At 72.8% G+C, this 45,308-nt stretch carries 35 protein-coding genes and 2 tRNA genes; 28 read left to right on the forward strand and 9 right to left on the reverse strand.

Annotated features, from left to right (window positions below):
- Window positions 1-213 precede the first annotated feature (213 nt).
- The 5 genes from ACFWB8_RS23950 to moeZ all read left to right on the forward strand — a co-directional run bounded on the left by ACFWB8_RS23950 (window position 214) and on the right by moeZ (window position 5,848).
- Window positions 214-1,797 carry a DUF3492 domain-containing protein gene (locus tag ACFWB8_RS23950; RefSeq protein ID WP_385230687.1) on the forward strand — a complete coding sequence of 528 codons (1,584 nt, stop codon included), beginning with the start codon at window positions 214-216 and terminating at the stop codon, window positions 1,795-1,797.
- The gene (locus ACFWB8_RS23955) at window positions 1,794-2,741 is read left to right on the forward strand and encodes a hypothetical protein (RefSeq protein WP_385230592.1); all 948 of its coding nucleotides are present in this window, start codon (window positions 1,794-1,796) and stop codon (window positions 2,739-2,741) included. The genes ACFWB8_RS23950 and ACFWB8_RS23955 overlap by 4 nt, the downstream gene beginning before the upstream one ends.
- Window positions 2,742-2,849: 108 nt before the next feature.
- Window positions 2,850-3,863, forward strand: coding sequence for an NAD-dependent epimerase/dehydratase (locus tag ACFWB8_RS23960; RefSeq protein WP_385230595.1), 1,014 nt, complete (start codon window positions 2,850-2,852; stop codon window positions 3,861-3,863).
- Window positions 3,851-4,606, forward strand: a complete 756-nt coding sequence (locus tag ACFWB8_RS23965) for a spherulation-specific family 4 protein (protein WP_385230598.1) — start codon at window positions 3,851-3,853, stop codon at window positions 4,604-4,606. The genes ACFWB8_RS23960 and ACFWB8_RS23965 overlap by 13 nt, the downstream gene beginning before the upstream one ends.
- Before the next feature lie 63 nt (window positions 4,607-4,669).
- Window positions 4,670-5,848, forward strand: coding sequence for an adenylyltransferase/sulfurtransferase MoeZ (moeZ, locus tag ACFWB8_RS23970; protein WP_385230601.1), 1,179 nt, complete (start codon window positions 4,670-4,672; stop codon window positions 5,846-5,848).
- Between the two features lie 53 nt (window positions 5,849-5,901).
- Here moeZ and ACFWB8_RS23975 read toward each other — a convergent pair whose 3' ends face one another.
- A complete protein-coding gene (locus ACFWB8_RS23975) occupies window positions 5,902-7,452 on the reverse strand; it encodes an alpha/beta hydrolase (protein ID WP_385230604.1) in 1,551 nt (516 codons plus the stop codon).
- 105 nt (window positions 7,453-7,557) lie between these two features.
- Window positions 7,558-10,398, reverse strand: a complete 2,841-nt coding sequence (locus ACFWB8_RS23980) for a YbhN family protein (protein ID WP_385230607.1) — start codon at window positions 10,396-10,398, stop codon at window positions 7,558-7,560.
- Window positions 10,399-10,577: 179 nt separating this feature from the next.
- On the opposite strand from ACFWB8_RS23980, the gene ACFWB8_RS23985 reads away from it, so the two are divergent.
- From ACFWB8_RS23985 to nudC, 5 genes are all read left to right on the forward strand, one after another.
- A complete protein-coding gene (locus tag ACFWB8_RS23985) occupies window positions 10,578-10,916 on the forward strand; it encodes an MGMT family protein (RefSeq protein ID WP_385230610.1) in 339 nt (112 codons plus the stop codon).
- A gap of 207 nt (window positions 10,917-11,123) precedes the next feature.
- Complete coding sequence (locus tag ACFWB8_RS23990) at window positions 11,124-14,825, forward strand: ATP-dependent helicase (RefSeq protein ID WP_385230613.1); 3,702 nt, start codon at window positions 11,124-11,126, stop codon at window positions 14,823-14,825.
- Between the two features lie 44 nt (window positions 14,826-14,869).
- On the forward strand, window positions 14,870-18,343 hold the full coding sequence (locus ACFWB8_RS23995) for a UvrD-helicase domain-containing protein (RefSeq protein ID WP_385230616.1): 3,474 nt from the start codon (window positions 14,870-14,872) through the stop codon (window positions 18,341-18,343).
- Window positions 18,344-18,353: 10 nt separating this feature from the next.
- The gene (locus ACFWB8_RS24000) at window positions 18,354-19,757 is read left to right on the forward strand and encodes a dipeptidase (protein ID WP_385230619.1); all 1,404 of its coding nucleotides are present in this window, start codon (window positions 18,354-18,356) and stop codon (window positions 19,755-19,757) included.
- Between the two features lie 61 nt (window positions 19,758-19,818).
- Entirely contained in the window at window positions 19,819-20,763 is a 945-nt protein-coding gene (nudC, locus tag ACFWB8_RS24005; RefSeq protein ID WP_385230622.1) for an NAD(+) diphosphatase, read from the forward strand.
- Window positions 20,764-20,856: 93 nt separating this feature from the next.
- Here the strand turns inward: nudC and ACFWB8_RS24010 are convergent, their stop codons facing one another.
- Window positions 20,857-21,117 (reverse strand): mycoredoxin, encoded by a 261-nt coding sequence (locus ACFWB8_RS24010; RefSeq protein ID WP_329379483.1) that lies wholly within the window; start codon window positions 21,115-21,117, stop codon window positions 20,857-20,859.
- A gap of 87 nt (window positions 21,118-21,204) precedes the next feature.
- Here ACFWB8_RS24010 and ACFWB8_RS24015 point away from each other — a divergent pair, with 87 nt between their 5' ends.
- From ACFWB8_RS24015 to ACFWB8_RS24035, 5 genes are all read left to right on the forward strand, one after another.
- Entirely contained in the window at window positions 21,205-23,430 is a 2,226-nt protein-coding gene (locus ACFWB8_RS24015; protein WP_385230625.1) for an ATP-dependent DNA helicase UvrD2, read from the forward strand.
- A gap of 167 nt (window positions 23,431-23,597) precedes the next feature.
- Window positions 23,598-23,942: a hypothetical protein gene (locus ACFWB8_RS24020; protein ID WP_385230628.1), complete on the forward strand. Its 345-nt coding sequence runs from the start codon at window positions 23,598-23,600 to the stop codon at window positions 23,940-23,942.
- A gap of 181 nt (window positions 23,943-24,123) precedes the next feature.
- Window positions 24,124-24,492, forward strand: coding sequence for a WhiB family transcriptional regulator (locus ACFWB8_RS24025; protein WP_385230631.1), 369 nt, complete (start codon window positions 24,124-24,126; stop codon window positions 24,490-24,492).
- Complete coding sequence (locus ACFWB8_RS24030) at window positions 24,489-24,821, forward strand: hypothetical protein (protein WP_385230634.1); 333 nt, start codon at window positions 24,489-24,491, stop codon at window positions 24,819-24,821. Before ACFWB8_RS24025 ends, ACFWB8_RS24030 begins: the two co-directional genes overlap by 4 nt.
- Window positions 24,822-24,930: 109 nt before the next feature.
- Window positions 24,931-25,137, forward strand: coding sequence for a hypothetical protein (locus ACFWB8_RS24035; RefSeq protein ID WP_385230637.1), 207 nt, complete (start codon window positions 24,931-24,933; stop codon window positions 25,135-25,137).
- A gap of 10 nt (window positions 25,138-25,147) precedes the next feature.
- On the opposite strand, the gene ACFWB8_RS24040 is transcribed toward ACFWB8_RS24035, so the two are convergent.
- Both ACFWB8_RS24040 and ACFWB8_RS24045 read right to left on the reverse strand, forming a co-directional pair.
- On the reverse strand, window positions 25,148-26,476 hold the full coding sequence (locus ACFWB8_RS24040) for an ABC1 kinase family protein (protein WP_385230640.1): 1,329 nt from the start codon (window positions 26,474-26,476) through the stop codon (window positions 25,148-25,150).
- Between the two features lie 86 nt (window positions 26,477-26,562).
- Complete coding sequence (locus tag ACFWB8_RS24045; RefSeq protein WP_385230643.1) at window positions 26,563-27,699, reverse strand: TOMM precursor leader peptide-binding protein; 1,137 nt, start codon at window positions 27,697-27,699, stop codon at window positions 26,563-26,565.
- A 162-nt stretch (window positions 27,700-27,861) separates the two neighbouring features.
- Between ACFWB8_RS24045 and ACFWB8_RS24050 the strand changes: the two genes are divergently transcribed.
- The 4 genes from ACFWB8_RS24050 (at window position 27,862) to ACFWB8_RS24065 (ending at window position 31,653) form a co-directional block, all read left to right on the forward strand.
- Complete coding sequence (locus tag ACFWB8_RS24050; RefSeq protein WP_385230646.1) at window positions 27,862-28,458, forward strand: M48 family metallopeptidase; 597 nt, start codon at window positions 27,862-27,864, stop codon at window positions 28,456-28,458.
- Window positions 28,459-28,598: 140 nt separating this feature from the next.
- A complete protein-coding gene (locus tag ACFWB8_RS24055; protein WP_385230649.1) occupies window positions 28,599-30,179 on the forward strand; it encodes a TerD family protein in 1,581 nt (526 codons plus the stop codon).
- 20 nt (window positions 30,180-30,199) lie between these two features.
- Window positions 30,200-30,880 carry an AIM24 family protein gene (locus ACFWB8_RS24060; RefSeq protein WP_385230690.1) on the forward strand — a complete coding sequence of 227 codons (681 nt, stop codon included), beginning with the start codon at window positions 30,200-30,202 and terminating at the stop codon, window positions 30,878-30,880.
- A gap of 17 nt (window positions 30,881-30,897) precedes the next feature.
- Complete coding sequence (locus tag ACFWB8_RS24065; protein WP_385230652.1) at window positions 30,898-31,653, forward strand: AIM24 family protein; 756 nt, start codon at window positions 30,898-30,900, stop codon at window positions 31,651-31,653.
- Between the two features lie 54 nt (window positions 31,654-31,707).
- Here ACFWB8_RS24065 and ACFWB8_RS24070 read toward each other — a convergent pair whose 3' ends face one another.
- The gene (locus tag ACFWB8_RS24070) at window positions 31,708-32,238 is read right to left on the reverse strand and encodes an NUDIX hydrolase (protein ID WP_385230655.1); all 531 of its coding nucleotides are present in this window, start codon (window positions 32,236-32,238) and stop codon (window positions 31,708-31,710) included.
- Window positions 32,235-33,671: a zinc-dependent metalloprotease gene (locus tag ACFWB8_RS24075; protein ID WP_385230658.1), complete on the reverse strand. Its 1,437-nt coding sequence runs from the start codon at window positions 33,669-33,671 to the stop codon at window positions 32,235-32,237. The genes ACFWB8_RS24070 and ACFWB8_RS24075 overlap by 4 nt, the downstream gene beginning before the upstream one ends.
- Before the next feature lie 193 nt (window positions 33,672-33,864).
- Here ACFWB8_RS24075 and ACFWB8_RS24080 point away from each other — a divergent pair, with 193 nt between their 5' ends.
- The 4 genes from ACFWB8_RS24080 to ACFWB8_RS24095 all read left to right on the forward strand — a co-directional run bounded on the left by ACFWB8_RS24080 (window position 33,865) and on the right by ACFWB8_RS24095 (window position 37,132).
- Window positions 33,865-35,019 (forward strand): SDR family oxidoreductase, encoded by a 1,155-nt coding sequence (locus ACFWB8_RS24080; RefSeq protein WP_385230661.1) that lies wholly within the window; start codon window positions 33,865-33,867, stop codon window positions 35,017-35,019.
- A 145-nt stretch (window positions 35,020-35,164) separates the two neighbouring features.
- The gene (locus ACFWB8_RS24085; RefSeq protein ID WP_385230663.1) at window positions 35,165-35,626 is read left to right on the forward strand and encodes a molybdenum cofactor biosynthesis protein MoaE; all 462 of its coding nucleotides are present in this window, start codon (window positions 35,165-35,167) and stop codon (window positions 35,624-35,626) included.
- Between the two features lie 150 nt (window positions 35,627-35,776).
- A complete protein-coding gene (locus ACFWB8_RS24090) occupies window positions 35,777-35,974 on the forward strand; it encodes a hypothetical protein (protein WP_385230666.1) in 198 nt (65 codons plus the stop codon).
- Window positions 35,975-36,043: 69 nt separating this feature from the next.
- Window positions 36,044-37,132 (forward strand): PDZ domain-containing protein, encoded by a 1,089-nt coding sequence (locus ACFWB8_RS24095; protein ID WP_385230669.1) that lies wholly within the window; start codon window positions 36,044-36,046, stop codon window positions 37,130-37,132.
- Between the two features lie 36 nt (window positions 37,133-37,168).
- Here ACFWB8_RS24095 and ACFWB8_RS24100 read toward each other — a convergent pair whose 3' ends face one another.
- On the reverse strand, window positions 37,169-37,738 hold the full coding sequence (locus ACFWB8_RS24100; protein ID WP_385230672.1) for a PPA1309 family protein: 570 nt from the start codon (window positions 37,736-37,738) through the stop codon (window positions 37,169-37,171).
- A gap of 135 nt (window positions 37,739-37,873) precedes the next feature.
- Here ACFWB8_RS24100 and ACFWB8_RS24105 point away from each other — a divergent pair, with 135 nt between their 5' ends.
- The 4 genes from ACFWB8_RS24105 (at window position 37,874) to ACFWB8_RS24120 (ending at window position 43,084) form a co-directional block, all read left to right on the forward strand.
- Window positions 37,874-40,765: a UPF0182 family protein gene (locus ACFWB8_RS24105; protein WP_385230693.1), complete on the forward strand. Its 2,892-nt coding sequence runs from the start codon at window positions 37,874-37,876 to the stop codon at window positions 40,763-40,765.
- Window positions 40,766-40,834: 69 nt separating this feature from the next.
- Window positions 40,835-40,908: transfer RNA gene (locus ACFWB8_RS24110), tRNA-Met, on the forward strand.
- 201 nt (window positions 40,909-41,109) lie between these two features.
- Window positions 41,110-42,957, forward strand: a complete 1,848-nt coding sequence (locus ACFWB8_RS24115) for a tetratricopeptide repeat protein (protein ID WP_385230675.1) — start codon at window positions 41,110-41,112, stop codon at window positions 42,955-42,957.
- Between the two features lie 53 nt (window positions 42,958-43,010).
- A tRNA-Met gene (locus ACFWB8_RS24120) sits at window positions 43,011-43,084 on the forward strand.
- 152 nt (window positions 43,085-43,236) lie between these two features.
- Here the strand turns inward: ACFWB8_RS24120 and ACFWB8_RS24125 are convergent.
- Entirely contained in the window at window positions 43,237-43,653 is a 417-nt protein-coding gene (locus ACFWB8_RS24125; protein WP_385230678.1) for a Fur family transcriptional regulator, read from the reverse strand.
- Between the two features lie 131 nt (window positions 43,654-43,784).
- On the opposite strand from ACFWB8_RS24125, the gene ACFWB8_RS24130 reads away from it, so the two are divergent.
- Window positions 43,785-45,254 (forward strand): catalase, encoded by a 1,470-nt coding sequence (locus tag ACFWB8_RS24130; RefSeq protein ID WP_385230681.1) that lies wholly within the window; start codon window positions 43,785-43,787, stop codon window positions 45,252-45,254.
- The last annotated feature ends 54 nt before the right edge of the window (window positions 45,255-45,308 follow it).

Raw genomic sequence — 45,308 nt, forward strand, 5'->3', positions numbered from 1 at the left:
ATCAAATTTTCGTCGCCTGTGTCTTTTTTTTAAATTACACTGTTTCTTGGGTGCTCCCCCCCCAACCTTCCGGCAAATTAACCCAACTACACCCCTCCGGGGGCCGCCCCCCCCACCCGCCCGCCCCGCCTTCGACGGATCCGCTTGAGTTCTTCCGCGGCGGGTCGCCGGACCGACGGCGACCGCCCAGACGGGAGATCGGGGGTGCCACTCGTGCGGATCGGACTGCTCACGGAAGGTGGTTATCCGTATGCGACGGGAGAGGCCAGGCTCTGGTGCGACCGGCTCGTGCGCGGACTCCCGCAGCACGAGTTCGAGCTCTACGCACTGAGCCGCAGCGCCGAACAGGAGGAGCGCGGCCGGGTGTCGCTGCCGGACCACGTGACCCGGGTCCGCACCGCCCCCCTGTGGGCCCCCGCCGATGACGGGCGCAGCTACTCGCGGCGTGAGCGGCGGCGCTTCGCCGACTGCTTCACCACCCTGGTCCGGGGCATCTGCGCGGGGGAGGCCGAGCCCTTCGCGGCCGGGCTGTACGGCCTGGCCGAGCTCGCCGGGGAGCAGGGCGGGCTGTACGCGGCCCTGCGCTCCGAGACGGCGGTGCGCGCCGTGGAGTCGGCCTGCCGGGCCCCGGGCGCGAGCCGGGCCGTACAGGCGGCGCAGGTGCCGGACCTGCTGGCCTTCGTGGACGAACTGGAGCGCAGGCTGCGGCCGTTGTCCCTCGACTGGTACGAGGAGCAGGGGGAGCGCGGCCTGGGCGCGGTCGACGTGTGCCACGCCGCGGCGGGCGGGGTCGCGGCGCTCCCCGGGCTGCTGGCCAAACGCTTCTTCGGGGTGCCGCTGCTGGTCACCGAGTACGGGGTCCAGCTCCGCGCCCAGTACCTGGAGCACAGCCCCGACGAACGGCCCGCCGTACGGGCCCTGCTCGCCGCCTTCCACATCCGGCTCGCCGGCGAGATCTACGCCCGGGCCGACCTGCTCACCCCCGGCAACGCCCACGCCCGGCGCTGGCAGGAGCGGTGCGGGGCGCCGCGGGCGCGGCTGCGGACGGTCTACCCGGGGATGGAGGCGGACCGATTCGCCACCGTCGGGGAGGACCCCGGGTGCGGGGACCCGGACACCCTGGTCTGGGTCGGCCGCATAGAGCCGGCCAAGGACCTCATCGCCCTGCTGCACGCCTTCGCCGAGGTGCGCAGGGCCGAGCCGCAGACCCGGCTGCGGATCTTCGCGACGGCCGTGGCGCCGGGTTACCTCTCCGACTGCCGCTCGCTGGCCGCGCAGCTGTTCCCCGACGAGGCCGCCGACGCCGTCACGGCCGGGGAGAGCCCGGTCACCTTCGAGGAGATCGGCGGACCCGAGGCCCCGTCGCCCGCCGACGCCTACGGCGCCGGGCGGGTGGTCGTGCTGTCCTCCGTGATCGAGGGCTTCCCGATCACCCTGGCCGAGGCGATGTTCTGCGGCCGCGCCACCGTGTCCACGGACGTCGGCGCGGTGTGCGAGGTGATCGGCGGCACCGGGCTGGTGGTCCCGCCCCGCAACCCCCGGGCGCTCGCGGACGCCTGCCTCGCCCTGCTGCGGGACCCCGAGCGGGCGCAGCGGCTCGGCGCGGCCGCCCGGGCGCGGGCCCAGGAGCTGTTCACCGTCGAGCAGAACGTGAAGGCCTTCCAGGAGATCTACCTGCACCTGCTGGCCCGCGGATCGGCGCGGCCGGACGGCGAGGTCCCCTTCGCGCAGCCCGCGGAGGCGCGGGTGCCCGGCCACTGGACCAGCCCGACCTGGGCCGCGGAGGCGACGGCATGACCACCCCTGACATCGCGGGTGCGGCGCCGCTGCCGGGGCTGCGCGCCTCGAACGCCGGCGGGGCCGCGAACGCCGGCGGGGCCGCGAACGCCGGGCGGCGGCGCGGCGACCCCGTCAAGGCGCTGCTTCACCGGCACCGGGAACTGTGCGAGCGGGCCGTCGACCCGCTGGAGATCGCCGCCGGACTGGAGGCGCACGGCATCACCGACCGCACCGCCACGCGCTTTCGCCACCGGAACGTCTTCTCCCTCGCCGAGGAGCTGTACGCCCGCACCCCGCGCGGCGAGGTCCCGCAGGCCGCGCCCGCCGGTCCCGCCGTAGGGCCCCGCGCGCTACGGGGCTTCGGCTACGCCCTGCTGCCCGGCGCCCTCGCGCTCGGCGCGGCCGCCGCCCAGATGCCCGGGGCCGGGGCCGTCGCCGCGCTCGGCACCGTCGCCGCCCTGGTGTGGCCCGGCCGGACCGCCGCCGGGGGCCGCTTCCCGGCACTGCTCCACCTGCTCGCCGCGGCCGCCGTCGGGTGGGCCGGCCACCGCCACGGCGTCCCCCTCGGCGTCGCCCTCGCCCTGGCCGTCGCCCCCGGGCACCTGGCCGCCGCGGTGTTCGCGGCCCGCGCCCGGCGCAGGCTCGCCGGGAGCCGCGCCCTGGAGGACTTCGCCGACGGGGTGCGCCCGTTGCTGCTCGGGGCCGTCGCGCTCTTCACCGCGGCCGCCGCGGGGGCGGCCGCGCTCGCCGGCGCACCGCTCGGCGCCGCCGTACCGCTCGCGGTGCTGCTGTTCCTGACCCGGCTGCTGCTCGCGCACGGCGCCCCGCGCGGGCCCGTCGCCGCGGCCCTCGCCCTCGCCCTGCTCCCCACCCCGGCGGGCCCGCTCGCCGCCGCGGCAGGGCTCCTCGTACACGCGGTGCTCGCGCTCTCCCGGGCGTCGGCGCACGCGACCCGGTCCTAGGACCGCCCTTCGGAGCCGACGCGCAAGCGCCCGCCGTACCCCTATCCACCCAGCCAGCAAGGAGAAACAGGACATGACCGGTCAGCCAACCAACCAAGGGGCCGCGCGATGAGGGTGCTGCTGATCGGAGCCAACGGATACCTCGGCCGCTACGTCGCGGACCGGCTCCTCGCCGACCCCGCCGTCCAGCTCACCGCGCTCGGCCGCGGCGACGACGCCGACGTGCGCTTCGACCTCGCCACCGGCAGCCCCGGCGCGCTCACCCGGTTCCTCGACGCCGTCCACCCGGGCGTCGTCATCAACTGCGCGGGCGCCACCCGCGGCGGCGCCCGCGAGCTCACCCGGCACAACACCGTCGCCGTCGCCACGATCTGCGAGTCGCTGCGCCGCAGCGGCTGCGGGGCGCGGCTCGTCCAGCTCGGCTGCGCCGCCGAGTACGGGCCCAGCCAGCCCGGCTCGTCCACGGCCGAGGACGCCGTGCCGAGACCCGGCGGACCGTACGGGGTGAGCAAACTGGCCGCCACCGAGCTGGTGCTCGGCTCGGGCCTGGACGCCGTCGTCCTGCGGGTCTTCTCACCCGTCGGCCCCGGCACCCCGGCCGGCTCCCCGCTCGGCCGCCTCGCCGAGGCCATGCGGCGCGCCATGCAGTCCGGGGACGGCGAGCTCAAGCTCAGCGGGCTCGGCGTACAGCGGGACTTCGTGGACGTGCGGGACGTGGCGCGGGCCGTGCACGCCGCCTCGCTGTCGGCCGCCCAGGGGGTCGTCAACATCGGCACCGGGCGCGCCGTCCGGCTGCGCGACGCGGCGGCCGTACTGGCGCGGGTCGCCGGATACGGCGGTTCCCTGCACGAACTGGACGTCCCGCACGGCGGATCGCAGCAGCCGCACGCGCACCCGGGCCGCCCGGCGGGCCTGGCCGCCATCGGCTCCCCGCGCTCCGAGGCGACGCCCGAACAGCTCGCCGCCGCGACGGCCCCGCCCCCGTACCCCTACCCGGACGGCTGCGGCGCCTGGCAGCAGGCCGACGTCCGCACCGCCCGGGACCGGCTCGGCTGGCGGCCCCGGATCAACCTGGAGGAATCCCTCGCCGACATCTGGATGGAGGCGGCGTGCCGCATCTGACCACCCCGCCGGGGATCGCCGCGCCGGCCGCCACCGAGGCCGGCCGGCTCGGCCTCGGCATCCCCGGGTACGCGCACCCGCTGCTCGCACCGGTCGAGTGGGCGGAGCTGACCCGCCCCGGCACCCCGCTGCACTGGGCCGTCCTCAACGTCGCGGACGGCCCGGGCGGCCGGCCCGACCCGCACTGCACGGAGGCCGCCGCGAAGCTGCGGGGGGCGGGCGGCACGGTACTGGGTCATCTCGCCATGCGAGACGGCTCGCGGTCCTTCGGGGAGCTCGTCTCCGACGCCCACCGCTTCCGGGACTGGTACGGGGTCGGCGGCTTCTACCTGGCCGGGGCCCCCGCGGACAAGACGGACCTGGCCGCGGTGCGCCGGGTGGCCGACACCGTGCGCGGGCTCGGTGAGGACCTGCGGATCGTGCTCGGGCACGGCACCCACCCGTACGAGGGCTACGCGGAGGTGGCCGATCAACTGGTCACCTTCTCAGGGGCCTGGGCCGACTACCGCTGGTCCCAGGTGGCCGAGTGGACCGCGGAACATCCGGCGGAGCGGTTCTGCCACCTCGTCCACGGGGTGCCCCGCACCCACCTGGAGGAGGCGGTGCGGATCGCCCGCTGGCAGGGCGCCGGGACCGTCTGGTTCACGGACCGGCGGGGGGCCGGGGACCGGGACCCCTGGGCATCGATGCCCGGGTACTGGGACGAAATCGTCTCGCGCATCGGACCGGGTGTCTCGGAATGAAGAAGGGCGTGGCAGTGTTACCGGGAGAACCACCGTTAAGACTTAATCATCTACGGAGTCCCCGTGTCGCTGCCACCCCTGGTAGAGCCAGCTGCTGAGCTCACCGTTGACGAGGTCCGTCGGTACTCCCGCCACCTGATCATCCCGGATGTCGGGATGGACGGCCAGAAGCGCCTGAAGAACGCCAAGGTGCTGGCCGTGGGCGCGGGCGGCCTCGGCTCGCCCGCCCTCATGTACCTGGCCGCGGCCGGCGTCGGCACGCTGGGCATCGTGGAGTTCGACGAGGTCGACGAGTCGAACCTGCAGCGCCAGATCATCCACAGCCAGGCGGACATCGGCCGTTCCAAGGCCGAGTCGGCCCGTGACAGCGTGCTGGGCATCAACCCGTACGTGAACGTGGTCCTTCACGAAGAGCGGCTCGAAGCCGAGAACGTGATGGAGATCTTCAGCCAGTACGACCTCATCGTCGACGGCACGGACAACTTCGCCACGCGCTACCTGGTCAACGACGCCTGCGTGCTGCTGAACAAGCCGTACGTGTGGGGCTCGATCTACCGCTTCGACGGCCAGGCCTCGGTCTTCTGGTCCGAGCACGGCCCGTGCTACCGCTGCCTCTACCCGGAGCCGCCCCCGCCGGGCATGGTCCCGAGCTGCGCCGAGGGCGGCGTGCTGGGCGTGCTCTGCGCGTCCATCGGGTCCATCCAGGTCACCGAGGCCATCAAGGTCCTCACCGGCGTCGGCGAGTCGTTGGTCGGCCGCCTGATGATCTACGACGCCCTGGAGATGCAGTACCGCCAGGTCAAGGTCCGCAAGGACCCCGACTGCGCGGTCTGCGGTCCGAACGCGACCGTCACCGAGCTCATCGACTACGAGGCCTTCTGCGGCGTCGTGTCGGAGGAGGCCCAGGAGGCGGCAGCCGGCTCGACGATCACTCCGAAGCAGCTCAAGGAGTGGATCGACACCGACGAGCCCATCGAGATCATCGACGTCCGCGAGATCAACGAGTACGAGATCGTCTCGATCCCCGGCGCGAAGCTGATCCCCAAGGGCGAGTTCCTGATGGGCACCGCCCTCCAGGACCTGCCGCAGGACAAGCGGATCGTGCTGCACTGCAAGACGGGCGTCCGCAGCGCGGAGGTCCTCGCGGTCCTGAAGTCCGCGGGCTTCTCGGACGCGGTGCACGTCGGCGGCGGCGTGATCGGCTGGGTCCACCAGATCGAGCCCGACAAGCCGGTCTACTAGCAGCGCGCCGAAGGGGCCGTACCGCTCAGGCGGTGCGGCCCCTTCGGCGTGTGTCAGGCCGCGGTGCAGACGGTGTTCGCGCCCGGCACCTTCCCGTCCAGCAGGTAGGAGTTCACCGCCTGCTGCACGCACTTGTCGCCGCTGTTGTACGCGCCGTGCCCCTCGCCCTTGTACGTGAGCTCCACGCCGACGCCGGGGCCGAGCCGCTCCACCATCTTGCGCGCGCCCTCGTACGGGGTCGCCGGGTCGCCGGTGTTGCCGATCACCAGGATCGGGGCGGCCCCCGGGGCGGACACGTCCGGGGTGTCCCAGGCGCCCGTGACCGGCCAGTCGGTGCAGCTCATCATGGCCCAGCCCAGGAAGTCCCCGAAGACGGGCGAGGCCGAACGGAAGCCCGGGAGCTTGGACTTGGTCTGCGCGAGGGTGAAGCGCTCCTTGGAGTCGGCGCAGTTGATCGCGGTGTTCGCGGCGCCGATGTTGCTGTACTTGCCCTGCTGGTCACGGCCGTTGAGCGCGTCGGAGAGGGCGAGGAGCAGCTGGCCCTGTCCGCCGTCGGCCTCGTCCAGCCCTTGTTCCAGCAGCGGCCACAGCTCCTTGGAGTACAGGGCCTGGGCGATGCCGTTGGTCGCCGAGCTCTCGGTGAGCGGGCGGCCGCCCGCGCCGGGGATCGGCTTGAGCGCCAGGTCCTTCTGGAGCTTGATGATGTTGTCCTCGATCTCCTTGGCGGTGCTGCCCTGGAGCCTGCAGGCGTCGCCGCGGTTCACGCAGTCCTGCGCGAAGTTGCCGAGGGCCAGCTGGAATCCCTTGGCCTGGCCCAGCGCGCCCTCCTCGGAGGTCTTGGTGGGGTCGACGACGGCGTCGAAGACGGCCCGGCCGACGTTCTTGGGGAAGAGGTGGGCGTAGACGCCGCCTAGCTCGGTGCCGTAGGAGATGCCGAAGTAGTGGAGCTTCTCGTCGCCGAGGGCCTGGCGGACGCGGTCCAGGTCGCGGGCGGCGTTCTCCGTGCCGACGTGGGGGAGCACCTTGCCGGAGTTCTCCTCGCAGGCCTGCTGGTACGTGCGGATGTTGTCGACGAACCGCTTCTCCTGCTCGGGCGTCGCCGGGGTGGAGTCGGAGGCGTAGTAGGCGTCGAGCTGCTTGTCGCCCTCGCAGCGGACGGGCGCGCTGCGGCCGACCCCGCGGGGGTCGAAGCTGACCAGGTCGTAGCGCTCGCGCAGGGCCGCGTACTCGGTGGCCGCGCCGGGCAGGGTGCTGATGCCGGAGCCGCCGGGGCCGCCGAAGTTGAAGACGAGGGACCCGATGCGGTTCTTCTTGTCGCGGGCCTGGGCGCGGATGAGGGCGAGCGGGATGGTCTCGCCCTCGGGCTTGGAGTAGTCGAGCGGAACGTCGAGGGTGGCGCACTTCCAGTCCTTGCCGGGCGTCTGCCCGCCGCCCTCGTCCGCGGTGGGCGCCTCGCAGTCCCCCCACTTGAGGGGTTTGACCTTCTGGGCGCTGCCGTCCTTCGTCTCCTTGTCCTTCCCCCCGCCGTCGGAACAGGCGCTGGTGGTGAGCAGCGCGGTGGCGAGGGCGGCGGCAGTGGTGATCCGAAGGGCGTTTCTCGGCATGCCCCCATCCTGTGGGCCCGGCGCGTCGGCCGCCCGCGCCATGAGCCGAACGGGTAGCCCCCGCCCGGCCGCGCCGGGCGCAGCACCCCCGGTACACCAGCGGAGCTAGATGGCTTCCTTGCGCGTCAAGAAGTTGAACGAGATCCACCCCGGCAGGACCGGCAGCCAGAAGGTCATCGTGCGGAACAGCAGCACCGCAGAGATCGCGACCTCCTTGTCCAGACCCGCCGCGACGAGGCCCAGCGTCAGCGTGGTCTCCACCGCGCCGATGCCGCCCGGCGTCGGCGCGGCCGACCCCAGCGCGTTGCCCGCGAGGAAGACCACCGCGATGCTCGCGTAGCTGATGGCCTGGCCGCCGCCGAAGGCACGGATCGAGGCGTCCAGGCACATCACGAAGCAGCCGGTCAGCAGCAGCATGCCGCCGATGCCGGTCACCAGCTTCTGCGGCTGCTGCAGCACGTCCAGCATGCGCGGCACCACGCCCGCGAACAGCGCCCGTACCCGGTCCGCCACGAACTTCCGCAGGAACGGCACCGCCGTCACCACCAGCACCAGGACCGCCACCGTCAGCAGACCGGCGATGACCGTCCGGGAGGGGGTCATCTCCGGGGTCTTCTCGGTCCCGGTCAGGTAGCCGAAGGACAGCAGCAGCAGGATGTGGCTCGCCAGCCCGAAGAGCTGCGAGGCGCCCACGCTCGCCACCGCGAGACCGGGCCGCACCCCGGACCGCTGGAGGAAGCGGGTGTTCAGCGCGACGCCGCCGACCGCGGCCGGGGCCACCAGCTTCACGAAGGAGCCCGCCACCTGCGCGAGCACCGTCCGCAGGAACGGCACCCGTTCCGGCACGAAGCCCAGCAGGCTCATCGCGGCGGCGAAGTAGCTGAGTGCCGAGAAGGCGAGCGCCGCCCCGACCCAGCCCCACTGGGCCTCCCCGATGATGGTCCCGAACTGCACGTCGGCGAACTGCGTGAGCAGGTAGTAGGCACCGAAGGCGGCCGCGATGAAGGACACGAGGGTGCGGGGCCGGATCCGTTCCAGCCGGGCCGGTTCCACCGGCGCCTGCGGGCGGATCAGCAGCACCTGCCGGCGGATCTGGCTGAGGAGGTCCTCCTCCCGCGCTTCGTCCAGGGCGTCGTCCAGCGCCCGCTTCTCGGCCTTGCGCTCGGCCGCGGGGCTGGTCGAGGGCGTCCCCGCCCCGCGCGCCGCCTTCGCCGCCCGCGAGGACTCCAGCACGGCTTCCCGCTCCCGGTCCGCCCGCTCCCGCGCGAGCTTGCGCAGGGTCGCCCGGGTGGAGCGGCTCAGCGCGATCGGCTGGAGCAGCGGCAGGCAGTCCGCCACCGCGTCGGGCCCGAGCACCGCCACCGCCGAGGCCACCGACCGCTCCGCGCCGACCCGCAGGCCGAGCGTGGTCAGCAGCTGCGCGATGTCCATGCGCAGCACCAGGTCGCCGGCCGCGATCTCGCCGCCCCGCAGGTCCGTGAGGATGACCTTGCCGGAACGATCCACCACGAGCGCGTCCCCGGTGAGCCTGCGGTGCGCGATCCGGCGCGACTGGAGGGCCCGTACCTGCTCCCACGCGTTGTGGGCCAGCTCGTCGGTGATCTCCTCGTCGGGCAGCGCGTCGAGGCTCCGTCCGCCCAGGTGCTCGTAGACGAGCATCACGGCGTCCGGGCCCAGCTCGGAGGTGGCGATCAGCTTCTGCGCGTTCGCCCCGGCCGCGATGGCCGCGTAGGCCAGGAGGGCCTCCTGCTCCAGGGCTTGGCGCAGCGACTGGATGCTGCGCCGGGTGGTGATCCCGCGCAGGGTCAGCCGACGCCAGACCCGGTAGAAGAAGCCCTGCGCCTGCTGTTCGCGGTCCACGACGGTGACGTCCAGCGCGGGCCCGTCCTCCAGGGTGACGTGGTAGCGCCGCCCCCGGTCGCCGACGTCGGAGCCGTCCCCCTCGGAGGCATCCGCTCGCATCGCGCTGACCGGCTGGAAGCCGACCCGGCGCAGCCCCGCGAGGAGGTTCTGTCCGGTGGGCCGGACGTTCGGCGAGCCGACCGCGTACAGGGTTCCGTACGCGACGCTCCAGCCGATCAGCACCGTCAGGATGATCGAGAAGGGCGTGGTGTAGCCGCCGACCAGCATCGCGAAGGCGTCCAGCAGCAGGACCACCCACAGGGCGACCCGCCAGCGCGGCCGCCGGGTCATCCCGACGGCCGTCATGTACGCGATCACGGGCGCGAGGTAGCCGTGCACCGGATCGGTGAGGGCCCCGCCGGCTCCGGCGGAGCGGGTGAGGGCGTCCTGGATGGTCTGGGGGGCGGCCTGGGATACCCACAGGTCGGTGGCGAGGGTCACGCCGTGCGCGAGGACGGCGGCGAGGACGCCGTCGGCGATGCGCAGCCCGTCGCGCTTGATCAGCCGCTCGATGGCGAAGGCCACGGGGACGAGGAGCACCGCGATCGAGGACACCAGGCCCGCGACCTTGATCAGCACGTCCGGCGCCTGGCCGGTGCCCTTGCTGATGTCCTGCTCCAGGCCGGCCGTGGTGCCGTGGGCGAAGGCGGCGAGGCCGAGCACGATCGCGATGCCGAGGACGCCGGCGAGGAGGCGTACGAGGTCCGAGGGGCGGTGCACGCGGGCGGCGAGCAGCGGTTCGTCCACCTCGACCCGGTCGGCCGCCGTCGGGGTGTGGCCGGGCGGGTCGTCGGGATGGGGGTCCGCTGCGGCCTCGGCGCAGACCTCGGGGGGCGGGGCCGGGGCCGGGGCCGGGGCTGGGGTCTGGGCCGGGGCTGGGGTCTGGGCCGGGGCCTGGGCCGGGGTCTGGGCAGCGTCGGGGTGCGGCTCGGCGCCGGAGTCCCGGGCCGCGCCCGGGTACGGGTCGCCGTCGGGATCCGGGTGTCGCGTGCCGTTGTCCGGGCACGCGTCCCCGCCCCGCGCCGCGCCGTTCGGAGGGCTCACACCCTGCTCCTTCGCCGTCACTTCCATCTCTTCTTGATCACGTATCACCAGTCACCGCCCGGAAGATGGTGGCACGGACCGGCGGGCATGCGGGGCATCAGGGTGCGTGCCGGTGCGGAACCAAAGCTTCCGAGGGGTTGTCGTTCGCTCGCCGGCCCGGGTGCGGCACCCTGTGCTGAATGAGCGAGGAGCTGCCCGCGTACGCGGAGCGGGTGCTGGAGGTGGCCGAGCGGATTCCGCCCGGCCGGGTGATGACGTACGGCGACGTCGCGGAGTGGCTCGGCGAGGGGGGACCGCGCCAGGTCGGCCGCGTCATGGGCCTGTACGGAGGAGCCGTGCCCTGGTGGCGCGTGGTGCGGGCGGACGGCCGCCCCCTGCCCGGCAGCGAGCGGCGCGCGCTGGAGAACTACCGCGCCGAGGCCACCCCGCTGCGGCTCACCGGCGCCGGCGAGCCGCGGCTGGACATGCGGCGGGCCCGCTGGGACGGAGCCGCCGGACAGGACGAAGGTCACACCTGACAGCTTCGGCCATGCGCGGCCCGAACGGGCGGTCGAAGGGACGTACGAAGGCCCGTACGAGCGACCCGCGGGGCCGGACGGCACCCCTGAGGGAACTGCGCGGCACGCGCCGGTTGGCGTAGCGTTGCCCCTTCGGCTTCGGCTTCGGCCGTCGCGGCAACGCCAGCAGCGCCAGCAACCGCAGACCCACCAGGACCGGCACCTCACGTGAACACCTCTTCCTCCGACCGCGCCGAGCGGCGGCGTACGCGGACCCCTGACGCGTACCGCCTGGTGCGCACCGGGCCGGAACAGGTGGATCCTCCTGTGCTGGACGCAGCGCAGCAGTCTGTGGTTGACCACACCGGCGGACCACTGCTCGTCCTGGCCGGACCGGGCACCGGAAAGACGACCACGCTGGTCGAGGCGGCCGCGGCCCGCGTCGAGGCCGGGACCGACCCCGCCCGGATCCTGATCCTCACCTTCAGCCGCAAGGCCGCCGTGGAACTGCGCGACCGGGCCGCCCTGCGCCTCGGCGGCGCGCGCGCCCCGCAGGCCACCACCTTCCACTCCTTCTGCTACGGGCTGGTCCGCGCCCACCAGGACACCGACCTGTTCGCGGATCCGCTGCGGCTGCTGTCCGGGCCCGAGCAGGACGTGATGGTCCGCACCCTCCTGGAGGGCCAGCGCCGGCTCCGCTCGATCCGCTGGCCGGACGACCTGCGGGCCGCGCTGACGACCCGCGGCTTCGCGGACGAGGTCCGCGCCGTGCTGGCCCGCGCGCGCGAGCTGGGCCTGGGGCCGGCGGCCCTGTCCGACTTCGCCCACCGGATCGGCCGCCCCGACTGGAAGGCGGCGGCGGCCTTCCTCTCCGAGTACCTCGACGTCCTGGACCTCCAGGGCACGCTGGACTACGCGGAACTCCTGCACCGCGCGGTGCTGCTGGCGGAACGCACCCCGGCGCTCTCCTCCTCGTACGACGTGATCTTCGTGGACGAGTTCCAGGACACCGACGCCTCCCAGCTGCGCCTGCTGCGAGCCCTGGCCGGGCCCGGGGGCACGCTGGTCGCCTTCGGCGACCCCGACCAGTCGATCTACGCCTTCCGGGGCGCGGACATCAACAACATCCTCGACTTCGAGGGCGCGTTCCCGGGCGCCGCCGTGCGCGCGCTGACCGTCTCCCGCCGGCAGTCCGCGGGCCTGCTCGCGGCGACCCGGCAGCTCACGGCCCGGATGCCGATGCCCCGCCTCCCGGCGGTGGCGGTCCGCGCCCACCGCGACCTGCGGCCCGTACGGGACGGCGGGCGGGTGGAGGTGTTCACCTACCCGACGGCCGGTGCCGAGCTGGACAACATCGCCGACATCCTGCGCCGGGCGCACCTGGAGGACGGCGTGCCGTGGGGGGACATGGCCGTCCTGGTCCGCGCCGGCGGCCGCACCCTGCCGACGATGCGCCGCGCCCTGATCTCGGCGGGAGTCCCGGCCGAGACGGACGGCGCGGACACCCCCCTCCGCCACGAACCCGCGGTCTCCCCCCTCCTGACGGCCCTGCGCACGACAGCCACCGCCGCCCTTCCCCTCCCGGGGGGTTCCCCGGTCCCGACCGCCGCCGCCCCGCCGCCCCCCGGCTCCGCCGAGACGGGCTCCGGCTCGGCCGACGGGGCTCCCGGCTCCGCGGTGGGGCTCGCGGCTTCCGCCGACGGGCCTTCCGGCTCCGCCGACGGGGTCTCGGGTTCCGGCTTCGCCGGAGGGCAGGGCGCTTCCGGCGGAGCCGGGGCGCACGCGGGCGCACAGCCCGCCCCGGGCGCAGCCGACCCGGCCGTGGCGGCCACTCCCGAGGGGCCCGGCTCCGCCGGTGCGACCGCCGGGGGCGGAGCCGCGCAGGCCGGTGGCCCGGCGCAGCCGGGCGAGGGGCTCGGTGCGGCCGAGCCCGCCGCAGGCGGCCCCGTCGAGTCCGGGGCCGAGGCCCCCGCGGGCCGACAGCCCGCCGGGACGTCCGGCGCCGCCGCCGCGGACGCGACCGGGGCGGGGCCGCAGGGCGGGGGGTACGACGAGGGGTGGGTCGGGGTCGAGGCGGCGCTCGCGCTGCTCGCGTCGCCGCTCGGCGGGATGGACGCCGCCGACCTGCGGCGGCTCGGGCGGGCGCTGCGCGACGAGGAGCGGGCCGCCGGGGTCAGGACGCCCGCGCCCTCCGACGTACTGCTCGCCCGCGCCCTCGCCGAACCCGAGCGGCTCGTCGCGCACGACCCCGCCTACGCCCGCGGAGCGCAACGCCTCGGCCTGCTCCTGCGCAAGGCCCGCGAACTCCTCCAGGGCGGCGGCACCGCCGAAGAGGCCCTCTGGACCCTCTGGGACGGCACCCCCTGGCCGCAGCGCCTGGAGCGCGGCTCCCGCCGCGGCGGCGCCGCCGGCCGCAACGCCGACCGCGACCTCGACGCGGTCTGCGCGCTCTTCGACACCGCCGCCCGCGCGGAGGAACGTACCGGCGGCCGCGGCGCCCTCAACTTCCTCGAACAGCTCGAGGCCGAGGACATCGCCGCCGACACCCTCACCACCCGCGCCACCCGCTCCGACACCGTCCGGCTCATGACCGCCCACCGCTCGAAGGGCCTGGAGTGGTCCCTCGTCGTCGTCGCCGGCGTGCAGGACGGGCTGTGGCCCGACCTGCGCCGCCGCGGCTCCCTCCTCGAGGCCGACCGCATCGGCCGCGACGGCCTCGCCGAGCCCCTCACCCCCGGCGCGCTCCTGGCGGAAGAGCGCAGGCTCTTCTACGTCGCCGCCACCCGCGCCCGCCACCGCCTCGTCGTCACCGCCGTCAAGGCCCCCGCCGACGACGGCGACCAGCCCTCCCGCTTCCTCTCCGAGCTCGGCGTCACCCCCAAGGACGTCACCGGCCGCCCCCGCCGCCCCCTCGCCGTCCCCGCGCTCGTCGCCGAGCTCCGCGCCACCACCGTCGACCCCGCCGCCCCGCCCGCCCTGCGCGACGCCGCCGCCCGGCGCCTCGCCCGCCTCGCCGTGCTCACCGACGACGAGGACCGCCCCCTGGTGCCCGCCGCGCACCCGCAGCGCTGGTGGGGCCTGTACGAGCCCACCCGCAGCAGCGTCCCGCTGCGCGACCGCGAGCGGCCCGTCGCCCTCTCCGGCAGCGCCCTGGACCGGCTCGCCAACACCTGCTCCCTCCAGTGGTTCCTGGGCCGCGAGGTCAAGGCCGACACCCCCTCCACCGCCGCCCAGGGCTTCGGCAACGTCGTCCACGTCCTCGCCGACGAGGTCGCCTCCGGCCGCACCCCCGCCGACCTCGCCGTGCTGATGGAGCGCCTCGACTCGGTCTGGGACTCCCTCGCCTTCGACGCGCCCTGGAAGTCCCGCCAGGAGAAGGACAACGCCCGCGCCGCCCTGGCCCGCTTCCTGCGCTGGCACACCACCGACCGCGGCGGCCGCGCGGCCGTGGCCACCGAGCACGACTTCGACGTCACGCTCGAAGCGGGCGAGTACGCCGTGCGCATCCGGGGCTCCATGGACCGGGTCGAGGCGGACCCGCAGGGGCGGGCGTACGTCGTCGACTTCAAGACCGGCAAGTCCGCCCCGACGCGCGACGAGGTCGCCCGCCACCCCCAGCTCGCCGTCTACCAGCTCGCCGTGCGCGAGGGCGCCGTCGACGAGGCCTTCGACGGCCTGCGCCCCGAACCGGGCGGCGCCGAGCTCGTCCAGCTCCGCCAGGGCGCCGCCCAGCGCGACGGCGGCGACACGGCGGCGAAGATCCAGGCCCAGGAGCCGCTGGCCGGGGAGTGGGTCGGCGACCTCCTGGCCACCGCCGCCGGGCGCGTCCTCGACGAGCGCTTCGCGCCCGCCACCGGCAAGCACTGTGACCACTGCTCCTTCCGCAGCTCGTGCAGCGCCCGCCCGGAGGGCCGCCAGACGGTGGAGTGAGCAGGACGGTCGGGGCTGTCAGCGGGGGCGGCTAGCCTCTTTACGTGTCCGCGCGTCCGTCCGTCCTCACCGACCCCGAGCAGCTCAAAGAGCTCCTCGGCATCCCTTTCACGCCCGAACAGATGGCCTGCGTCACCGCCCCGGCCGCCCCCCAGGTCATCGTGGCGGGCGCCGGCTCCGGCAAGACCACCGTCATGGCCGCCCGGGTGGTCTGGCTGGTGGGCACCGGCGCGGTCGCGCCCGAGCAGGTCCTCGGCCTGACCTTCACCAACAAGGCCGCGGGCGAGCTCGCCGAGCGGGTACGCAAGGCCCTCGCGCGGGCCGGCATCAGCGACCCGGACCCCTCCCCGGCCGAGGCCGACGCGGCCGGGGGCGAGCCGCGCATCTCCACGTACCACGCCTTCGCCGGGCAGCTCCTCAAGGACCACGGCCTGCGCATCGGCCTGGAGCCCAGCGCCCGGCTGCTCGCCGACGCCACCCGCTTCCAGCTCGCCGCGAAGGTGCTCCGCGAAGCCCCCGGCCCGTACCCGGCCCTCACGAAGTCCGTCCCCGACCTGGTCAGCGACCTCCTCGCGCTCGACGCCGAACTGTCCGAGCACCTGGTCGAGCCGGCCGCGCTGCGCGCCTACGACACCGGGCTCCTCGCCACCCTCGCCGACACCAACCTCAGCAACGAAGACCTGCGCAAGGTCCCCGAGGCGGTGCGCGGCCGCCTCGAACTGCTGGAGCTGACCGAGCGATACCGCACCGCCAAACGCTCCCGCGACCTGCTCGACTTCAGCGACCAGATAGCCCTCTCGGCGCGGCTCGCCACCACCCGCCCCGAGGTGGGGGCGCTGCTGCGCGAGGAGTTCCGCGTGGTGCTGCTCGACGAGTACCAGGACACCTCGGTGGCGCAGCGGCTGCTGCTGTCCGGCCTCTTCGGCGGGGGGACCGGCCACGCCGTGACCGCCGTCGGCGACCCCTGCCAGGCGATCTACGGCTGGCGCGGGGCCTCGGTGGCCAACCTCGACGACTTCCCCGAGCACTTCCGGCACGCCGACGACCGCCCCGCCACCCGCTACTCGCTGAGCGAGAACCGGCGCAGCGGCGGCCGCCTGCTCGACCTCGCCAACGAACTCGCCGCCCCGCTGCGCTCGATGCACGAGGGCGTCGAGGCACTGCGGCCCGCGCCCGGCGCCGAGTACGACGGGCAGGTCTGCTGCGCCCTGCTGGAGACCCACGCCGAGGAGCTCGACTGGCTCGGCGACTCCGTCGCGCACCTCGTCCGTACGGGCACGGAGCCCCGCGAGATCGCCGTGCTGTGCCGCTCGGCGGGGGACTTCGCGCGGATCCAGGCGGTGCTGGTGGACCGGGACGTGCCCGTCGAGGTCGTCGGGCTCTCCGGCCTGCTCCACCTCCCCGAGGTCGCGGACCTGGTCGCCGTCTGCGAGGTCCTCCAGGACCCCGGGGCCAACGCCTCCCTGGTACGCCTGCTCATCGGCCCGCGATGGCGGATCGGCGCCCGGGACCTGGCGCTGCTGGGCCGCCGCGCCCGGCTGCTGATCGGCCGCGCGCCCGCCTCGGGGGACGACCCGGACGACCGCCTCGCGGCGGCGGTGGAGGGCGTGGACCCCGCGGAGATCGTGTCGTTGGCCGACGCGCTGGAGACGTTCCTGGACGGCGGGTCCGCCCCGGACGACCACCTGCCCTTCTCGGCCGACGCCCGGGTCCGCTTCGCGCACCTGGCGCAGGAGCTGCGCGACCTGCGGCGCTCGCTGGCGGATCCGCTGATGGACGTCCTGCACCGGGTCCTGTCCACGACGGGTCTCGAGGTCGAACTGTCCGCGTCCCCGCACGCGCTGGCGGCCCGCCGCCGGGAGACCCTCTCCGGCTTCCTGGACGTGGCGGCCGGCTTCGCCGCGCTGGACGGGGAGGCGTCGCTGCTGGCCTTCCTGGCCTTCCTGCGCACGGCCGCCCAGTACGAGAAGGGCCTCGACCACGCGCTGCCCGGCGGGGAGAACACGGTCAAGGTGCTCACGGCCCACAAGTCCAAGGGGCTGGAGTGGGACGTGGTCGTGGTCCCGGACCTGTGCGCGGGCGCGTTCCCGAAGGAGAAGGCGCCGGAGGCCTGGACCTCGTACGCGAAGGTCCTGCCGTACGGACTGCGCGGCGACGCGGCGACCCTGCCGGGGGATCCCGCGTGGACCTCGGCCGGTCTGAAGTCCTTCAAGACGGCCCTGAAGGACCACAAGTCCACGGAGGAACTGCGCCTCGGGTACGTGACCTTCACGCGCCCGCGGTCCCTGCTGCTGGCCTCGGGCCACTGGTGGGGCCCGACCCAGAAGAAGCGCCGCGGGCCGTCCGCCTTCCTGGACGCGCTGTACGCGCACTGCGCCGCGGGCCACGGCGAGATCGAAGCCTGGGCCGACGCCCCGGCCCCCGACGCGCAGAACCCGGCCCTCGCCACCGCCGCCGACCAGGACCACTCCTGGCCGCTCCCCCTGGACGCGGACTCCCTGGCCCTGCGCCGCGCGGCGGCCGCGCTGGTGGAGTCCCACCTGGCCGCCCCGCCCCGCGACGCGGACCAGGACCCGGACCCGGACCCGGCCGATCCCTACCTCTGGCCCCCGCACTGCGAGGACCCCTGGCCGGACGATACCGCCGCGCCGGACACCGACGGCGGCGAGGAGCCGTGGCCGGAGCCCGAGGAGAGCCGGGCGGCGTCCGCCGCGTCCGCCGCCCCGGCCGACGAGGACCTGTGGCCGGAGGCCGACGGCTGGGCCCCCGCCGGGGGCGACGGGCTCAGCCCCGAGGAGGCACGGGCCGTCGCCTCGTGGGACCGGGACCTCGACGCCCTCGAGGGCGAGCTCCGCCGTGCCCGCCGGGCGGTGCGTGACGTCGAGCTGCCCGCCTCCCTCTCCGCCAGCCAACTGCTGCGGCTCGCCGCCGACGAGCAGGGCTTCGTACGCGACCTCGCCCGCCCCATGCCCAAACCCCCGCAACCCGCGGCGCGCCAGGGCACGCGCTTCCACGCCTGGGTCGAGTCCCGCTTCGACGAGCTCCCCCTGCCCCTCCTCGACGTCCTCGACCCCGCCACCGAGCTCCCCGGCTCCGACCAGGAGATCGCCGACGAGGCCGACCTCGACTCCCTCAAGGCCGCCTTCGAGCGCAGCCCGTACGGCGACCGGCCCCCGTACCGCATGGAGGCCCCGGTCCAGCTGACCCTCGCCGGCCGTGTGATCCGTGGCCGGATCGACGCGGTGTACAAGCAGACCGATGACACCGGCGGCGACGCGTACGAGATCGTCGACTGGAAGACCGGCCGCTCGACCGAGGCCGATCCCCTCCAGCTCGCCGTCTACCGCCTGGCCTGGGCGGAAGCCACCGGCACGCCCCTCGACCGGGTCACCGCAGCCTTCCTCCATGTCCGCAGCGGCCGCGTCATCCGGCCCCGCAACCTCCCCGGCCGGGCCCGCCTTGAGCGGATCCTCCAAGGCGAACCGGACACGGAAAGCGGCCGGCAGAGGGACGGCTAGGCTCGTGGGCATGAGCGACTCCCCGGCGGACAGCGTGGTCCGCACGTACATCGACAGCCACCGCGCCGCGTTCCTGGAGGACCTCGCCGACTGGCTGCGCATCCCGTCCGTCTCGGCCCAGCCCGAGCACGCCGACGATGTACGCCGCAGCGCCGACTGGCTCGCCGCGAAGCTCAAGGAGACCGGCTTCCCGGTGACCGAGGTCTGGCAGACCGCCGGCGCCCCGGCCGTCTTCGCGCACTGGCCCGCCGAGGACCCCGCCGCCCCCACGGTCCTCGTCTACGGGCACCACGACGTGCAGCCCGCCGCCCTCGCCGACGGCTGGCACACCGACCCGTTCGAGCCGGTCGTCAAGGACGGCCGGATGTACGGGCGCGGGGCCGCCGACGACAAGGGCCAGGTGTTCTTCCACACCCTGGGCGTACGGGCGCACCTGGCGGCCACCGGCGCCGCCGCCCCCGCCGTGAACCTCAAGCTCCTCATCGAGGGCGAGGAGGAGTCCGGCTCCCCCCACTTCCGCGCCCTCGTCGAGGACCGCGCGGACGAGCTCGCCGCCGACATCGTGATCGTCTCCGACACCGGCATGTGGTCCGAGACCACCCCGACCGTGTGCACCGGCATGCGCGGCGTGGCCGACTGCGAGATCGATCTGCACGGCCCCGACCAGGACATCCACTCGGGTGCCTTCGGCGGCGCCGTGCCCAATCCGGCCACCGTCGCCGCCCGCCTCGTCGCGGCCCTGCACGACGCCGACGAGCGGGTCACGATCCCCGGCTTCTACGACAACATCGCCGAGCTCACGGACGAGGAGCGGGCGCTGATCGCCGAGCTGCCGTTCGACGAGTCCGAGTGGCTCCGTACGGCCAAGTCCCACGCGGCGGCCGGCGAGGCCGGCTACTCCACCCTGGAGCGCGTCTGGGCCCGCCCGACGGCCGAGGTCAACGGCATCGGCGGCGGGTACCAGGGCCCCGGCGGCAAGACCATCGTGCCCGCCTCCGCGCACCTGAAGCTGTCGTTCCGCCTGGTGTCCGGGCAGGACCCGTACGAGGTCGAGGCCGCCGTCAGGGACTGGGTCGACGCACGGATCCCGGCCGGAATCCGGCACTCCATCACCTTCGGCGCCCCGACCCGACCGTGCCTGACGCCGCTGGACCACCCGGCGCTGCAGTCCGTCGTACGGGCCATGGGCCGCGCCTTCGGCCAGAAGGTCCGCTTCACCCGCGAGGGCGGCTCCGGGCCGGCCGCGGACCTCCAGGACGTGCTGGCGGCGCCGGTCCTCTTCCTGGGCATCTCCGTGCCCTCGGACGGCTGGCACTCGCCGAACGAGAAGGTGGAGCTCGACCTCCTGCTCAAGGGCGTCGAGACGACCGCGTACCTCTGGGGCGACCTCGCCGCCCACTGGACACCCGCCTGACACCCACACCGCACACCCGTACCCGTCTTACCGAGCCTGCCTGTCCCACCCACCGGGGGAGTTGGAAAGTAACGTGAGCACCCATACCGAGCGCCCGATCTCGCTTGCCGCGGCCAGCGGCATCGACCGCGCCGCGCACCACCGTCTCGACGAGGCCTGGCTCGCCGCTGCCTGGAGCCACCCGACGACCCGCGTGTTCGTCGTCTCCGGCGGCCAGGTCCTGATCGACGACACCCCCGACGGCGGCACGGGCATCGTGATGACCCCGGCCTTCGAGGCGCCCGTCACCGAGACGCACCGCTACTTCCTGGGCACGGACGAGGACGGCGTACGGTACTTCGCGCTGCAGAAGGACTCGCTGCCGGGCCGCATGGACCAGTCGGCCCGCGCGGCCGGCCTGCGCGAGGCGGGGCTGCTGCTCTCCCACCGCGACGCCGGGCTGATGGTGCACGCGGTCGCGCTGGAGAACTGGCAGCGGATGCACCGTTTCTGCTCCCGCTGCGGCGAGCGCACGGTGGTCGCGGCCGCCGGGCACATCCGGCGCTGCCCGGGCTGCGGGGCCGAGCACTACCCGCGCACCGACCCGGCGGTGATCATGCTGGTCACCGACGAGCACGACCGCGCGCTGCTGGGCCGCCAGGTGCACTGGCCGGAGGGGCGCTTCTCGACCCTCGCGGGCTTCGTGGAGCCGGGCGAGTCGATCGAGCAGTCCGTGATCCGCGAGGTGTGGGAGGAGGCGGGCGTCAAGGTCGGCGAGGTCGAGTACGTCGCCAGCCAGCCCTGGCCCTTCCCGTACAGCCTGATGCTGGGCTTCACCGCCCGGGCCGTCAGCTCGGAGATCACGGCCGACGGCGAGGAGATCGAGGAGGCCCGCTGGTTCTCCCGCGAGGACCTGCGCGCGGCGATCGAGGCGGGCGAGGTGCTGCCCCCGGCGGGCGGCATCTCCATCGCGGCCCGTCTGGTCGAGCTCTGGTACGGCGAGCCGCTGCCGCGGCCGTCGGCGTAACGTTTGTCACATCCGCCGCATCCGTCACATCCGTCACAGCAGAAGGCCCCCGCCGCACGGCGGGGGCCTTTCTGTCGCTCACGGGGGCCACGCTCAGACGGCGAGGGCCTGCTTGACCTGGGCCAGGCTCGGGTTCGTCATCACGGACTCGCTGCCGGCAGCGGACTTCACGAGCACGGTGGGAACGGTCTGGTTGCCGCCGTTCGCCTTCTCCACGAACGCCGCGGACGCCGGGTCGAGCTCGATGTTGATCTCGTTGTACGCGATGCCTTCCCGGTCCAGCTGGGTCTTCAGCCGGCGGCAGTAGCCGCACCAGGTCGTGCTGTACATCGTGACGGTGCCCGTGTCCTGCATGCTGCGCTCTCCTTCGTGGGGCGTCGGTGGTCCGAGTACTCGAACGTACGGGAGCGCGCCCCCATTCCCGGCCCGTAAGTACGACGAATGCGGGCGGCCTGTGGACGAGTTTCCCGCCCGGCCCACGAGACCTGGCAGCATGGCGGGGTGACAGCAGCAACGCACTCCCCATCCTTCACTGCCGGCGTCGACTCGGCCGACGCGGTGCTCCTGGGCCTCGACCCGGAGCAGCGCGAGGTCGCGACGACCCTGCGCGGGCCGGTGTGCGTGCTCGCCGGCGCCGGGACGGGCAAGACCCGGGCGATCACCCACCGCATCGCCTACGGAGTCCGGTCCGGCCAGCTCATGCCGGCCAGCGTGCTGGCGGTCACCTTCACCAACCGGGCCGCGGGCGAGATGCGCGGACGCCTGCGCCAGCTGGGCGCGGGCGGGGTCCAGGCCCGGACCTTCCACTCGGCGGCGCTGCGCCAGCTCCAGTACTTCTGGCCCAAGGCGGTCGGCGGGGAGGTGCCCCGGCTGCTGGAGCGCAAGATCCAGTTCGTCGCCGAGGCCGGCTCGCGCTGCCGCATCCGGCTCGACCGGAGCGAGCTGCGCGACGTCACCGGCGAGATCGAATGGGCCAAGGTCACCCAGACCGTGCCCGCCGACTACCCGGCGGCCGCCCGCAAGGCCGGCCGCGAGGCGCCCCGGGACACGGCCGAGATCGCCCAGATCTACGGGACGTACGAGCAGCTCAAGCGCGACCGCGGCATGATCGACTTCGAGGACGTGCTGCTCCTCACCGTCGGCATCCTCCAGGACCGCCACGACATCGCCGAGCAGATCCGCACCCAATACCAGCACTTCGTGGTCGACGAGTACCAGGACGTCAGCCCGCTCCAGCAGCGGCTGCTGGACCTCTGGCTCGGCGAGCGCGACAGCCTCTGCGTCGTCGGCGACGCCAGCCAGACGATCTACTCCTTCACCGGCGCCACCCCCGACCACCTGCTGAACTTCCGCACCCGCTACCCGCAGGCCACCCTGGTCAAGCTGATCCGCGACTACCGCTCCACCCCCCAGGTGGTCCACCTCGCCAACGGGCTGCTGAACCAGGCCAAGGGCCGCGCCGCCGAACACCGCCTCGAGCTGGTCTCCCAGCGCGAGACCGGACCCGACCCCGTCTACGCCGAGTACCCCGACGAGCCCGCCGAGGCCGAGGGCGTCGCCGGCCGGATCCGGGACCTGATCGCCGCGGGCGTCCCGGCGGGCGAGATCGCGGTGCTCTACCGCATCAACGCCCAGTCCGAGGTCTACGAGCAGGCCCTCGCCGACGCCGGAGTCCCCTACCAGCTGCGCGGAGCCGAGCGGTTCTTCGAGCGGAACGAAGTGCAGAAGGCGATCCTCGCCCTGCGCGGAGCCGCCCGCTCCGGGGGGAACGACCCGCTGCTGGACGACATCGTGGAGCTCGGCTCCCAGGTCCGGGCCGTGCTCAGCTCCACCGGCTGGACCACCGAGCCGCCGGCCGGTTCCGGCGCGGTCCGCGACCAGTGGGAATCCCTGGCCGCGCTGGTCCGGCTCGCGGAGGACTTCGCCCGCAGCCGGCCCGGCGCCACCCTCGCGGACCTCACCATCGAGCTCGACGAGCGCAAGGCCGCCCAGCACGCGCCGACCGTCCAAGGAGTCACCCTCGCCTCCCTGCACGCCGCGAAGGGCCTGGAGTGGGACTCCGTGTTCCTCGTGGGCCTCACCGACGGCATGATGCCGATCACCTACGCCAAGACCGACGAGCAGGTGGAGGAGGAGCGCCGGCTGCTGTATGTCGGCGTCACCCGGGCGCGCCTGCACCTGACGCTCTCCTGGGCCCTCTCCCGCGCTCCGGGCGGCCGGGCCTCCCGACGCCCCAGCCGCTTCCTGAACGGCCTGAGGCCGGGCTCCGCGGTCCCGGGCGCCCGGGCGGACGGCACGATCGAGCGCGGCGCCCGCAAGCGCGGACGCCGCGGACCGGTGCTGTGCCGGGTCTGCGGCAAGACCCTGACCGAGGCCGGCGAGCTCAAGCTGATGCGCTGCGAGGACTGCCCGTCCGACATGGACGAGGGCCTCTACGAGCGGCTGCGGGACTGGCGCGCGGACCAGGCGAAGGAGCAGGGGCTGCCCGCGTACTGCGTCTTCACCGACAAGACCCTGATGGCGATCGCGGAGGCCGCGCCCACCGAGGAGGGCGAGCTCTCGATGATCTCCGGAGTGGGCGGCCGCAAGCTTGAGCGGTACGGAGTCGACGTGCTGGCCATCTGTGCAGGTCAGGACCCCGAGGCCGCGGATTCTGACGACGCGTAGAAACTCGTCGGAAAAATAGTTTGCACATGCCCAGCGAAGACCCATAGGTTCTTAGCAACGGAAACGGTGGCTTCTCCGAAGCCCTGGATCCGTGCTGTACTTATCCGAATACGCATGGGACTGGCCTTCGGGCCGAGTCCCCGAGACGCCGAGAGGAGGCGAAACCAGTGACCAGCTCCAAGACCTTCACCAAAATGACCGATCGCTCGGTTGCCGCTTCCTGCACGCTCGGCTCCTCCTCGCTCCTTCCGCTCCTGGGTACCGGTCTGTCCACGATTTCCGTCGACAGCCCTGCCCTGACGGCCGCGCCCGCCGCGCTGCTCGTCAGTGAGCGCAATGAGCGACCGACCCAGGCACCGGTGGCAGTACTGGCAGTGGAAGCAGGGGCGCATGGCGCCTATGGCTTCGCCGCCGCAGCCGGTGCCGGATCCCAGACGAAGCAGACGAAGAAGCAGCAGCACCACCTGATGTGGGCCTTCCGCGGGCTCGAACCCTGGAGTGATCCAGCCTGATCTGACGATCAGGCCGGCGCCTTCAGGGCCGCGGAACCCCACCCGGGATCCGCGGCCCTTCTGTTTGTCCCCGAACGGGGATGACGGAACGAAGGGGCCTCGGGACTGGCAGAACAGGTACCAGCCGACCCCGGCCAACCGGCCGGTACGACTAGTCGACCAAGACGAGGAAGAAACCACCGTGCAACTCGAAGCGCACGCCCCGTCCGTAACTCAGACCCAAAAGATCGCGCCCCCCGTCCCGGAGGACTCCACCTTGACCCCGCTCACCGCGCTCACCGCGCTCGACGACGCCATCGAGAACCTCGGCGTCCCCGTCGCCTGCCGTACCTACGACCCGGAGGTCTTCTTCGCGGAGTCCCCGGCGGACGTCGAGTACGCCAAGTCCCTCTGCGGCACCTGCCCGCTGGTCGAGGCCTGCCTCGCCGGTGCGCTCGAGCGCCGCGAGCCCTGGGGCGTCTGGGGTGGAGAGCTCTTCGTCCAGGGTGTCGTCGTAGCCCGCAAGCGGCCCCGTGGCCGTCCGCGCAAGAACCCGGTTGCAGCGGCATGACCGCCCACGGAACCATCGACCGCCCCCTGACGCACGACCCCCTGAAGCAGGCCCTCATGTCCCCCTACGCCACCACGAGCGAGCAGCCGCACGGCGCCGCCACCGCAGACTTCATCACCGCCGGCGCGATCACCTCGCGTCAGAACAGGACCCGCGAAATGCAACTCATCCCAGAAGCCCTGGCCCGTGCCCATATGGACGACCGCATGCGTGAGGTGGACGCCGAGCGTCACGCCGTGCGCCTGGTCGCCGCCCGGCGCATGCAGCGGCGAGCCGAGCGCGTCTCCCTGCGCGCCCGGCGAGCGCTGGCCATGGCCGTCATGCACTGAGCGCTGAAGAAGGCTCAGGAACCAACTCCCGGGGGGACCGGTCCGAACGGACCGGTCCCCCCGGTGCGTTGCGGAGCCCTGGCCGCCTCTGCGGGGATATCGTCTGGAGGTGGACCAGCCGAATCCCCACCCCGCCGCGCCGGGCCCAGAGGCCCGGCCCGTCGTCTGCGCCCGCTGCGGCGCCCAGTCCCCGGACGGCGCCCCGCCCACCTGGACCTGCTCCATGGAGAACGGCAGCAGGCACTATTTCTGCCACGACTGCGCCCGGGCCAACATCCGGGCCATCGAGGGCCGCCTCGACTCCAGCTGGTGGTGAAGGTGAGCGCCTAGTCCTCCGACAGGAACCCCGGGAGCCAGGACTCCAGTTCGTCCCGGAGGCGAACCGTCGCGCCCAGCTGGCACAGCACACCGATCGTGCTCAGCGTCACCCGGTGGATCAGCAGGTACGAGGGCGGCAGGTTGATCTGCCGGCCCAACTGGTGGGCGGGGGAGCGCGGATCGGCGATCCGCGCCGCCTGGCCGCGCAGCCACGGCCGCGTGAAGGTGAACTCCTCGGCCTCGGCGGGCTCGATGATGGGCTTGAGGTAGTCCAGTACCGCGTCGGGGTCGAGTTCGATGGACTTCTTCACGAACCCCTCGGCGCACAGGTGCCCGTAGACCCCCTCGGCGTCACCGTCCAGCGTCATCCGCAGTGACCTGCCGATGGGCTTGGGCCAGCCGCCGGGCAGCCGGTCCACCGTGCCGAAGTCCAGCACCCCCAGCCGCATCCGGCCGTCCGCCCCCGATATGAGCCGGAAGTTGCCCGGGTGCGTATCGGCATGCAGCAGCCCGGTACGGGCGGGCCCGGAGAAGAGGAACCGGGCCAGCAGCTGTCCTGCGCGGTCGCGCTGCTCCTGGGTGCCGTCGGCTATGACCTCCGACAGCGGGGTCCCTTCCATCCACTCGGTCACCAGCACCTGGTCGCCCTGGTGCACGACGTCCGGCACGACCACGTCCTCGTCGCCGTCGAACGCGTCCGCGTGGGTCCGCTGCGCCTCGGCCTCCAGCTCGTAGTCGAGCTCCTCGGAGACCCGGTCGCGCAACTCCGTGATCAGCGGCTTGATGTCCATGCCGGGTATCAGCGGCCCCAACAGCCCCGCGAACCGGCTCAACTGCTTCAAGTCCGAGAGCAGCGCCTCACCGGCCCCCGGGTACTGGACCTTGACCGCCACCTCGCGGCCGTCGTGCCACACCGCCCGGTGCACCTGCCCGATCGAGGCCGCCGCGGCCGGCTTGTCCTCGAACTCCTCGAACAGATCCCGCCAGTCCGCGCCCAGCCGCTCGGCCAGCACCCGGTGCACCGTCGCCGCCGGCAGCGGCGGGGCCGCCTCCTGGAGCTTGGTCAGCGCCGCCCGGTAGGGCCCGGCGACCTCCTCGGGCAGGGCCGACTCGAAGACCGAGAGCGCCTGCCCGAACTTCATGGCGCCGCCCTTCAACTCCCCGAGCGTGCGGAACAACTGCTCGGCGGTGCGCTGCTGGAGCTCGCGCGCCACGATCTCCGCAGACTTGCCCCCGAGCCGCTTGCCCAGCCCCCACGTGGCCCGACCTGCGATGCCGAGCGGCAGCGCGGCCAGCTTGACGGTACGGGTGACCGCCTTCCGGGGAAGATCAGACATACGCCCCTCCAATTCCCAGACAGCTGTGCCGCGAGCGGCGGTTCGGTCCGACCCCCAAGGTGAACCCTCGGCCAAAAAGCATCCTGTCATGGCCCTCCCGGCGGGTCCGAGCCCGCTGCCGCGGCCACCCCCACCGGCTCGGCCCGGGCGTCCGCGCCGCAGGGGCAGTCGGGATGCGCACGGACCGGGGTGGGCTGCCAGTGGAGGGTGGGCAGGGCGGCCTCCCACCGGGCGCCCGTGGAAGCGGGCAGTTCACCGTCGAGGAAGGACAGCGCATGGGCCGCGGCCAGCCCGGCCACCGCCGCGGCCAGTCCCAGGTCGCAGGCGGCGGCCGCCCGGCGGCGGTGGGCCGAGCGCCACTGGACCAGCATCCGCGGCCAGGCCGGGTCCCGCGCCACCCGGTCGCGCTCCATGCACCCCGCGCACGCCGTGGCCCCGGGCAGCACCAGAGGTCCCACCAGCCCGGTCCCCTCCAGCACGCCCGCGTACAGGTGCGGGGTACCGGTGGCGACCCAGTCGGCCGCGGACTGCGGATCGGGGGCCCAGGACTGCAGCCCGTCCCGGGGCGCGACCACCACCAGGGCCAATCCGGGCTCCGGGCCACCGCTCTCCCCGGCACGGGGGCCGCGCCCCGGGGCCGCCTCGCGCACCATGCTCCGCGCGGCCTCCGCCCGCAGGCGGCCCACGCTCCCGGGCGTCATCCCGCCCGGCGCCACATCGGCCGGCTCCACCCGGCCCCCGTCGAGCACCTCGACCCGGCCCACGCCCGCCCCCGCCAGGACCGCGGCGATCACCCCGCCCACCCGGCCGCTCCCGCGCACCTGCACCCGTATCCCCCGCCGGGCCGCGACTCCCCGTAAGTCCCCGCCCGGCTCGCGGTGGACCAGGGACAGCGAGCCCAGGTCAGGCTCCAGCCGCTCCAGGGTCCCCGGCCGCGACCGGACCGCCTGGGCCCGGGGTCCGCCGGCGGTGGCGTCATCGAGCAGCCCGGCCGCAGCCAAGCCCCGCACCAGCCCGTCCACCCGCCCCTCGGACAGCCCCATCGCGCCGCCCTCCGTCCGCAGCAGCTCCATGCCCCGCGTCCCGTCGATCCGGTCGATGAGGGCGCCCGTCGCGGTGTCCACCGGACCGAGCACCACCGCGTGCGCGGGCGTCACCCCGAACTGCACCGTCTCCAGATCCCGCCAGGCCCGTGCCAGTGCGGGCTTCACCTTCGGATACATGGCCGTCCCCCTCGATTCGCTTACCGCTTCCGCATTCCTGTTCGCTCTTCCGCAACATTGCCCGCCCGCCGAATTGCCCGCAGGAATTTGTCCACAGGTGAGAGGTATTAGGCATATGAGATGGAGAAAGGGTGCGTTCCGCGCGCCGACCACGAATCGATCATGTTCGAACCCCGGACGGGCGGGACTTCGGCCACGGCGACCGGGTACCGTCGTGCCGTGTCCGCCGATCCATCGCAGCGCGCCGTCGAAGTCCGCCGGAGCGCGCGCCGCCGCAGGACCGTATCCGCCTACCGTGAGGGTGACCGTACGGTCGTCCTCATCCCTGCCCGGATGTCCGAGGCGGAGGAGCAGCGCTGGGTGGGCGTGATGCTCGACAAACTGGCCGCCCAGGAAAGCCGGCGCACCCTCGGGGACGCGGAACTCACCGAGCGCGCCGAGTGTTTGTCCGACCAGTACTTCAGCGGCCGCGCCCGCCCCCGCACCGTCCGCTGGGTCACCAACCAGAACACCCGCTGGGGCTCCTGCACCCCCGCCGAGGGCAGCATCCGGCTCTCGCACCGCCTCCAGGGCATGCCCGAATACGTGGTCGACTACGTGCTGCTGCACGAGCTGGCCCACCTCCTCGTGCCCGGCCACGGCCCCCGCTTCTGGCAGCTGCTGGAGGCGTACCCGCGCACCGAGCGCGCCCGTGGCTACCTGGAGGGAGTCGTCGCCGCCGAGCGCCTGCCGAAGGTGCCGGCCGCCCGCGACGAATAGCCCGGGAATGCACCGGGAATCGCCGGGATGTCGCACACCGTGAAATGTCCCGGGTCGGTACCGACTTGGCCGGATGTCGGCAGATGCGGCTAGCCTGAGCGGCACGCATTCACAGTCGGGATGGGGGACGGTCGTTACGTATGGGCAGGGAATTCCAACGCGGTCACAAGGCCAAGATCAGTGATCTGACGGCGGGCACAGACCTGTACGTGGGCATCCAGATCGCCGGCCCCGGACTCGCCATCGACATCAGCTGCTTCGGCCTCGACGCGAACGAGCAGCTGTCGGACGACCGCTACTTCGTCTTCTACAACCAGCCGAAGTCGCCGGAAGAGTCCATTCAGCAGCTCGGCGCGCAGGCCGGTGACACCGAATCCTTCCGGGTGACCCTGGACCGTGTTCCGGCGGGCATCCACAAGCTCTCCTTTGCCGCCTCCATCGACGGCGCCGGCCAGATGTCGCAGATCGGACCCGGCTACATCCGGATCGTCGCGGGCGGCGAGGAGGTCGTGCGGTACGCGTTCACCGGCGCCGAGTTCACCACTGAGCGCGCCCTGATGATCGGTGACTTCTACCTCAAGGACGTGTGGCGCTTCGCCGCCGTCGGCCAGGGTTTCGACGGCGGGCTCTCCGCGCTGTTGAAGAACTTCGGCGGCGAGGTCGCCGAGGAGCAGCAGCCCGATCCGCAGGTCCCGCCGCAGGCCGCCGCCGCGGCGCCCGGGTTCGCCCCGCCGGCCTTCGGCGCACCCGCCGCGTCCCCCGCGCCCGCGCAGACCCCGGTCCCGGCCCCCGCGCCGTCGTTCGGCGCCCCGGTCCAGGCCCCGCCGCCGCCCGCCCCGGCCCCCGCGCCGTACCAGCAGCCCGTCCACGCGGCCCCGACCATGGCCGCCCCGCTCGCCCCGCCGGCCCCCGCGCCCTACGGCCAGGTCCCGCCGCCCGCGCCGGCCCCCGCGCCCTACGGGCAGCAGCCGCCCGCGTACGGCCAGGTCCCGGGCCAGGTCCCCGGCCAGCAGCCGCCCGCGTACGGCCAGCAGCCCGGCGCCCCGTTCCCGCAGGCCGGCGCCGGCCTCGCCGCGGCCCTCCAGCCGTACAAGGAAGCCCCCACCGGCGCCCGCTGGACCCCGCAGAACCAGCAGCTCATGCGGGTCGACCTGTCGATGGGCGGCCAGCCCGTCCTGGCCCGCCAGGGCAGCATGGTGCTCTACCAGGGCAAGGTCGACTTCAGCTACAAGGGCGCGGGCTTCGCCGGCCGCGTCGTCGGCAACGCCACCGGCCAGGAGATGCAGCTGATGCGCTGCACCGGCCGCGGCCAGGTCTTCCTCGCCGAGAACGGCGCCCACCTGCACGCCATCGAGCTCCAGGGCGACGGAATCTGCGTCTCAGCCGAGAGCGTCCTCGCCTTCGACGAGTCCCTCCAGCACGAGGTCCGGCGCATCGAGGGCCACGGCATCCCCGGCGGCGCCCTCTTCACCATGCAGTTCCAGGGCTCCGGCACGGTGATCGTCAAGACGCACGGCGTCCCCGTCGTCCTGCCCGTCACCCCGACCACCTTCGCGGACAGCAACGCCATCGTCGCCTGGTCCGCCGCGTCCCAGGTGATCATTTCCAGCCAGGTCCGGCTGCGCCGCAACGCCTACCCCGGCCACAGCGGGGAGACCGTGAACCTCCAGTTCCGCGGCGCCCCCGGCAACTTCATCGTCGTCCAGCCGTACGAGGTCTGAGGGAGCCCGTCATGAACGCAATGAACCAGCAGCTCGCGGGCTACGCCCCCACGCCCGTCACGGCCCGCATGGAGAACCACGGCCGGGCCATGCTCAAGGTCGCCATGCAGAGCGGCCAGGACCTCTTCGCCCGCACCGGCTCGATGGTCGCGTACGAGGGCTTCGTCCAGTACGAGCCCAACCCGCCGGCCGTGCGCCAGATGGCCTCGCAGTGGCTCACCGGGGAGGGCGCCCCGCTGATGAAGTGCACCGGCGACGGCCTGCTCTACCTCGCCGACTACGGCGCCGACGTCGTCGTCATCAACCTCAACAACGACGCCCTCTCCGTCAACGGCACCAATCTGCTCGCCTTCGACGCCCACCTCCAGTGGGGCGTCGAGCGGGTCAAGGGCATGGCCAAGTTCGCCGGCCAGGGCCTGTTCAACGTCCAGGTCGCCGGCACCGGCTGGGTCGCGATCACCTCGCGCGGCACGCCGATCGTGGTCGACTGCGGCCGCGGCGAGGACGAGACGTACGTCGACCCGGACGCACTCGTCGCCTGGTCGCCGAATCTCAAGGTCAAGGGCAAGCGCAGCTTCAAGGCCTCGTCGATGATCGGCCGAGGCAGCGGGGAGGCCTACCAGATGGCCTTCTCCGGCCAGGGCATCGTCGTCGTACAGCCCAGCGAGGACAGCACCGACCGGCTCCGGACCCGGGGCTGAGGGGGAGCGGACACATCATGCAGAGCGCACTTTTCGCCCACGCCGAGGCGCAGTCCCAAGACCGGTACACCGTCCAGAACCCGCAGTTGCTGCGGGTCTCGCTGAGCGGCTCCGACGACGTGCTCGCCCGCAAGGGCGCCATGGTCGCCTACCAGGGGATCATCGACTTCGACGGCGAGTACCAGAGCACCACGCAGCGCAACGCCCGCCGCCGCACCGGCGAGGGCCTCGACCTGATGCGCTGCTCCGGGCAGGGCACCGTGTACCTGGCCAACCTGGCGCAGTACGTCCACGTCCTGGACGTGGACCAGGACGGGCTCACCGTCGACAGCAGCTACGTGCTGGCCCTGGACTCCACCCTGCACACCGAGGTCATCGCGGTGGACAGCCAGTACGGGATCTCCGGCTCCGGGAAGTACCAGCTCAACATCACCGGCCGCGGCAAGGTCGCCCTGATGACCTCCGGGCAGCCGCTGATGATGCAGGTCACGCCCGACAAGTACGTCAATGCCGACGCGGACGCCATCGTCGCCTGGTCCACCTCGCTGCGCGTGCAGATGCAGGCCCAGACGCACTCCACGGGCGTCTGGCGGCGCCGCGGCAACACCGGCGAGGGCTGGGAGCTCAGCTTCCTCGGCACCGGCTTCGCGCTGGTCCAGCCCAGCGAGGTACTGCCCCCGCAGAACGCCCAGCTCGGGCAGGGCGCCGCGGCGCAGTTCGGCGTGGGCCAGCACGGCGCCCACGCCCAGAACCAGAACAACGCCTGGAACTGACCTGCGCGAGGGGCGGCCCCGGAGATCCGGGACCGCCCCTTTCCCTTCCCTGCGTCACGCTCCCAGGCGCGCCCGGGTCGCCTCCAGCAGCCGCACGACCGAGCCGTCGGCCACCGCCGCCACCTCCTCGTACGGGAACCAGCGCAGGTCCAGCGACTCCTCGCTGATCTCCGCGACCGCTCCGGCCGGGGCCAGCGCCGCGTACTGCACGTCCAAGTGCCAGTTGCACGGCGCCGGGATCGGATGCCGGTCCAGCCGCACCGGGCCGCCCGGCAGCAGGGTCAGCCCCGGGGCGATGCCCGACTCCTCGCGGGCCTCGCGCAGCGCCGCTCCCGCGATCGTGGCGTCATCGGGCTCGCAGTGGCCGCCCATCTGCAGCCACATGCCGAGCTTCTTGTGCAGGGTCAGCAGTACGCGCCCGCCCGCGGGGTCGACCACCAGCGCGCTGCCGGTGATGTGGCCGGCCCGGCAGGGCTTGTAGATCCCGTCGGGGTGGGCGGCGAGGTGCTCCAGGTACAGGTCGCGCAGCTCGGGCTGGTCCTCGTAGCCCTTGAGCACGAGGACCGTGTCGTCGTACAGGCTCACTTCTTCTCTTCACCCTCGCCGTCGCCGTCGCCCTGCTCACGCTTCTCGTCCCGCTGCTGCGCGGCCTCGCCGAGCATCTTGTCGATCTCCGAGAAGTCCAGCTGCTCGCGGTGCACGAACCCGTCCGGGTCGTCCAGGTCGGAGGCGGTCGGCAGCATGTCCGGGTGCTCCCACAGACCGTCGCGGCCGTCCACACCGCGCGCGTCGGTCAGCGAGGCCCACAGCCGCGAGGCGTCGCGCAGCCTGCGCGGGCGCAGCTCCAGCCCGATCAGCGTCGCGAAGGTCTGCTCCGCCGGGCCGCCCGAGGCGCGCCGCCGGCGCATGGTCTCGCGCATGGCGTCGGCCGAGGTCAGCCGGGGCTTGGCCGCCTCGTGCACGACCGCGTCCACCCAGCCCTCGACCAGCGCGAGCGCCGTCTCCAGCCGGGCCAGCGAGGCCTTCTGCTCGGGGGTGTCCTGCGGCTGGAACATGCCGCCCTGGAGCGCCTCCTGCAGCTGCTCCGGATTCGTCGGGTCGAGCTGGCCGACCACGTCCTCCAGCTTCGAGGTGTCGACCTTGATGCCGCGGGCGTAGCCCTCGACCGCGCCGAACAGGTGCGAGCGCAGCCACGGCACGTGCGCGAAGAGCCGCGCGTGGGCGGCCTCGCGCAGCGCCAGGTACAGCCGCACCTCGTCCATGGGGACGCCCAGGTCCTTGCCGAAGCTCTCCACATTCAGCGGGAGGAGAGCGGCCTTGCCGGCCGGGCCCAGCGGCAGCCCGACGTCGGTCGAGCCGACGACCTCGCCCGCCAGGACGCCGACGGCCTGGCCGATCTGCTGGCCGAACATGGCGCCGCCCATGGAGCGCATCATGCCGAGCAGCGGGCCCGCCATGGCCTGCATCTCCTCGGGCAGGACGCTGCCCATGGCCGTGCCGACGCGCTCGGCGACCGGGTCCACGAGCTCCTTCCACACCGGGAGGGTCGCCTCGACCCACTCGGCGCGGCTCCACGCCACGGCGGTGGCCGCGCCCGAGGGCAGCGAGGTCACGCCGTCCAGCCAGTGGTCGGCGAGCCGTACGGCCTCTTCGACCGCGGACTTCTCGGCGAGGCCGACGCTGGCGTCCTTGACCCCGTCCGCGGTGCCCTGCGCCACGGTCTGGCGGGCGATGTCCTTGGCCATGTCCCAGTTCACGGGACCGCCCTCGTAGCTCAGCATCTGGCCGAGCTGCTGGAAGGCCGCACCGAGGTCGTTCGGATTCATGGAGCCGAACATCGCGGCGAAGGGATTGTCCGCCCCGCCCTGGCCGCCGGCGCCGCCCGGCAGGCCCATGCCGGGGAACCCGAACGGATTCGCCGGGCCGCCCTGACCGCCCTGATTGCCCTTCTTCTTGCCCTCGTCGCCGTTGTCCGGCTCCTCCGGCGGAAGGCCGAATCCGAATGGGGTGTCGCTCACGGGTTTCCTCGGCTCGTAGGGCCGCCGGCGGGAGCCGACGGGCAATGGTCCGACAACACCACCCAGCGTAGACACCACACCCGCTTCCGGGCTCGGTGCTCCGCCGGCTCCTGGGCTGCGGCAGGATGGACATCACCTGGTGGGTACGCGTCCACGGCGCGTCCCTACTGAAGACAACCGCTGGAGACGCCCGGTGAGTTCCCGAGATCCGCAGGTTCGAGCGACTGACGACGCCGATGACCGCCCTGAGCACGCTGACAGCGCCCACGGCGTTCGCCAGCCGCGAAACCCGGTCGTGCGCGGCCCCGTGATCGCCGTGACCGGCGCCGCCTCGGGCGTCGGCGCGGCCCTGGTGAGCCGGCTGGCCGCCTCCGACGAGGTCAAGCAGGTCGTCGCGATCGACGAGCGGCGCGGGGACTGCGCGGCCGCGCAGTGGCACGTGCTGGACGTACGGGACCCGGCGATCGCGGAGAAGCTGCGCGGCGCGGACGTGGTGGTCCACCTGGCGCTCGACCTCGATCTGGAGACGGATCCGGCCGCCCGCACCGCGTACAACGTGCGCGGGACCCAGACCGTGCTCACCGCCGCCGCGGCGGCCGGGGTGCACCGGGTCGTGCTGTGCACCTCCGCGATGGTCTACGGGGCGCTGCCGGACAACGACATCCCGCTCTCGGAGGACGCGGAGCTGCGGGCCACCGCCGAGGCGACCGGCGTCGGCGACCTGCTGGAGATCGAGCGGCTGGGCCGCCGGGCGCCGCGGGCGCACCCGGGCCTGAACGTCACCGTGGTCCGGCCGGCGGTCCTGGTCGGCGGCACGGACACCGCGCTGACCCGGTACTTCGAGTCGCCGCGGCTGCTGGTGGTGGCGGGATCGCGTCCCAGGTGGCAGTTCTGCCACGTGGAGGACCTGGTCAGCGCGCTGGAGTACGCGGCCCTGGAGAAGGTCGAGGGCGAGCTCGCGGTGGGCTGCGAGGGGTGGCTGGAGCAGGAGGAGGTCGAGGAGCTGAGCGGCATCCGCCGCATGGAGCTGCCGTCCGCGGTCGCGCTGGGCGCGGCGGCCCGGCTGCACCGGATCGGCCTGACGCCGTCCCCGGCCGGTGACCTGGCGTACACGATGCACCCGTGGGTGGTCAGCATCAGCGGGCTGCACGCGGCGGGGTGGCGGCCGCGGTGGACGAACGAGGAGGTGCTGGCCGAGCTCCTCCAGGAGGTCGCGGGCCGGCACACCGTCGTGGGCCGCCGGCTGGGCCGCAAGGACGCCACCGCCGCGGGTGCGGCCGGTGCGACGGTCGCGCTGCTGGGCGCCGCCGCCGTGGTCCGTGCGGCCCGGCGCCGCCGCGGCATCTGACCGGCCCCGCGCCTCGGACGCCGGCGGGGCGGGATTCCGGCCCCGGGCGGGGTCGGGGTTTCTGTAGGAGGCTCCCAAGGAGGCGGGTGCGGGCCGGGCGAATCGGCTATTCCGCCGCGTCAGCGGCTAGGGCACGATGGAAGCCATGGCACCGCACTTCGACCACCCCGGCGAGCAGCCCGCTCCGGATCCGATCCGGCTGCTCGAGATCCGTGAAACCCCCCTCTCGCTCGACGAGGTCTTCCAGGCCGTCGGGGACGACGCGACGGGAGGTACGACGCTCTTCGTCGGCACGGTGCGCAATCACGACGGCGGAGCCGACGTCGACTCCCTCGGCTACTCCTGCCACCCCACGGCCGAGGCGGAGATGCGCCGCGTCGCCGAGCGGGTCGTGGCGAAGTACCCGGTCCGCGCCCTGGCCGCCGTGCACCGCGTGGGCGACCTCTCCGTGGGCGACCTCGCGGTCGTCGTCGCCGTGTCCTGCCCGCACCGCGGCGAGGCCTTCGAGGCCTGCCGGATGCTGATCGACGACCTCAAGCACGAGGTCCCGATCTGGAAGCACCAGACCTTCTCCGACGGCACCGAGGAATGGGTCGGCGCCTGCTGAAGCCCCCGGCTGCGGCGCTGCCCCCGCAAGGGGGTAGCGTCACCCCCGTTCGGCCGCGCAACACGCCCTCGATTTGCGTAACCCCCTCCCGGGCACGAGCGTTGAAGCCACCAACGACGACACGTATTTTCCGGGTAGGGAGGCACGCCCATGGCGTCTCTGGCGTGGTTGCTGATTCCGCTGTTCGCCGCGATCGGAGCGGCGATATGGGGCAGCTGGGCGGCACGCGACCGTACGGCCGGCGACATATCCGAGCTCGCGGGCTACGCGAGGTTCCGTGAAGCCATGGGCAAGGACGAACAGGCCAGGGCGAAGGCAGACGCGCACTCCGGTTCCGACGCCGTCTGAGGTGTCCCGGAGTCCCGTACGGACCGGCCCGAGCGGCCGCGCGTCAGGGCCGTCCCGTACTGTCGATCCATGCCACGCCGCACTGCGACGATGCTCGCCTCCACCCTCATGCTGTTCGCGCTGCTCTGCGCAGGGGTGTTCATCAGGGTCCCGTACTCCGAGATGAGCCCGGGCCCGACCGTGAACACGCTCGGGGACTCGCACGGCGAGCCCGTACTGAACGTGTCGGGGCGCAAGACGTATCCCACCAGCGGGCACCTGAACATGACGACGGTCCGCGTCACGGGCGCGGACTACGACATGAACCTTCTGGAAGCGGTGTACGGCTGGCTGGCCGGGGACAACATCGTCGTACCGCACGAGAACCTCTACCCGAACGGGAAGACGGACCAGGAGTCCACCCAGGAGAACGCCGAGGAGTTCAGCCAGTCGCAGCAGAGCGCCAAGGTGGCCGCTCTCAAGCAGCTCGGCATCCCGGTCTCCGCGCGCGTGATCGTCGCCTCCGTCGTCAAGGGCAGCCCCTCCGAGGGCAAGCTGCACGCCGGCGACGTGATCCGGGCCGTGGACGGCGCTCCCGTCACCGCCCCCGACGACGTGGCCAAGCTCGTCACCAAGCACAAGCCCGGGGAGCCCGTCGAGTTCACCATCGTGCCCGCCGCGGAGTCGGCCGAGGCGGCGAAGGCGCACCGCGAGCCCACCGGCTTGACCAAGGTCACGATCGTCACGGGCAAGGCGGAGGGCGACGGTCACGCCATCGTCGGCATCCGGGCCGGCACCGACCACACCTTCCCGTTCACGATCGACATCAAGCTCGCCGACGTCGGCGGCCCGAGCGCCGGCCTGATGTTCGCCCTCGGCATCGTCGACAAGCTCACGCCCGAGGACCTGACCGGCGGGAAGTTCATCGCCGGCACCGGCACCATCGACGACGCCGGCAAGGTCGGCCCGATCGGTGGCATCCAGATGAAGACCATCGGCGCCCGCCAGGCCGGCGCAAAATACTTCCTGACCCCGGCCGAGAACTGCGCCGCCGCCGCGGCCGACGTGCCCGGCGGGCTGACCCTCGTGAAGGTCTCCACCATCGACGACGCGGTGAAGGCGCTGCAGAAGATCAGCAAGGGGGACACGGCCGCGCTGGCGCAGTGCACCAAGTCCTGACCGCGCCCGCTCTGCCGCATCCCCCCGCCGGGGCTTCTACGAGAAGGTCGCCGCCAGCGCCTCCGCCAGCCCGGGCACCAGGCCACCGCCGGTGAGCACCTCGGTCGAGGAGTCCTTCTCCCGCAGCCGTACGGCCGACTCGCGCGAGCCGTCGCGCAGCACGGCCACCGTCAGGCGGACCTCCTGGCGCTCGGGGTGCCCGGCGACCCACTTCGCCAGCTGCTTGTCGTTGAGCCCCTCCGGTACGGAGGCCTCGGCGGACGGCGGCAGCATCAGCCGCTCCACGGTCAGCGCGCAGCCGACGACCGCATCGGGCCAGGCGACGGTGCCCAGGAACTTGTCGAGGGCGGTGCCCGCCGGTAGCTCGTCCTGCTCGATCGGGGTGAGGGAGCTCTTGCCGGCGTCGTCCTGGTCGAGTCCGAGCTGGCCGGCCAGGCGCGGCTCCTGCTTCTTGAGCTTGGCGGTGTCGACGAGGGCGAACAGCCGCGCGGGCTGGTCCCAGCCGAGGCCGGCCGCGTACTCGTCGATCTCGAGGCAGGCGCGGGTCAGCGGGCTGGCCGCCATGGGGGTGCCGGGGGAAGGCGAAAGGTTGGACATGGGAAACATCCTGCCTCCTTTCCATCCGATACCGGGAACTGACTAAAGCCTCAGTAAGTTGCATGAGTGGGCCCTACGATCGGGGGCCCGTTCAACACCTGACACAACACAGCGACTTTCGAGGTGCGCACCTTGGCTTTCCAGATGCCGGACCGCGGCGGAGGCCCCTCCGGGCCACGGATGAGAGTCGGCCGCCCCTCCCGGCGCGCCCGAACCCTTCTGATGACCTTGGGCGTCCTGGCCGTGCTGGCCATGGCGTTCATCATGTTCGCGGGCTTCTGGACCGACTGGCTCTGGTTCCGCTCCGTCAAGTACTCCACCGTCTTCACCACCACCCTGTGGACGAAGATCGGCCTCTTCGCCGTCTTCGGCCTGCTGATGGCCGGTGCCGTCGGGCTGAACATCTGGCTGGCGCACCGGCTGAGGCCGCCGCTGAGCGCGATGTCGGTGGAGCAGCAGAGCCTCGACCGCTACCGGATGAGCATCTCGCCGTACCGGAGGTGGCTGCTGCTGGGCATCGCCGCGCTCGTGGGCCTGATCGCGGGCGCCTCGGCGGCCGGCCAGTGGAAGACCTGGCTGATGTATGTGAACGGGGTGGCCTTCGGACAGAAGGACCCCCAGTTCCACATGGACGTGTCGTTCTACACCTTCGACCTGCCCTGGTACCGCTTCCTGCTCGGCTTCGGCTTCGCCGCGGTCGTGCTGTCGGTGATCGCCGCGGCCGTCGTGCACTACCTCTACGGCGGACTGCGCGTGACCAGCCCGGGCGCCCGGGCCACCGCCGCGGCGACCGGGCACCTGTCGGTGCTGCTGGGCCTCTTCGTTTCCCTCAAGGCGCTCGCGTACTGGCTCGACCGGTACGGCCTCGCCGTGAAGTCCAGCGACTTCAAGGCGGCGGACAACTGGACCGGTCTGCGGTACGTCGATGCCAATGCCTATCTGCCGGCCAAAACGATTCTGGTCGCCATCGCCGCGATCTGCGCCGGGCTGTTCTTCGCGACGCTGTGGCGCCGCACCTGGCAGCTGCCGGTCATCGGCTTCGGCCTGATGGTGCTCTCGGCGATCCTGATCGGCGGCCTGTACCCGGCGATCGTCCAGAAGTTCCAGGTCCAGCCGAACGAGCAGGCCAAGGAATCGCCGTACGTCGAGAAGAACATCAAGGCGACGCGTGACGCGTACGGGATCGCCGGCACCGACGTCACGGACTACGCGGGCGTACCGGCCGCGGGCACCGACAAGGGCCAGCTGCGCAAGGCCGCCGACACCACGGCCAGCATCCGCCTGCTCGACCCGAACATCGTCTCCCCGGCCTTCCAGCAGCTCCAGCAGGTCAAGGGCTACTACGCCTTCCCGTCCACGCTCGCCGTGGACCGGTACAAGGGCCAGGACACCGTCATCGGCCTGCGCGAGCTGAACATCGGCGGCATCCCGAAGAACAACTGGATCAACGACCACTTCAAGTACACCCACGGCTACGGCGTGGTCGCGGCCAAGGGAACCACCGTCGGGGAGCAGGGCGCCCCGGACTTCACCCAGTCCGACCTCCCCTCCAAGGGCATGTTCGGGACGGACTTCGAGCAGCGCATCTACTACGGCGAGCAGACGAAGCAGTACTCGATCGTCGGTGGACCGCAGAAGGAGCTCGACTACTCGGACGACAAGGGCGAGAAGGAGACGAGCTACGAAGGCGACTCCGGCGTCAATCTCGACAACCCGGTCAACCGGGCCGCGTACGCGCTCACCTTCAACGAGCCGCAGATCCTGTACTCCGGCGCCATCGGCGACGGATCGCGGATCTTGTACAACCGCACGCCCAAGGAGCGCGTCGAGGCCGTCGCGCCGTGGCTGACCATCGACGGAGCCCCCTACCCGGCGGTCATCGACGGCCGGATCAAGTGGATCGTCGACGCGTACACGACCACCAACGGCTACCCGTACGCCTCGCGCACCACGCTGGGCCAGAGCACCGCGGACTCGCTGACCAACAGCCAGCGCGCGGTCGTGGCGCAGGAGAACCAGGTCAACTACATCCGCAACTCGGTGAAGGCCACGGTCGACGCGTACGACGGCACGGTCAGCCTGTACCAGTGGGACACCCAGGACCCGGTCCTCAAGACCTGGATGAAGGCGTTCCCGGGGACGGTCAAGCCCAAGAGCGAGATCTCCAAGACGCTCATGGACCACATCCGCTACCCGCAGGACCTCTTCAAGGTCCAGCGCGAGCTGCTGACCCGCTACCACGTCACGGACCCGCAGACCTTCCTCAGCGGCAGTGAGGCCTGGGCCGTTCCGGACGACCCGACCACCAAGGCCGGTACGGCGGTTCCGCCGTACTACCTGTCGATGAAGATGCCGGGCCAGAAGGAGAAGGACCAGGTCTTCTCGCTCACCACGACGTTCACGCCGAACGAGCGGGACAACCTGAGCGCCTTCATGGCGGTCAACGCCGATCCGGGCACCGCGGACTACGGCAAGATCAGAATCCTGAAGCTGCCGACCAGCAAGCCGGTCGACGGCCCCAAGCAGGTGCAGAGCAAGTTCCAGTCCGAACCGAAGATCGCCGAATCCATCCGCCTGCTGCGCGGCGGTGACTCCGAGGTCGAGTACGGAAACCTGCTCGCGGTGCCGCTCGACGGCGGGATGCTCTACGTGGAGCCGGTGTACGTGCGCAGCTCCGGGCTGAAGTACCCGCTGCTGCGCAAGGTGCTGGTGACCTACGGCGGGCAGACCGCCTTCGAGGACACGCTGGAGAAGGCGCTGAATGTGGTGTTCGGGGCCGAGGCGCCGACCGTGCCCACGACGCCGACCAACCCGACGACCCCACCGGGCGACGGCACCACCACGCCGCCGACCAGTCAGGACCCGACGGTGAAGGCGGCCCTCGGTGACGCGCAGAAGGCGGTGGAGGATGCCGACAAGGCTCTGAAGGCCGGCGACTGGGCGGCGTACGGCAAGGCGCAGAGCGATCTGCAGGCGGCGCTGAAGCGGGCGGTCGACGCGGAGGCGAAGCTGACGGCGCCCCAGCCAGGCGGCTAGGGGCCGTTCGTCGCGCCGACACCGTCGGTACGGCTCCGTCCCGCGTCCGTGATACTGTGGTTTCACCGACGCGGGGTGGAGCAGCTCGGTAGCTCGCTGGGCTCATAACCCAGAGGTCGCAGGTTCAAATCCTGTCCCCGCTACTGAAGACGAAGGCCCGGATCCATGGGATCCGGGCCTTCGTCGTGTCCGGCGTGGACACGAGGTCACTGGGGCGGGTGAGTTGGGGTAGGAGCGTGTTTGACTTGTCTCTCTGTGGGCATGTCGACAAAACGCTGTAGTGACCTCACTGGCTGCGACATACCAGGTGTACGCGGGTAGCAGGTGATGCGACGATGGGATTTATGGGGGACAGCTCAACTCTGCTGGAGACAGGGCGGTTTGCGAGGGCGGGGGCCGAGTCGGACGTGGAGGTCGAAGAGGCGGCTCAGGCTGTCAACGCGCAGACCGCACCGATCGATGCGGGGTTGACGGAAGAAGCGTTCGTGGAGGCCGACGCGGCCAGTGACGCGGAGCTCGAGGCCCGGCACCGGGTGGCCGCGGACAAGGGTGACCCCGGCGCGATGAGCGTGCTCGGGGCGCTGCTGCTGCGCCGGGGCGACCTGGCCGGGGCCGAGCGCTACCTGCGCGGCGCCACCGCGGAGGGTGACCGCGCGGCCGCGAACAACCTCGGTGTACTGCTCCACCAGCGGGGTTACCCGGAAGACGCCGCCGGCTGGTGGCGGGTCGCAGCCGTGGCCGGATCCGCTCCGGCCGCGCACGCGCTCGGCCGCCACTTCCGCGAGCGGGGGGACGAGCCGGCCGCCGAGTACTGGCTGCGCCAGGCGGCGGAGTCCGGCCACGCGCTGGGGGCGTACGGGCTGGCGGACCTGCTGGAACACCGCGGCGACAAGGGCGTGGAGCGGTGGTTCCGCGCCGCCGCCGAGCAGGGGCACCGCGAGGCCGCCTACCGGCTGGCGCGGCACCTGCGCAAGGGCGACCCCGCCGAGGCCGAGCAGTGGTACCGGCAGGCCGCCGCGCGTGGACACCGGCGCGCCGCGCTCCACCTGGGCGCGCTGCTGGAGGCGCGCGGCGAACTCAAGGAGGCCGGGCGCTGGTACTTGACCTCCGCCAAGCAGGGAGAGGCGCGGGCGGCGTGCGCGCTCGGCTTCCTGCTGCGCGACGCCGGGGACGAGGAGAACGCGGCCACGTGGTGGCTGCGGGCGGCGCAGGACGGCGACGGCAACGCGGCCAACGCGCTCGGCGCCATGCACGCGGCGCGGGGCGAGACCCAGACGGCGGAGAAGTGGTACCGGGCCGCGATGGACGCGGGCGACCAGAACGGGGCGTACAACCTGGCGCTGCTGTGCGCGGCACAGGAGCGGACGGCGCAGGCCGAGCAGTGGTACCGGCGCGCGGCCTACGCGGGGCACCGCGAGGCGGCCAACGCGCTGGCCATCCTGCTGCTCCAGGGCGGGGACGCGGAGGGCGCCGAGCCGTGGTTCTCGAAGGCGGCCGAGGCGGGCAGCGTGGACGCCGCCTTCAACCTCGGGATCCTGTTCGCGAGCCGGGACGAGGACCGCACCGCGCTGAAGTGGTACGAGCGGGCGGCTTCGGCCGGGCACACGGACGCGGCGCTCCAGGTCGGCATCGCACTGGTCCGCGACGGGGAGGACCGCGCGGCCGAGCGGCACCTGCGCTGCGCGGCCGGGGGCGGCAGCGCCGAGGCGGCCTTCCGGCTGGCCTCGCTGCTGGAGTCGCTGGCCCCGCCGCCGGAGCCGGTGGCACTGGGCGAGCCCGTGGGCGGCGTGGAGCGCACCGAGAGCGAGGAGTGGTACGAGCGTGCCGCCGAGCTGGGCCACCGGCGGGCGCAGGTACGGGTGGGCATGCTGGCCGCGGCCCGGGGAGACCTGGTCGCGGCCGCCCGGTGGTACCGGGAGGCGGCGGAGGCCGGCTCCCGCAACGGCGCGTTCAACCTGGGGCTGCTGCTGGCCCGCGAGGGGAGCGAGCCGGAGGCGGCGCTGTGGTGGACCCGCGCGGCGGTGGCCGGCCACGGCCGCGCGGCGCTGCGGCTGGGTCTGCTGGCCGCCCGGCACGGGGACCTCGCGGAAGGCCAGAAGTGGTGCGTGCGCGCCATGGAACTGGGCCCGGCGGAGGTCTCGGCCCGGGCGGCCCGTCTGCGCGAGGCCCTGGCCGAGGAGCTGTCGGCCTGAAGTTAACCGATTTGCATCTGCCGGGTGGCGTCACGTAAAGTCAGGTTTACCGACGCGGGGTGGAGCAGCTCGGTAGCTCGCTGGGCTCATAACCCAGAGGTCGCAGGTTCAAATCCTGTCCCCGCTACTGAAGGCCGAAGGCCCGGATCCCATGGATCCGGGCCTTCAGTCGTTTCCAGTGCAACCGTGCAACGAGTAGGGCAATGCAGTAGGGCAACGGGGCAGAGGAACGCAGTGGGGCCCGGGAGCATCGCTCCCGGGCCCCACTTTTTTCGTTGGCTACGCGCCCGCGCAGTTCGGGCACACCCCGCGGTACGTCACCTCGACCGCCGAGACCACGAAGCCGAAGCGCTCCGCGTCCGGCAGGTCGGCCAGCGGGTTGCCCGCCGGGTGGACGTCGCGGATCGCGCCGCACCGGGCGCAGACCAGGTGCTGGTGGGGCCGGTGTGCGTTCGGGTCGTACCGCTTGGCCCGGCGGTCCGTGGAGACCTCCAAGACCTCGCCGAGCGTGACGAGCTCGCCCAGCGTGTTGTACACCGTGGCGCGCGAGATCTCGGGGAGCTTGGCCACCGCGCGTGCGTGGACCTCGTCGGCCGTCAGGTGAACGTGGTCACCGTCGAGCACCTCGGCCACGACACGCCGCTGTGCGGTCATGCGCCATCCGCGTCCGCGAAGTCGTTCCAGCAGGTCACTCATAGACGCCAGCCTAACAGCGAGGGGACTCGGTGTAACTCCCGAACCTGTGCGGACTTGGATGTTTACTTGAATTAGACATTGTCCATCGTAGAATCGATCACGGCAGAGGCCAAGCGACAGGACATGCAGGAATGACGCAGGAGGCGCACGTGACACAGGGACCGCTCACCACGGAGGCCGGGGCTCCGGTTGCCGACAACCAGAACAGTGAGACCGCTGGCGTCGGCGGCCCCGTTCTGGTCCAGGACCAGCTGCTGCTGGAGAAGCTCGCGCACTTCAACCGCGAGCGCATCCCGGAGCGCGTGGTGCACGCCCGTGGCGCCGGCGCGTACGGCACCTTCACGCTCACCCGTGACGTCTCGCAGTGGACCCGGGCGAAGTTCCTCTCCGAGGTCGGCAAGCAGACCGAGACCTTCCTGCGCTTCTCCACCGTCGCCGGCAACCTCGGCAGCGCCGACGCCGTGCGCGACCCCCGCGGCTGGGCGCTGAAGTTCTACACCGAAGAGGGCAACTACGACCTCGTCGGCAACAACACCCCGGTGTTCTTCATCAAGGACGCCATCAAGTTCCCGGACTTCATCCACACCCAGAAGCGCGACCCGTACACCGGCTCGCAGGAGGCGGACAACGTCTGGGACTTCTGGGGTCTGTCGCCCGAGTCCACCCACCAGGTGACCTGGCTGTTCGGTGACCGCGGCATCCCGGCGTCCTACCGCCACATGAACGGCTTCGGCTCGCACACGTTCCAGTGGAACAACGAGGCCGGCGAGGTCTTCTGGGTCAAGTACCACTTCAAGACCGACCAGGGCATCAAGAACCTCACCCAGGCCGAGGCCAACCGGCTCGCCGGTGAGGACCCCGACTCCCACCAGCGCGACCTGCGCGAGTCGATCGAGCGCGGCGACTTCCCGTCCTGGACCGTGCAGGTCCAGATCATGCCGGAGGCCGAGGCGGCCGAGTACCGCTTCAACCCGTTCGACCTCACCAAGGTGTGGCCGCACGAGGACTACCCGCTGATCGAGATCGGCAAGCTGGAGCTCAACCGCAACCCGGAGAACGTCTTCGCCGAGGTCGAGCAGTCGATCTTCTCGCCGGCGCACTTCGTCCCCGGCATCGGTCCGTCCCCGGACAAGATGCTCCAGGGCCGTCTCTTCGGCTACGGCGACGCCCACCGCTACCGCGTCGGCATCAACGCCGACCACCTGCCGGTGAACCGCCCGCACGCCACCGAGGCGCGCACCCACTCCCGTGACGGCCACCTGTACGACGGCCGCCACAAGGGCGCGAAGAACTACGAGCCGAACAGCTTCGGCGGCCCGCACCAGACGGACCGCCCGCTGTGGCAGCCCATCGCGCTGACGGGTGGCACCGGCAACCACGCCGCCCCCGTGCACCGCGAGGACAACGACTTCGTCCAGGCGGGCAACCTCTACCGCCTGTACTCCGAGGACGAGAAGTCCCGTCTGATCGAGAACCTGTCCGGCTTCATCGCCAAGGTCTCCCGTGACGACATCGTCGAGCGGGCGATCAACAACTTCCGCCAGGCGGACGGCGACTTCGGCAAGCGGCTCGAAGCCGCGGTCCAGGCCCTTCGCGGCTGATCGGATCGCTTGTCGATGTGAGACGGCGGGCCGCAGTCCCCTTCGGGGGGGCTG

The sequence above is a fragment of the Streptomyces sp. NPDC060031 genome (genome assembly GCF_042736805.1).
Taxonomy (GTDB): domain Bacteria; phylum Actinomycetota; class Actinomycetes; order Streptomycetales; family Streptomycetaceae; genus Streptomyces.

What these genes read in the sequence shown, in the direction of transcription:
- ACFWB8_RS23955 (WP_385230592.1), top strand. Translation starts at nt 1,794, where the DNA reads ATGACCACCCCTGACATCGCGGGTGCGGCGCCGCTGCCGGGGCTGCGC.
- ACFWB8_RS23960 (WP_385230595.1), top strand. Translation starts at nt 2,850, where the DNA reads ATGAGGGTGCTGCTGATCGGAGCCAACGGATACCTCGGCCGCTACGTC.
- ACFWB8_RS23975 (WP_385230604.1), bottom strand. Translation starts at nt 7,452, where the DNA reads ATGCCGAGAAACGCCCTTCGGATCACCACTGCCGCCGCCCTCGCCACC.
- ACFWB8_RS23985 (WP_385230610.1), top strand. Translation starts at nt 10,578, where the DNA reads ATGAGCGAGGAGCTGCCCGCGTACGCGGAGCGGGTGCTGGAGGTGGCC.
- ACFWB8_RS24000 (WP_385230619.1), top strand. Translation starts at nt 18,354, where the DNA reads ATGAGCGACTCCCCGGCGGACAGCGTGGTCCGCACGTACATCGACAGC.
- ACFWB8_RS24010 (WP_329379483.1), bottom strand. Translation starts at nt 21,117, where the DNA reads ATGCAGGACACGGGCACCGTCACGATGTACAGCACGACCTGGTGCGGC.
- ACFWB8_RS24015 (WP_385230625.1), top strand. Translation starts at nt 21,205, where the DNA reads ATGCGGGCGGCCTGTGGACGAGTTTCCCGCCCGGCCCACGAGACCTGG.
- ACFWB8_RS24030 (WP_385230634.1), top strand. Translation starts at nt 24,489, where the DNA reads ATGACCGCCCACGGAACCATCGACCGCCCCCTGACGCACGACCCCCTG.
- ACFWB8_RS24040 (WP_385230640.1), bottom strand. Translation starts at nt 26,476, where the DNA reads ATGTCTGATCTTCCCCGGAAGGCGGTCACCCGTACCGTCAAGCTGGCC.
- ACFWB8_RS24045 (WP_385230643.1), bottom strand. Translation starts at nt 27,699, where the DNA reads ATGTATCCGAAGGTGAAGCCCGCACTGGCACGGGCCTGGCGGGATCTG.
- ACFWB8_RS24050 (WP_385230646.1), top strand. Translation starts at nt 27,862, where the DNA reads ATGTTCGAACCCCGGACGGGCGGGACTTCGGCCACGGCGACCGGGTAC.
- ACFWB8_RS24055 (WP_385230649.1), top strand. Translation starts at nt 28,599, where the DNA reads ATGGGCAGGGAATTCCAACGCGGTCACAAGGCCAAGATCAGTGATCTG.
- ACFWB8_RS24060 (WP_385230690.1), top strand. Translation starts at nt 30,200, where the DNA reads ATGAACCAGCAGCTCGCGGGCTACGCCCCCACGCCCGTCACGGCCCGC.
- ACFWB8_RS24065 (WP_385230652.1), top strand. Translation starts at nt 30,898, where the DNA reads ATGCAGAGCGCACTTTTCGCCCACGCCGAGGCGCAGTCCCAAGACCGG.
- ACFWB8_RS24085 (WP_385230663.1), top strand. Translation starts at nt 35,165, where the DNA reads ATGGCACCGCACTTCGACCACCCCGGCGAGCAGCCCGCTCCGGATCCG.
- ACFWB8_RS24090 (WP_385230666.1), top strand. Translation starts at nt 35,777, where the DNA reads ATGGCGTCTCTGGCGTGGTTGCTGATTCCGCTGTTCGCCGCGATCGGA.
- ACFWB8_RS24095 (WP_385230669.1), top strand. Translation starts at nt 36,044, where the DNA reads ATGCCACGCCGCACTGCGACGATGCTCGCCTCCACCCTCATGCTGTTC.
- ACFWB8_RS24100 (WP_385230672.1), bottom strand. Translation starts at nt 37,738, where the DNA reads ATGTTTCCCATGTCCAACCTTTCGCCTTCCCCCGGCACCCCCATGGCG.
- ACFWB8_RS24105 (WP_385230693.1), top strand. Translation starts at nt 37,874, where the DNA reads ATGCCGGACCGCGGCGGAGGCCCCTCCGGGCCACGGATGAGAGTCGGC.
- ACFWB8_RS24115 (WP_385230675.1), top strand. Translation starts at nt 41,110, where the DNA reads ATGGGGGACAGCTCAACTCTGCTGGAGACAGGGCGGTTTGCGAGGGCG.
- ACFWB8_RS24125 (WP_385230678.1), bottom strand. Translation starts at nt 43,653, where the DNA reads ATGAGTGACCTGCTGGAACGACTTCGCGGACGCGGATGGCGCATGACC.
- ACFWB8_RS24130 (WP_385230681.1), top strand. Translation starts at nt 43,785, where the DNA reads ATGACGCAGGAGGCGCACGTGACACAGGGACCGCTCACCACGGAGGCC.